The 57072-nt window shown below is 62.6% G+C and carries 50 protein-coding genes (1 of these 50 cut by a window edge); 23 read left to right on the top strand and 27 right to left on the bottom strand.

What is annotated here, in order from left to right; translation table 11 throughout:
• Window positions 1–272: the 5' portion of a D-alanyl-D-alanine carboxypeptidase gene (locus tag V6L75_RS11475; RefSeq protein ID WP_334251655.1), read on the bottom strand. 1360 nt of this gene lie to the left of the window's left edge; only the first 272 of its 1632 coding nucleotides appear in the window; the start codon lies at window positions 270–272; the stop codon falls past the left edge of the window.
• A gap of 354 nt (window positions 273–626) precedes the next feature.
• Between V6L75_RS11475 and V6L75_RS11470 the strand changes: the two genes are divergently transcribed.
• From V6L75_RS11470 to clpA, 3 genes are all read left to right on the top strand, one after another.
• Window positions 627–959, top strand: coding sequence for a phasin family protein (locus V6L75_RS11470; RefSeq protein ID WP_019965761.1), 333 nt, complete (start codon window positions 627–629; stop codon window positions 957–959).
• A gap of 604 nt (window positions 960–1563) precedes the next feature.
• Entirely contained in the window at window positions 1564–1905 is a 342-nt protein-coding gene (gene clpS / locus V6L75_RS11465; RefSeq protein WP_425605854.1) for an ATP-dependent Clp protease adapter ClpS, read from the top strand.
• A 13-nt stretch (window positions 1906–1918) separates the two neighbouring features.
• Window positions 1919–4351, top strand: coding sequence for an ATP-dependent Clp protease ATP-binding subunit ClpA (gene clpA / locus V6L75_RS11460; protein WP_334251654.1), 2433 nt, complete (start codon window positions 1919–1921; stop codon window positions 4349–4351).
• 93 nt (window positions 4352–4444) lie between these two features.
• Here the strand turns inward: clpA and purU are convergent, their stop codons facing one another.
• Entirely contained in the window at window positions 4445–5329 is an 885-nt protein-coding gene (purU, locus tag V6L75_RS11455) for a formyltetrahydrofolate deformylase (RefSeq protein WP_334251653.1), read from the bottom strand.
• Between the two features lie 602 nt (window positions 5330–5931).
• Here purU and V6L75_RS11450 point away from each other — a divergent pair.
• Window positions 5932–7467: a BCCT family transporter gene (locus tag V6L75_RS11450; protein WP_334251652.1), complete on the top strand. Its 1536-nt coding sequence runs from the start codon at window positions 5932–5934 to the stop codon at window positions 7465–7467.
• Window positions 7468–7521: 54 nt separating this feature from the next.
• Here V6L75_RS11450 and V6L75_RS11445 read toward each other — a convergent pair whose 3' ends face one another.
• Entirely contained in the window at window positions 7522–8556 is a 1035-nt protein-coding gene (locus tag V6L75_RS11445) for a GlxA family transcriptional regulator (protein ID WP_334251651.1), read from the bottom strand.
• Window positions 8557–8776: 220 nt separating this feature from the next.
• On the opposite strand from V6L75_RS11445, the gene V6L75_RS11440 reads away from it, so the two are divergent.
• From V6L75_RS11440 to V6L75_RS11425, 4 genes are all read left to right on the top strand, one after another.
• Window positions 8777–9526 carry an electron transfer flavoprotein subunit beta/FixA family protein gene (locus tag V6L75_RS11440; RefSeq protein ID WP_334251650.1) on the top strand — a complete coding sequence of 250 codons (750 nt, stop codon included), beginning with the start codon at window positions 8777–8779 and terminating at the stop codon, window positions 9524–9526.
• 17 nt (window positions 9527–9543) lie between these two features.
• Entirely contained in the window at window positions 9544–10476 is a 933-nt protein-coding gene (locus tag V6L75_RS11435) for an electron transfer flavoprotein subunit alpha/FixB family protein (RefSeq protein ID WP_334251649.1), read from the top strand.
• Between the two features lie 5 nt (window positions 10477–10481).
• Entirely contained in the window at window positions 10482–11384 is a 903-nt protein-coding gene (folD, locus tag V6L75_RS11430) for a bifunctional methylenetetrahydrofolate dehydrogenase/methenyltetrahydrofolate cyclohydrolase FolD (RefSeq protein WP_334251739.1), read from the top strand.
• Window positions 11385–11481: 97 nt separating this feature from the next.
• Window positions 11482–14043, top strand: a complete 2562-nt coding sequence (locus V6L75_RS11425; protein WP_334251648.1) for a GcvT family protein — start codon at window positions 11482–11484, stop codon at window positions 14041–14043.
• Window positions 14044–14266: 223 nt separating this feature from the next.
• On the opposite strand, the gene V6L75_RS11420 is transcribed toward V6L75_RS11425, so the two are convergent.
• On the bottom strand, window positions 14267–15199 hold the full coding sequence (locus V6L75_RS11420; protein WP_334251647.1) for a LysR family transcriptional regulator: 933 nt from the start codon (window positions 15197–15199) through the stop codon (window positions 14267–14269).
• Window positions 15200–15351: 152 nt separating this feature from the next.
• Here V6L75_RS11420 and V6L75_RS11415 point away from each other — a divergent pair, with 152 nt between their 5' ends.
• Both V6L75_RS11415 and V6L75_RS11410 read left to right on the top strand, forming a co-directional pair.
• Window positions 15352–16590, top strand: a complete 1239-nt coding sequence (locus V6L75_RS11415; RefSeq protein ID WP_334251646.1) for an aromatic ring-hydroxylating oxygenase subunit alpha — start codon at window positions 15352–15354, stop codon at window positions 16588–16590.
• A 7-nt stretch (window positions 16591–16597) separates the two neighbouring features.
• Window positions 16598–17671 carry an FAD-binding oxidoreductase gene (locus tag V6L75_RS11410; protein WP_334251645.1) on the top strand — a complete coding sequence of 358 codons (1074 nt, stop codon included), beginning with the start codon at window positions 16598–16600 and terminating at the stop codon, window positions 17669–17671.
• On the opposite strand, the gene V6L75_RS11405 is transcribed toward V6L75_RS11410, so the two are convergent.
• Window positions 17655–18665: a GlxA family transcriptional regulator gene (locus V6L75_RS11405; protein WP_334251644.1), complete on the bottom strand. Its 1011-nt coding sequence runs from the start codon at window positions 18663–18665 to the stop codon at window positions 17655–17657. The two genes, V6L75_RS11410 and V6L75_RS11405, sit on opposite strands and share 17 nt — an antisense overlap.
• A gap of 95 nt (window positions 18666–18760) precedes the next feature.
• Here V6L75_RS11405 and V6L75_RS11400 point away from each other — a divergent pair, with 95 nt between their 5' ends.
• The 8 genes from V6L75_RS11400 to V6L75_RS11365 all read left to right on the top strand — a co-directional run bounded on the left by V6L75_RS11400 (window position 18761) and on the right by V6L75_RS11365 (window position 28039).
• The gene (locus V6L75_RS11400) at window positions 18761–20014 is read left to right on the top strand and encodes a sarcosine oxidase subunit beta family protein (protein ID WP_334251643.1); all 1254 of its coding nucleotides are present in this window, start codon (window positions 18761–18763) and stop codon (window positions 20012–20014) included.
• 10 nt (window positions 20015–20024) lie between these two features.
• Window positions 20025–20324, top strand: a complete 300-nt coding sequence (locus V6L75_RS11395; RefSeq protein WP_334251642.1) for a sarcosine oxidase subunit delta — start codon at window positions 20025–20027, stop codon at window positions 20322–20324.
• On the top strand, window positions 20321–23311 hold the full coding sequence (locus tag V6L75_RS11390) for a sarcosine oxidase subunit alpha (protein WP_334251641.1): 2991 nt from the start codon (window positions 20321–20323) through the stop codon (window positions 23309–23311). The genes V6L75_RS11395 and V6L75_RS11390 overlap by 4 nt, the downstream gene beginning before the upstream one ends.
• Window positions 23312–23321: 10 nt before the next feature.
• Window positions 23322–23858 (top strand): sarcosine oxidase subunit gamma, encoded by a 537-nt coding sequence (locus tag V6L75_RS11385; protein WP_334251640.1) that lies wholly within the window; start codon window positions 23322–23324, stop codon window positions 23856–23858.
• Between the two features lie 72 nt (window positions 23859–23930).
• Complete coding sequence (gene glyA / locus V6L75_RS11380; protein WP_334251639.1) at window positions 23931–25196, top strand: serine hydroxymethyltransferase; 1266 nt, start codon at window positions 23931–23933, stop codon at window positions 25194–25196.
• Window positions 25197–26597 carry an L-serine ammonia-lyase gene (locus V6L75_RS11375; protein WP_334251638.1) on the top strand — a complete coding sequence of 467 codons (1401 nt, stop codon included), beginning with the start codon at window positions 25197–25199 and terminating at the stop codon, window positions 26595–26597. It begins immediately after the preceding gene.
• Window positions 26598–26885: 288 nt separating this feature from the next.
• Window positions 26886–27677, top strand: a complete 792-nt coding sequence (locus V6L75_RS11370; protein WP_334251637.1) for an AzlC family ABC transporter permease — start codon at window positions 26886–26888, stop codon at window positions 27675–27677.
• Window positions 27674–28039 (top strand): AzlD domain-containing protein, encoded by a 366-nt coding sequence (locus tag V6L75_RS11365; protein WP_334251636.1) that lies wholly within the window; start codon window positions 27674–27676, stop codon window positions 28037–28039. Before V6L75_RS11370 ends, V6L75_RS11365 begins: the two co-directional genes overlap by 4 nt.
• A gap of 61 nt (window positions 28040–28100) precedes the next feature.
• Here V6L75_RS11365 and V6L75_RS11360 read toward each other — a convergent pair whose 3' ends face one another.
• The 4 genes from V6L75_RS11360 to V6L75_RS11345 form a co-directional block, all read right to left on the bottom strand.
• Window positions 28101–28529: an HIT family protein gene (locus tag V6L75_RS11360; protein WP_334251635.1), complete on the bottom strand. Its 429-nt coding sequence runs from the start codon at window positions 28527–28529 to the stop codon at window positions 28101–28103.
• A gap of 133 nt (window positions 28530–28662) precedes the next feature.
• Window positions 28663–29952, bottom strand: a complete 1290-nt coding sequence (locus V6L75_RS11355; protein WP_334251634.1) for a GNAT family N-acetyltransferase — start codon at window positions 29950–29952, stop codon at window positions 28663–28665.
• A 129-nt stretch (window positions 29953–30081) separates the two neighbouring features.
• The gene (locus V6L75_RS11350) at window positions 30082–30843 is read right to left on the bottom strand and encodes a glycerophosphodiester phosphodiesterase family protein (protein WP_334251633.1); all 762 of its coding nucleotides are present in this window, start codon (window positions 30841–30843) and stop codon (window positions 30082–30084) included.
• An 87-nt stretch (window positions 30844–30930) separates the two neighbouring features.
• Window positions 30931–31395, bottom strand: a complete 465-nt coding sequence (locus tag V6L75_RS11345) for a RidA family protein (protein ID WP_334251632.1) — start codon at window positions 31393–31395, stop codon at window positions 30931–30933.
• Window positions 31396–31629: 234 nt separating this feature from the next.
• Between V6L75_RS11345 and V6L75_RS11340 the strand changes: the two genes are divergently transcribed.
• Window positions 31630–32520, top strand: a complete 891-nt coding sequence (locus V6L75_RS11340) for a cell envelope integrity EipB family protein (protein ID WP_334251631.1) — start codon at window positions 31630–31632, stop codon at window positions 32518–32520.
• A gap of 12 nt (window positions 32521–32532) precedes the next feature.
• On the opposite strand, the gene V6L75_RS11335 is transcribed toward V6L75_RS11340, so the two are convergent.
• The 3 genes from V6L75_RS11335 to V6L75_RS11325 are packed head-to-tail and all read right to left on the bottom strand — an operon-like array spanning window position 32533 to window position 34826.
• A complete protein-coding gene (locus tag V6L75_RS11335; protein WP_334251630.1) occupies window positions 32533–33861 on the bottom strand; it encodes a DNA polymerase IV in 1329 nt (442 codons plus the stop codon).
• Between the two features lie 16 nt (window positions 33862–33877).
• The gene (locus tag V6L75_RS11330; RefSeq protein WP_334251629.1) at window positions 33878–34549 is read right to left on the bottom strand and encodes an HAD family hydrolase; all 672 of its coding nucleotides are present in this window, start codon (window positions 34547–34549) and stop codon (window positions 33878–33880) included.
• A 7-nt stretch (window positions 34550–34556) separates the two neighbouring features.
• Window positions 34557–34826 carry a DUF3572 domain-containing protein gene (locus V6L75_RS11325; RefSeq protein WP_334251628.1) on the bottom strand — a complete coding sequence of 90 codons (270 nt, stop codon included), beginning with the start codon at window positions 34824–34826 and terminating at the stop codon, window positions 34557–34559.
• 172 nt (window positions 34827–34998) lie between these two features.
• Here V6L75_RS11325 and V6L75_RS11320 point away from each other — a divergent pair, with 172 nt between their 5' ends.
• Window positions 34999–35370, top strand: coding sequence for a response regulator (locus V6L75_RS11320; RefSeq protein WP_050471810.1), 372 nt, complete (start codon window positions 34999–35001; stop codon window positions 35368–35370).
• A 393-nt stretch (window positions 35371–35763) separates the two neighbouring features.
• Here V6L75_RS11320 and V6L75_RS11315 read toward each other — a convergent pair whose 3' ends face one another.
• The 9 genes from V6L75_RS11315 to V6L75_RS11275 form a co-directional block, all read right to left on the bottom strand.
• Complete coding sequence (locus tag V6L75_RS11315; RefSeq protein WP_334251627.1) at window positions 35764–37677, bottom strand: beta-galactosidase; 1914 nt, start codon at window positions 37675–37677, stop codon at window positions 35764–35766.
• Window positions 37674–38543, bottom strand: coding sequence for an SMP-30/gluconolactonase/LRE family protein (locus V6L75_RS11310; protein ID WP_334251626.1), 870 nt, complete (start codon window positions 38541–38543; stop codon window positions 37674–37676). Before V6L75_RS11310 ends, V6L75_RS11315 begins: the two co-directional genes overlap by 4 nt.
• The gene (locus V6L75_RS11305; protein WP_334251625.1) at window positions 38540–39151 is read right to left on the bottom strand and encodes a 2-dehydro-3-deoxy-6-phosphogalactonate aldolase; all 612 of its coding nucleotides are present in this window, start codon (window positions 39149–39151) and stop codon (window positions 38540–38542) included. The genes V6L75_RS11310 and V6L75_RS11305 overlap by 4 nt, the downstream gene beginning before the upstream one ends.
• Before the next feature lie 3 nt (window positions 39152–39154).
• Window positions 39155–40072 carry a 2-dehydro-3-deoxygalactonokinase gene (locus V6L75_RS11300; protein WP_334251624.1) on the bottom strand — a complete coding sequence of 306 codons (918 nt, stop codon included), beginning with the start codon at window positions 40070–40072 and terminating at the stop codon, window positions 39155–39157.
• Window positions 40069–40839, bottom strand: a complete 771-nt coding sequence (locus V6L75_RS11295) for an SDR family NAD(P)-dependent oxidoreductase (protein WP_334251623.1) — start codon at window positions 40837–40839, stop codon at window positions 40069–40071. Before V6L75_RS11295 ends, V6L75_RS11300 begins: the two co-directional genes overlap by 4 nt.
• A gap of 114 nt (window positions 40840–40953) precedes the next feature.
• Complete coding sequence (locus V6L75_RS11290) at window positions 40954–43038, bottom strand: alpha-galactosidase (RefSeq protein ID WP_334251622.1); 2085 nt, start codon at window positions 43036–43038, stop codon at window positions 40954–40956.
• The gene (locus V6L75_RS11285; protein WP_334251621.1) at window positions 43035–43880 is read right to left on the bottom strand and encodes a carbohydrate ABC transporter permease; all 846 of its coding nucleotides are present in this window, start codon (window positions 43878–43880) and stop codon (window positions 43035–43037) included. The genes V6L75_RS11290 and V6L75_RS11285 overlap by 4 nt, the downstream gene beginning before the upstream one ends.
• Window positions 43881–43882: 2 nt before the next feature.
• Window positions 43883–44740, bottom strand: a complete 858-nt coding sequence (locus tag V6L75_RS11280; protein ID WP_334251620.1) for a carbohydrate ABC transporter permease — start codon at window positions 44738–44740, stop codon at window positions 43883–43885.
• Between the two features lie 122 nt (window positions 44741–44862).
• On the bottom strand, window positions 44863–46101 hold the full coding sequence (locus tag V6L75_RS11275; protein WP_334251619.1) for an ABC transporter substrate-binding protein: 1239 nt from the start codon (window positions 46099–46101) through the stop codon (window positions 44863–44865).
• 145 nt (window positions 46102–46246) lie between these two features.
• Here V6L75_RS11275 and V6L75_RS11270 point away from each other — a divergent pair, with 145 nt between their 5' ends.
• Window positions 46247–47083: an IclR family transcriptional regulator gene (locus V6L75_RS11270; protein WP_334251618.1), complete on the top strand. Its 837-nt coding sequence runs from the start codon at window positions 46247–46249 to the stop codon at window positions 47081–47083.
• Between the two features lie 12 nt (window positions 47084–47095).
• Window positions 47096–48157 (top strand): ABC transporter ATP-binding protein, encoded by a 1062-nt coding sequence (locus tag V6L75_RS11265; RefSeq protein WP_334251617.1) that lies wholly within the window; start codon window positions 47096–47098, stop codon window positions 48155–48157.
• A gap of 176 nt (window positions 48158–48333) precedes the next feature.
• Here V6L75_RS11265 and V6L75_RS11260 read toward each other — a convergent pair whose 3' ends face one another.
• From V6L75_RS11260 to V6L75_RS11235, 6 genes are all read right to left on the bottom strand, one after another.
• Window positions 48334–49446 (bottom strand): glycoside hydrolase family 88/105 protein, encoded by a 1113-nt coding sequence (locus V6L75_RS11260; protein WP_334251616.1) that lies wholly within the window; start codon window positions 49444–49446, stop codon window positions 48334–48336.
• 135 nt (window positions 49447–49581) lie between these two features.
• The gene (gene pglA / locus V6L75_RS11255; protein WP_334251615.1) at window positions 49582–51114 is read right to left on the bottom strand and encodes a polygalacturonase PglA; all 1533 of its coding nucleotides are present in this window, start codon (window positions 51112–51114) and stop codon (window positions 49582–49584) included.
• Between the two features lie 343 nt (window positions 51115–51457).
• Entirely contained in the window at window positions 51458–52726 is a 1269-nt protein-coding gene (locus V6L75_RS11250) for an ABC transporter substrate-binding protein (RefSeq protein WP_334251614.1), read from the bottom strand.
• Between the two features lie 77 nt (window positions 52727–52803).
• Window positions 52804–53931 carry an ABC transporter ATP-binding protein gene (locus V6L75_RS11245; protein WP_334251613.1) on the bottom strand — a complete coding sequence of 376 codons (1128 nt, stop codon included), beginning with the start codon at window positions 53929–53931 and terminating at the stop codon, window positions 52804–52806.
• On the bottom strand, window positions 53931–54827 hold the full coding sequence (locus V6L75_RS11240) for a carbohydrate ABC transporter permease (protein WP_334251612.1): 897 nt from the start codon (window positions 54825–54827) through the stop codon (window positions 53931–53933). Before V6L75_RS11240 ends, V6L75_RS11245 begins: the two co-directional genes overlap by 1 nt.
• A 1-nt stretch (window position 54828) precedes the next feature.
• Window positions 54829–55713 carry a carbohydrate ABC transporter permease gene (locus V6L75_RS11235; RefSeq protein ID WP_334251611.1) on the bottom strand — a complete coding sequence of 295 codons (885 nt, stop codon included), beginning with the start codon at window positions 55711–55713 and terminating at the stop codon, window positions 54829–54831.
• 289 nt (window positions 55714–56002) lie between these two features.
• Here V6L75_RS11235 and V6L75_RS11230 point away from each other — a divergent pair, with 289 nt between their 5' ends.
• Window positions 56003–56896 carry an AraC family transcriptional regulator gene (locus V6L75_RS11230; protein ID WP_334251610.1) on the top strand — a complete coding sequence of 298 codons (894 nt, stop codon included), beginning with the start codon at window positions 56003–56005 and terminating at the stop codon, window positions 56894–56896.
• The last annotated feature ends 176 nt before the right edge of the window (window positions 56897–57072 follow it).

The following is a 57072-nucleotide window of genomic DNA, read 5'->3' as shown; positions in this document are numbered from 1 at the left end:
GGGCGCGCTGCCGCATAGGCCGAGACCTTAAGCGGCGTGTCCATGCGCAGGCGGCCTGCCTCAAGTTCCTCGAACACGATATAAAGCGTCATGACCTTCGTCAGCGACGCGGGAAAGCGCAACTCGTCCGCAGAGGCGGAGTAAAGCGTCTTTCCGGTTTTTACGTCGACCACAATCCCGGCATATTTCGAATTCTGCTGGGCGATGGCCGGACTGACCGACAGGCTCAGTGCAATGGCAACTGCACCAATGGCGCGTCGTGCAATTCTCATGAAAGAGGATGCTGCGTGCAAATCAGGCATACTAACCGAACTCTCAACTTCCCGTTCTGGGTTTAACCAAGCCGGAAGGGATCGGTCTCCGTCACGCAGCATCTGCGCATGACGCGAGCAATCGTCCCAACGCTCCCCGTGATGCCACCTTGCCCGGAACGCGGTTACAAATGAGTAAAGCCGCTTCAATTTTAATCGCTCGTGAACCCTAATGGGACGCCTACGTAGTGTCCGCTATATTGCGCTGCAAAAAAGAACGTTGACATTCTTGTGCATTGCGTCATTATTAGGCAACCCGACGCGAGACGCGCCGAACAAGATTTCCCATTGCGGATCCACGAGCGAGGGCAGGACATGATGAACAACTTTGAAGACATCCAGAAGCTGGGCAAGGAAAACATGGACCAGGCCATGCAGGCTGCTGGCAATGTGACCAAGTCCCTGCAGGCGATTGCTGCCGAGATCGCTGACTTCCAGAAGAAGTCCTTCGAAGACAGCTCTGCTGCGATGGAAAAGATCGTGTCCGCCAAGTCTCTGGACAAGGCTTTTGAAGCTCAGAGCGAGTTCTTCAAGACCAGCTATGAAGGCGTTGTCAGCGAGATGACCAAGATCGGTGAAATGTACACCGATATGGCCAAGGATCTGTATAAGCCCTACGAAGGCATGTTCTCCAAGTTCGGCAAGTGAGATTTCCGTCTCTTTGAGACGGCGTTCTCCTCAGAATTCAAAAGGCCTGACTGTCTGACAGTCAGGCCTTTTTGCATTGCAAAAAACCATGGGCGGGGAGGTGGCTGCCGCTGCCTTCTGTCTGTGCCTCGTGCAATTGCCAAGGTGCGCCCCTTTGGTGCATCCCTCAAGGCGTCCGTTTGTGTCCCCGCTTCTGCGCCTGCTGCATTCCAGCCTGGCGCAGGCTGCCTCTTCCATAATGCAATGCCGTCCCTACATTGGTTAAGACCGGAAGCGGCAGCAGGGCTTGACAGGGCCGCACCGGACGCCATCTGCAAAACAGGCCATTGCGCAGGCGTCCCAACGGCGTCAGGATCAGGGTCTGTTGTTGGGCTCTGGCGTGAGTCCTTTTTGTATGGGCCGCATGGCTTCCTGCCCGTGGTGGCGGTGAGACTGTGGTAACATACGGCGGTGTAGGCTGATGGGCATCATGGTCCGGCAGGCCCCTGGAACGGGGTTTGCAGAGAGCTGCATTGGGATTGAATGACAGCTGCTCACGATGCCGTGATCCGGCCTGCGGGGCAGCCCGCTCCTCCGGAAGGAGTTGAGCGGCAGAAAAGACAAGATGGGCACGGGAATGGCAAGCGGATCGCGCCGGAATGAGGATGAAGATGCCGGGACTGTCGTCGTCACAAAGACGAAGACGGTCACAAAACGGCCAAATCTGTACAGGGTGCTGTTGTTGAATGACGACTACACTCCGATGGAGTTTGTCATTCATGTGGTCGAGCGCTTCTTCCAGAAGAACCGGGAGGAAGCGACGCGGATCATGCTCCACGTGCACCACCATGGTGTCGGGGAGTGCGGAATATACACCTATGAGGTGGCCGAGACGAAGGTGACCCAGGTCATGGACTTCGCCCGCAAGCATCAACATCCGCTGCAATGCGTGATGGAGAAAAAGTAAGGGAACCAGACACGTGCCGTCATTCTCCCGAAGCCTCGAAAAAGCCCTGCACCAGGCTCTGGCCTTCGCCAACGAGCGGCAGCAGGAATATGCGACGCTGGAGCACCTGCTGCTGGCGCTGGTTGATGATCAGGACGCTGCAGCCGTGATGCGCGCATGCAGCGTCGACCTTGATCTCCTGCGCCGCAACCTCGTCGACTATATTGAGACCGAGCTGGAAAACCTCATCACCGGTGGTGAGGAAGATGCCAAGCCGACTGCCGGCTTCCAGCGGGTCATCCAGCGGGCCGTCATCCATGTCCAGTCCTCGGGGCGGGAAGAGGTGACGGGAGCCAACGTGCTTGTTGCGATTTTCGCCGAGCGCGAGAGCCACGCCGCTTATTTCCTGCAGGAGCAGGACATGACCCGCTATGATGCGGTCAATTACATCTCTCACGGAATTGCCAAGCGGCCGGGGCTGTCTGAGCCGCGTCCGGTCCAGGGCGTGGAGGATGAAGCTGCCATGCCGGAAGAAGCTGAATCCAAGCCGAAGAAGAAGAATGACGCGCTCGAGGCCTATTGCGTCAATCTCAACGAGAAATCCAAGGCCGGGAAGGTCGATCCGCTGATCGGCCGCAACGCCGAAGTGACGCGCACGATCCAGATCCTGTGCCGCCGCTCCAAGAACAATCCGCTCTTCGTCGGTGATCCGGGCGTGGGCAAGACCGCAATTGCCGAAGGGCTGGCGCGGCGCATCGTCAACAAGGACGTGCCGGAAGTGCTGCAGGATGCCACCATCTTCTCGCTCGACATGGGCGCGCTGCTGGCAGGCACCCGCTATCGCGGCGACTTCGAGGAGCGCCTGAAGCAGGTGGTCAAGGAGATCGAGGAGTATCCCGGCGCGGTGCTCTTCATCGACGAAATCCATACGGTGATCGGTGCGGGGGCCACCTCCGGCGGGGCAATGGATGCCTCCAACCTGCTGAAGCCGGCGCTGGCATCGGGTGCGATCCGCTGCATGGGTTCGACCACCTACAAGGAATACCGCCAGTTCTTTGAGAAGGACCGGGCCCTTGTCCGCCGTTTCCAGAAGATCGACGTGAACGAGCCGTCGTTGACCGATGCCATCGAGATCCTCAAGGGGCTGAAGCCCTATTTCGAGGACTTCCACAAGGTCAAGTACACCAACGAGGCGATCAAGACGGCCGTCGAGCTGTCGGCCAAGTACATCAATGACCGCAAGCTGCCGGACAAGGCCATCGATGTGCTGGATGAAACCGGCGCCTCGCAGATGCTGCTGCCGGAAAGCCGCCGCCGCAAGACCATCGGCGTCAAGGAAATCGAGACGACCATTGCCACCATGGCCCGCATCCCGCCGAAGTCGGTGTCGAAGAGCGATGCTGCCGTGCTGTCGAGCCTGACGGAAGACCTGAAGCGCGTCGTCTATGGCCAGGACAAAGCCATCGAAACGCTCTCCAGCGCCATCAAGCTGGCCCGTGCGGGCCTGCGCGAGCCGAACAAGCCGATTGGCAGCTACCTGTTCTCCGGCCCCACCGGTGTCGGCAAGACGGAAGTCGCCCGCCAGCTTGCAGCCTCGCTCGGCGTGGAGCTGCTGCGTTTCGACATGTCCGAATATATGGAGCGCCACACGGTCAGCCGCCTCATTGGCGCGCCTCCGGGCTATGTCGGGTTCGATCAGGGCGGCCTGCTGACCGACGGCATCGACCAGCACCCCCATTGCGTGCTGCTGCTGGACGAAATCGAAAAGGCCCATCCGGACCTCTTCAACATCCTGCTGCAGGTGATGGATCACGGCAAGCTCACCGATCACAACGGCAAGCAGGTCGATTTCCGCAATGTCATTCTGATCATGACAACCAATGCCGGTGCGTCCGACATGGCCAGAGCCCCCATCGGCTTCAACAAGCTGAAGCGGGAAGGGGACGATCAGGAGGCCATCAACAAGCTGTTCACGCCGGAGTTCCGCAACCGTCTTGATGCGGTCATCCCCTTCGGCAATCTGCCGGTTCAGGTGATCCATCAGGTGGTGGAGAAGTTCGTCATGCAGCTGGAGGCGCAGCTCGCCGACCGCGGCGTGACCTTCGAACTGACGCCGGAAGCCGTGGCATGGCTGGCGGACAAGGGCTACGACAGCCAGATGGGCGCCCGCCCGCTTGGCCGCGTCATCCAGGAGCACATCAAGCGGCCGCTGGCCGACGAGGTGCTGTTCGGCAAGCTGCAGAAGGGCGGCACGGTCAAGGTCACAGTCAGCGAGGACGGCGAGGGGCTTCTGCTGGAAACCGTTGAGGAAAAGCGCAAGGCTACACCTGCGCCCGAGCCCGAGACGCTGCCGGCCAAGAAAAAACGCAAGGCTCCCGCGGCCAAGGCCGCAGGACCTGCCGCAAAGTCCGCGCCAAAGTCAGGCCCGAAGAAGTCCAGCGTGCCCAAGGTGCCGCTGGCCGACTGACCTGCTCCTTGAAACAATGCGCCCTGCAGCTCACGGATAAGGAGCTGCAGGGCGTTTTTCATTTTGGCAGTGGCAAGATGTATGGCTGGATGATCAGCCCATGCGCTCCGATACATATTCGTTCGGGCTTGCCGGGAACACCACGGTCTTGTCACCGCTGATGAAGACGCGGCGGTGGATATGCGCGTGGATGGCGCGGGCGAGAACCTGGCTCTCGACGTCACGCCCGAGGCTTACATAGTCGTTTGCGCTTTGCGCATGGGTCACGCGCACCGTGTCCTGCTCGATGATCGGGCCTTCGTCCAGATCGGCAGTCACATAGTGGCTGGTTGCGCCGATCAGCTTCACGCCGCGGTCAAAGGCCTGCTTGTAAGGGTTCGCGCCCTTGAAGCTGGGCAGGAAGCTGTGGTGGATGTTGATGATCCGGCCGGACATCTTGGTGCACATCTCATCCGACAGCACCTGCATGTAACGGGCCAGAACCACAAGCTCGGCGCCTGTGTCCCGCACGATCTTCATCTGCTCGGCCTCGGCCTGAGCCTTGTTTTCCTTGGTCACCTTGATGCAGTGGAAAGGAATATCGTGGTTCACCACCACTTTCTGATAATCCATGTGGTTCGAGATGACGGCCACGATGTCGATCGGCAGTGCCCCGATCCGCCAGCGGTAGAGCAGGTCGTTCAGGCAGTGCCCGAAACGGCTGACCATGATGACGACTTTCATCTTTTCATTGAGATCGTGGAAGGAATGGACAATGTCCGAACCCGCTATCTCTGCGCGGAATGCCTCGTCCAGTTCCTCGCGTGTGCGGCCCTTCTCGGAGACGAAGCTGAGCCGCATGAAGAAGCGATTGTTCTGCACGTCGGTGAACTGCGAACTGTCATAGATGTTGCAACCCGCGTTCGCCAGGAAGGACGAGATCGTCGCGACAACCCCGATCCGTACGGGGCAGGATAATGTCAGGATAAGCTGGGACATCGGCAATTTCCTTTTCGCGGTCGCTGAAGAGGGGGGCGGTGGCCGGGGAAGTCACAAAGCGGGCGCCGGCCTATTTATTAGCCGTAACTGCTGCAGTGGCCCCGGGCGTGAAGATTTGCGACGCAGGACCAGCAGCTTTGCGCCAGTCCGCAGCGGCCTGCGTTTCTCGCAGGGCAGGCCGGCCGGGACGCGCTCCGGTGCATGTTCGGGCGGACGCAATACTACTGGTGGAATGTCGTTCTCATTCTGCGGCGGCGCGGCACTTCGCCACATAACAGTAGCGGTACCAGTTGCTTGTCTCGTGCCTCGTTCGGGTCAGCCGCAAATTGCATGGAAGTGAAAGCCGGAGGACTCTCTCCTTCCTGCACGGGCGGGCGCTTTGCGCCCCGGCCGGAGGGTACGCTTTACTTCATGCATAAAAAAAGACGGCGTTCGTCGGCGAGGTTCCCCTTCAGGCAGGCTCTGGCCCACTTCAGGAGGACGAAAGCTTGACCAATGTGACAAAAAACGGCGCTAACGCCGGGGAACGGCGCGGTTTTAATCCGCCCACAAACGAAATAAAGACCAGCTATGAGGCGGGGCAGGACAATATAAACGGGCGCTTGGGCCCCTTGGGTTATAGCGTTCACAACCCTGTTTTTCTCATTTCTGCTCTTTGCGTCATCGCCTTTGTCGTTTTCACCCTCGCGCTGCCGACGCTCGCAGGGGAGCTTTTCTCCGCCCTGTTTTCCGGCGCGACGAAGGGTTTCGACTGGTTCTTCATCGGTGCGGCCGATATCTTTGTCATTCTTTGCCTTATCCTTGTCGTCAGCCCTTACGGGAAGGTCCGGCTTGGCGGCGCTGCGGCCGTGCCTGACTTTGGCTACGTGAGCTGGTTCTCGATGCTTTTTGCTGCCGGCATGGGCATCGGTCTGATGTTCTATGGCGTCAGCGAACCGCTGAGCCACTTCGGTTCGTCGGCAGGTGGCATACAGGCAGGTGCTGATGGGATCCGCACCGACTGGTCACCCCTCGGGGCTGCGGCGAACGAGCAGGAGGCAATCCGGCTGGGCATGGCTGCCACGATCTTCCACTGGGCCCTGCATCCCTGGGCGATCTATGCGGTGGTTGGTCTCAGCCTGGCGCTGTTCAGCTATAACAAGGGTCTTCCGCTGACGATCCGCTCAGCCTTTTATCCGATCTTCGGCGAGCGGGTCTGGGGCTGGCCGGGGCATATCATTGATATCCTTGCCGTCTTCGCGACCCTGTTCGGGCTTGCGACCTCGCTCGGCCTGGGCGCTGTTCAGGCCAATGCCGGTTTCAACAAGCTGTTCGGGATGCCCGTCAACGAGACCTCGCAGGTCATCCTGATCATCGGGATTACGGCGATTGCGCTCTACTCGGTCGTCCGTGGACTTGAAGCGGGTGTGAAGCGCCTGTCCGAGCTGAACATGGTTCTGGCTTTCATGCTGCTGATGTTCGTCCTGTTTGCCGGGCCGACGCTGCTGCTGATGACGGACATGGGCGAATTTCTTCTGGCCTATCTTCAGTATCTGCCTGCCTTGTCGAACCCGGTGGGGCGTGATGACGTCAACTTCATGCAGGGCTGGACCTCGTTCTATTGGGCATGGTGGATCAGCTGGTCGCCCTTTGTCGGCATGTTCATTGCCCGCGTCTCGCGTGGCCGTACCGTGCGTGAGTTCATCATCAGCGTTCTCCTGATCCCGTCGCTTGTCTGCGTGATCTGGATGTCGATCTTCGGCGGCACTGCAATCAGCCAGCTGGTCCGCGACGGATATGGCGCGGCCCGTGACGCCGATCTGCCGCTGCAGCTGTTTGCGATGCTTGATGGGCTGCCGTTCGCTCAGATCACCTCCTTCATCGGCATCGTGCTGGTGATTGTATTCTTCGTGACGTCATCGGACTCAGGTTCACTGGTCATCGATACGATCACCTCAGGTGGCAAGGTGGACGCTCCGGTTCCGCAGCGCGTGTTCTGGTGCGTGTTCGAGGCGATCGTTGCGATCGTGCTCCTGCTCTCTGCCAGCGGGCTGTCTGCTTTGCAGTCCATGGTGATTTCAACGGGCTTGCCCTTCACCGTGCTGCTGCTCTTGATGTGCATTGCGATCTGGAAAGGCCTGGCGAGCGAGCCTCGCTGAGCTGACCTTCTGAAAGGCTTGAGGCGCCCGCACATGTTGCGGGCGCCTTTTTCTTTAGCTCCTTGTCTGCCTTAGTCCCTGCGGGGTCTGGCCATACCGGCGGCGGAACATCCGGCTCAGATGCGAACTGTCGCAAAACCCGCATTCCAGCGCGATCTGGGAGATCGGCCGCTCGCCGGTGACGATCAGGTGATGGGCGAGAGAGAGACGCATATCGAGGAAGGCGGACTGGGGTGACGTGCCCAGTGCGGCCTGGAAATGCCGTTCCAGCTGCCGCTTGCTGTGGCCGATACGGCGGGCGATCTCTGCCACGGTGAAAGGTTGCTCGATGTTCTGCTGCATCATCAGAAGCGCGCGCAGCACCATCGGGTCTCGGGTCTTGAAGTCCATCGTGATCCCGGGCTGCGGCTTGTCCGCCTGAAGCGCCTCGTCAATGATCATGATGTGCAGGCTCTTGCTGGCCTGTGCGCGGCCGACATGCTTGTCGACCAGATAGGCTGCCAGATGAGCGGAACTGACACCGCCGGAGCAGGTCAAACGGTCCCGGTCGACAACGAAGATCTGGTCCGTAACCGGATTCAGCCCCTCGAACTGCTCCAGAAAATCGGCGTGGTGAAACCAGCTGACGCAACAGCGGTAGCCATTCAAAAGACCCGCCTGGTGAAGAAGAAAGGCCCCTGTGCAGACGCCGGCCAGGGGCACACCGGCCGCCGCCGCCTCATGCAGAAAGCGGTGGTAGCCAGGAGGCAGCACTGCTTCATCCTCCATCAATCCGCCAATGACGACTATGTAGTCGAAGCGGGCCGGATCACCCAGACGCTCCTTGGGCTGAACACTGATTCCGCAACTTGACGTGACCGGCTCCATCGTGTCCGACAGCACCGTCCAGTTACACAGGATTGGCCGGCTGCGGTCTCCCTCATCTGCGGCGAGGCGCAGAACGTCAACGAAGTTGGCAAAGGCGCAGAGGGTGAAACGCCGGGCAAGGATAAATCCGACGGAAAGGCGTGTGCTGCCCTGCTGGCGGCGCAGCGGGTGGGGGGCCGGTTGTGCCGGCGGGGCACCGGGTATTGCGGGGGCAAGGCTCATGATGGGGCCCATGGTTCAAAGTGTCACTGTCATGTCGTAGCTCTAATCCTGCGATGACGCAAACGTCCTGTTGCAAAGCGCGTCCATCCGTCAAAGTCAGGCACAAGCAGAAGCGTCTGTTGCCGTCTCTTGCCTCTGTCACAGGCAGGCGGGAGGAGTGGCGGCAGGGGCCGCAACCGGACATGCCACTCCTTTAGGTGGCTGACAGAAGGGAAACGCCATGAAGATCCTTGTCCCTGTGAAGCGGGTGGTTGATTACAACGTCAAGATCCGCGTCAAACCCGACGGAACCGGCGTTGATCTTGCCAATGTGAAGATGTCGATGAACCCCTTTGACGAGATTGCGGTCGAACAGGCCATCCGCATCAAGGAAGCAGGGCAGGCGTCCGAAATTGTCGCGGTCTCTGTCGGTCCGGCGCAGGCACAGGAGGTTCTGCGCACCGCTCTTGCCATGGGTGCCGACCGGGCGATCCTGATCCTTGCCGAGGATCGCGTCGAGCCTCTCGGTGTCGCAAAGATCTTGCAGAAGGTGGCGCAGGCGGAAGAGGCGGGGCTGGTGATCCTGGGCAAGCAGGCCATCGATGATGACTGTAACCAGACCGGCCAGATGCTGTCCGCGCTGCTTGGCTGGAGCCAGGCGACCTTCGCCTCGAAGGTCGAGCTTTCGCAAGACAAGGCGCTCGTCACCCGTGAGATCGACAGTGGTCTCCAGCAGATAGAGGTGATGCTTCCCGCTGTCGTGACTGCGGATCTGCGTCTCAACGAGCCGCGCTATGCCAGCCTTCCGAATATCATGAAGGCCAAGAAGAAGCCGCTTGTCCAGCAGACGCCCGAAGAACTGGGCGTGGAAATCGCCCCGCGTCTTCGTGTCCTTCGCGTTGAAGAGCCGAGCAGCCGCGCTGCCGGCGTCAAGGTCGCCACCGTCGCCGAGCTTCTTGACAAGCTGAAAACCGAAGCCGCCGTCATCTGATACAGGGAGCCAACGCTATGGCCATTCTTCTTTTTGCCGACCACGACAACGCCTCCTTGTCTGAACACAGCGCTCGCGCCCTGAGTGCCGCGCTGCAGATCGGTGGTGACGTTGATATCCTGATTGCTGGCCAGAACGCGTCACCGGCTGCACAGGCCGCAGCTGCGCTTGCCGGCATCCGCCGCGTCATTCTGGCGGAAAGTGACGCGCTGGCAGAACGGCTGGCGGAACCGGCTGCCGCGCTCATCCTCTCGCTGGCGGGCGGCTATGACACGATCCTTGCGCCTGCAACGAGCAGCGGCAAGAATGTAATGCCTCGCGTTGCTGCGCTTCTGGACGTAATGCAGGTCTCCGAAGTGACCGCTATTCTTGCGCCGGATACCTTCAAGCGCCCGGTCTATGCTGGAAATGCCATTGAAACTGTTCAGGCGCCGGGGCCGGTCCGGGTACTGACCATCCGTAGCGCCAGCTTCGCACCCGCTGCCTCTGGCAGCACGCCCGTTGACGTTGTCACCGTTGATGCACCTGCTGTCCCCCACCTGTCTGTCTTCCGCGAGAATCTGCTGTCGGTCAGCGACCGTCCCGATCTCTCCTCGGCCAAGATTGTCGTGTCGGGCGGCCGGGCACTTGGCTCCAAAGAGCGCTTCGAACAGGTCATCAATCCGCTGGCCGACAAGCTGGGCGCCGCTGTCGGAGCAAGCCGCGCTGCGGTGGATGCCGGCTATGCCGCGAACGACTACCAGGTCGGGCAGACCGGTAAGGTCGTCGCTCCGGATCTCTACATTGCCTGCGGCATTTCCGGTGCGATCCAGCATCTTGCGGGCATGAAGGACAGCCGTATCATCGTGGCCATCAACACCGATGCCGAAGCGCCGATCTTCCAGGTTGCCGACTACGGCATTGTCGGCGACATCTTCGACGTCCTGCCCGAGCTGGAGCGCGCCCTGTGAGCACCATGACTGCTGCCGGAAGCCTGCCGGGGAGGGCTGCGATCATCGATGGCCGGGCCCATGCCGACGCGCTTGGTGCCCGCATCGCGCAGCAGGTGCAAGACTTCGCCGGGCACACCGGCCGCAGGCCCGGCCTGGCTGTAGTGCTCGTCGGCACAGACCCTGCCAGCGAAGTCTATGTCCGCAGCAAGGGGCGCATGGCCCGCAAGCTGGGAATGGAGAGCTTCGAGCATGTGCTGCCTGAAACCGTCTCTCAGGCTGACCTTCTCGCGCTGGTGGCGCAGCTGAATGCGGATGATGCCGTTGATGGCATTCTCGTGCAGCTGCCGCTGCCGCAGGGCCTCGACAGCCTTGCCGTCATCGAGGCGATTGATCCGGCCAAGGACGTGGACGGCCTGCATCCGGTGAATGCTGGCTACCTGGCCTCTGGCTTGCCGGGACTGGTTTCCTGCACGCCGCTCGGCTGCCTGATGCTGCTGAAGGAAAGCCTGGGGGAGCTTGCCGGGCTGGACGCGATTGTCGTCGGCCGGTCCATCCTCGTCGGAAAGCCGATGGCCCAGCTGTTGCTGGCCGCCAACTGCACTGTCACGCTGGCCCATTCGCGGACCGTTGACTTGGCTGGCAAGGTCGGCCGGGCAGACATCGTTGTGGCAGCTGTCGGGTCAGCGGAGATGATCCGCGGCGAATGGATCAAGCCCGGTGCAACTGTTATCGATGTGGGCACCAGCCGTGTTCCGCGAGATGGCAAGAACCACCTGGTCGGCGACGTCGATTTCGCTGGCGCCAGCCTCCGGGCACGAGCCATCACGCCTGTGCCGGGCGGGGTGGGGCCGATGACCATCATGACGCTGATGCACAACACGCTGATTGCCGCCTGCCGCCGTGCTGGGCTCCCGGCGCTCAGCTGAACTGACGAGTTTCCCGCCGCCTTGTGCGGCGGGTGCATGATCTGTACCCATGATCCGCGGCCCCGCCGTATTGCCGCAGTCTTGAAGGATAAAGAATATGTCCACGTTTCCGTCTCGCGCCCGCGTTGTCATTGTCGGTCTCGGCGGCATTGTCGGTGCCTCTGTCGCCCATCACCTGATTGAGAACGGGTGGGATGACATCGTGGGGATCGACAAGTCGGGCATCCCGACGGATATCGGCTCTACGGCCCATGCTTCCGACTTCTGCTATGCGACCAGCCACGACTTCCTGTCCTGCTGGACGACCATGTACTCCATGGACTTTTACGAGAAGCTCGGCAATTACCAGCGCATCGGCGGGCTTGAAGTCGCGCGCGTGGGCGATGATGCCCGCATGGCCGAACTGAAGCGCAAGGTGGACTCAGGCCGCGCCTTCGGCACCAACGTGACCATGATCTCGGCTGCGGAAGCCAAGGAAAAGTTCCCGCTGCTGGAAGAGGACCAGATTCAGGGTGCACTTTGGGATCCGGATGCCGGCCTTGTCGTGCCGCGTTCGCAGACGGTTGCTGCCAAACTCGTGGATATGGCCGAGGCGGCTGGCAAACTGAAGATGTTTGCCAACACCCCGGCGCTTGAGCTTCTGCACGAGAACGGCCGCATCACCGGCGTGCGCACGACGCGTGGAACGATCATGGCCGACTACGTCGTGGTCTGTGCCGGCCTCTGGGGCCGCCTGATTGCCGGATTGGCGGGCGAGGATCTGCCGGTGATGCCGGTCGATCATCCGCTGACCTTCTTCGGCCCCTACAATGAGTTTGCCGGCACCGGTCTCGAAATCGGCCGTCCGCTGCTGCGCGACCAGGGCAACTCGGCCTATCTGCGTGACACCGGTGATCCCAACACCACCGAAGGCGGCCAGATCGAGTGGGGCTATTACTATGAGAAGGACGTGCGGATGGTCCATCCGCGTGATCTCCTTGAGAAGCATGAGGCGCGGCTGTCCCCCTCGCAGCGCGATCTGGTGCTGGAGGATGTGATCGAGCCGCTTGAGCGGGCGATGGAACTGACGCCGATCCTGGCCGAACTGGGCTTCAACGAGAGCCATTCCTTCAACGGCCTTCTCCAGACGACGACAGACGGCGGGCCGTCCATGGGCGAAAGCCGCAAGCTGCGGGGGCTTTGGTATGCCGTGGCAATCTGGGTCAAGGACGGCCCGGGCATGGGCAAGCTGATCGCGGACTGGATGACCAAGGGCCGCACGGATATCGATCACAACCGCATCGACTACGCGCGCTTCAGCGACTTCCAGCTGACCGAGGACTTCATCTGGGGCCGCTGCGAGGAAACCGCCGCCAAGATCTACAACCCGCCGGTCCATCCGCGTGAGCCCTTCGCCAATGCCCGCGGCATCCGCCGTTCGCCGTTCTACGAGCGCGAGAAGGAGCTGGGCGGCTATTTCATGGAGCTGGGCGGCTGGGAGCGTGCGCATGGCTATGCGGCCAACGAGCACCTTCTCGAGAAATATGCAGATCAGGTCCCGGTGCGTGAAAACGAATGGGACAGCCGCCACTTCTGGCGTGTGTCCAACGCCGAGCAGCTGGAGATGAGCGCCGATTGCGGGATCATCAACCTGTCGCATTTCCACATGACTGACATCTCGGGGCCGGACCACGTGGCGCTGATGGAATGGCTCTGCGCGGCCAAGATCGGCGGCGACGCGAACATTGGCAAGGGCATCTACACCCACATGCTGGACGAGGAAGGCATGGTCCGCGCCGACTTCACCGTCTTCCGCATGGAAGACCGCTGCCGTCTGGTGAACGGTGCCGATGCAGGACCGCGCGATCAGATGTACATGCGCCGCGTCGCGCAGGACAAAGGCTTCGACGTCACCATCACGGATGTGACCGAAGATTACACCACCATCGGCATCTGGGGTCCGAACGCACGCGAGAACCTCAAGAAGGTCGTCGCCGATCCTGATGCGCTGGACGTGGCAAACTTCCCCTTCGCCGCTATACGGCAGATCGAGATCGCCGGCTGCAAGGTCATGGCCTTCCGCATCTCCTATGTCGGTGAGCAGGGCTGGGAACTGCACATGCGGTATTCCGACGGTCTGGCCGTCTGGGATGCGCTGCGCGGGGCAGGGGTGATGGCCGTCGGTGTCGAAACCTATGCCAACTCGCGCCGCCTTGAAAAGTCGCTGCGTCTGCAGAACGCCGACCTTCTGACCCAATACAACCTTTTCGAGGCTGACCTTGCCCGTCCGAAGGTCAAGGAGCCGGATTTCGTCGGCAAGGCAAAGCACGTCGAATACCGTGCCCGCGAGCATCAGCCGGCCATGCTTTGCACGCTGGTGATGACCGAAAACACCGACAGCACAGGCACCGCCCGCTATCCCGTCGGCACCCTGCCGGTGATGGACCCGGACACGGGCAAGGTGCTGGTCGATGCGCTCGGCCGCCGCTCCTACACCACCTCGATTGCCTACGGCCCGACCGTCGGCAAGAACATCGCGCTGGCCTATCTGCCCTGGGAATACTGCCAGCTGGGACGCAAGCTGCAGGTCAGCTATTTCGACGAGTTCTACCCCGTCGAAGTTGCCGGCATCGGTTACGCCCCGCTCTATGATCCGGAGAACCTCAAGCCCAGAAGCTGAGCGAGGCCAGGTTTAGCTGAGCTAAAGTCATTGGCCTTCGCCCTGGGCGGAGGCCAATGACCATGACGCAGGGAACAGAAAGCGGCTTGCCGGGATATGATCCAGTGCCTGCTGCCTCTGGTGAGGCGTGGCATTGGTCATGCCCTTTTTGTGTTTATGTGCCATCTGGCGTGCGCCCTGCGCAGGGGCGCCGTTATTGCAGCCATGGCGAAATGAACCCGGCTCAGGGCAGCGTTTGCAGGTAGTCTGCCTGCGGCAGCTCCGGTGTATTCCCTGATCCCTTGCCCTGATCGATCAGCCAGTTTGCCAGAAGCCGGGCGTCTTCCGAGGCAGGGCCGTGGATGCGCAGATAGAACGGCCATGGCGAGGCAAGCGCCTCCGGCACAAGAGGCACCAGCCTGCCGGTCTGGAGATGGTCTTCCACCAGCGCGTCCCAGCCGAGAACCGCGCCGATATGGTCTTCCGCGGCCTGAAGCGACACGAGATAGTTGTTGAGAGAAAAGCCCGGACCTTGAGGCTCGGTTCCGGCCAGCGCCCCGAACCAGTCGCGCCAGGTTGTCCATCCCGGCTGGTCCGAACGGGTGTGGATCAGGGGCGCCCGTGCCAGGTCCTTCAGCGTGCGAATCTGATGGCGCTCGTCGAACTGGCGTGTGCCGAGTGCAAGAATCCTGCCTTGCATCAGCACCACCGTTTCATCCGCCACTTCTGACGGATCGCCGTAGTGGATGCTCAGATCAACCCCTTCTGGGGCAGCGCCGTCCTGGACGACCTGCGACAGGGTGATGTCCGGACGAAGTGCGAAAAAACCGGCAAGCCGTGGCGTCAGCCAGAGGGTGCTCACGGCCGTCGTTGCGGCAATCGATACACCGGAGCGTACAGGGCCGTTTCGGATGCGGCTTACTCCTTCCGAGATCCGCTCCAGCCCGCGCTGAAGCGCAACGAACAGCAAGGCTCCGGCTTCTGTCAGTTCCACCCCCCGGTAATGGCGGACAAACAGGTGCTGGCCCAGCTCCTGCTCCAGCGTCTTGATCCGGTGGCTGACGGCTGCTGGCGTCACGTTCAGCTCGGCAGAGGCGCGCTTGAAGCTCAAATGCCGCGCCGCAACCTCGAAGCAGGCAAGATCACCAAGCGGAGGAAGGTTGTAAGGCTTGGGCATGATGTCGTTTCCGGTACAGGAAGGGTCGCTGCCGTGACGAAATGGCATGCGTTTAGCTGGGCTAATCTCACATGAGAATTTACCCTCTTGTCAAGGAACAGCCGGACTGGCTTCGTTGCAAGTAGATCAACCCGGCTTTTCAGGAGCCTACCATGCCAGGATATACCCAGCCTCTCTCCGAACTGCTTGCCCAGCACAAGCCCGGTTATGGCCTGCCGCAGGCCTTCTACACTTCGGCTGAAGTGTTTGCGGAGGACATGGAAACGATCTTCTACCGTGACTGGCTCTACGCATTTCCGGCCTGCTCGCTGGAAAAGGCGGGCAGCTACCAGCGTCTCCGGATTGGGGCCTATGATGTCGTGGTGGTGCGCGACAATCAGGGGAACATCCGGGCCTTCCACAACTCCTGCCGGCACCGCGGCTCGGTCATCTGCACATCGTCGCAGGGACGTGTTGCCAAGCTGACCTGCCCCTACCATCAGTGGACCTATGGCCTCGATGGCAAGCTGGTCTGGGCGCGCGACATGGGCGCGGATTTTGACCCGTCGCAGCACAGCCTGAAGCCCGTCCATTGCCGCGTCGTTTCAGGGCTGGTCTATATCTGCCTTGCAGCGGATGCGCCTGATTTCGAAGAATTTGCAAGCACCGTGACGCCATATCTTGGCGTTCACGATCTGAGCGATGCCAAGGTCGCTTTCCAGTCCACCATCATCGAGAATGGCAACTGGAAACTGGTCTGGGAGAACAACCGCGAGTGCTATCACTGCGCGGGTAACCATCCCGACCTCTGCCGCACCTATCCGGAAGATCCTTCGATCACCGGTGTCAGCCCGGATGGAACCTTCCCTGAAAAGGTTGAGAACCACTTCAACCGCCTCGAAGGCGCAGGTGCCCCTTCGCGCTTCAAGATGGCGCAGGACGGCCAGTTCCGCGTGGCGCGTATGCCGCTGCTGGATGGGGCGGAAAGCTACACGCTCGACGGCAAGATTGCGGTCCAGAAGCGGCTTGGCCAGGTTCCGTTCCTCGATGCTGGCACACTGCTGCTGTTCCACTATCCGACGACCTGGAACCACTTCCTGACCGATCATTCGATCACCTTCCGCGTGACGCCGATCAGCCCCATGGAAACCGAGGTCCAGACGACCTGGCTCGTCCACAAGGATGCCGTGGAAGGCGTCGATTACGACCTGAAGAACCTGACGACGGTCTGGGAGCATACCAACGACGAAGACCGCCGTGTGGTTGAACACAATCAGCAGGGCATTTGCTCGCCCGCTTATGAGCCGGGGCCCTATTCGACCCTGCACGAGGACGGCGTAATCCAGTTCGTGAACTGGTATCTTGACCGCATGCGTACCCGTCAGCCGGGCCTCGCAATCGCGGCGGAGTGAAGTTGATATGGTTGATGCCCTGCAGGCCGTGACGGCAAAATGGACCGATGACGAACTTCTGGAATGCGTCTCGATCCTGCCGGAAGCCCCTGATGTCGTGACGGTCTGCTTTCAGGCGCCGTCGGGCCGTCCCTTCGTGTTTCTTGCCGGTCAGTTCCTCACGCTGGAACTGCCGGTGCCGGGCGGCCCGATCTACCGGACTTACACGATCTCGTCGTCACCGAGCCGGCCGAAGTCGCTGACGATCACGATCAAGGCGCAGCCGGATAGTATCGGCACGCGCTGGATCATGAACAATGTGCGGCCTGGAACAAGGCTGAAGGTCAAGGGACCGGGTGGGCGTTTCACGTCCACCCATTTCCCGGCGAAGAAGTACCTGTTCATCTCGGCCGGGTCGGGCATTACGCCGATGATGTCGATGACGACCGAGTTCTACGATCTTGGCCGTAACTGTGACATCGTCTTCGTAAACTGCGCAAGGCGCCCGTCCGAGATCATTTTCAAGCGCAGGCTTGAGCATATGGCCTCCCGGATCGAAGGGCTTGACCTGAAATGGGTGGTGCAGGAAAGCGACATCTATCAGCCATGGACGGGGTACATGGGGCGCTTCAACCAGCTGATGCTGGGTCTGATGGCCCCGGACTATCTTGAACGCGAGGTGTTCTGCTGCGGTCCTGAAGGCTTCATGCAGTCGGTCAGCGAGGCGCTGGCCGGCCTTGGCTTCGACATGGCCCACTATCACCAGGAGAGCTTCGGCACGCCTGAAGCTGGTGAGGTGCCTGTGGTCGAGACGGGCACGAGCTCCGATGCAGTGGAAGAGACGGCGAAGCTGATCTTCGAGGAATCTGGTGTCACCCACGACTGCAGCACCATGGATACGGTGCTGCATGCGGCCCGCGCGGCCGGTGTGGCCATTCCCTTTGGCTGCAGCATGGGCGTGTGTGGCAGCTGCCGCATCCGCAAGCTGTCGGGCGAGGTGCACATGGTCCACAATGGCGGGATCAGCGATGACGAGATCGAGGAAGGCTACATTCTTGCCTGCTGCTCGAATCCTCGCGGCACCGTCACTCTTGAGGCGTAGAGCCAGCATCGGCAAGCCTGCCGCTGCGGATCTCACCGGGCGTGAGCCCGCGCTCGGCCTTCAGCGCACGCGCCAGATGCGGCGCGTCGCAGAAGCCGCAGGCGAGCGCAATTTCCGTCACTGACTGCTCGGTCCGGCGCAGCCGGGCCGAAGCGCGGTCCAGCCGGATTTCCAGATAGATACGGCGGGGCGATTGCCCCAGATCTGCCTGGAACCGGCGTTCCAGCGTCCGCCGGGCCGTTCCGAGCGCAGCCGCAATCTGCTCCACGCTCAGCGTCTGCTCGATGTTTTGCTGCATCTTCAGAACAGCCCGTTTGACCAGCTCATCCCTGGCCTGCCTTGCCAGCATCTGGCCGGGCTGGGCGCGCTGGCCGCTGAGAGCATCCTCGATCATCATGATGTTGAGGCTTTTCGTGGCGGCAGACTGCCCAACATGGCGCTGGACGAGAAAGGCTGCCAGATGTGCCGCGCCATATCCGCCCGAGCACGTGAGCCTGTCACGGTCCACCACGAAGATCTGATCCGAAATCGGTGTTTCATTGTCGAACCGGTCGATGAAATCCTGGTGGTGAAACCAGCTGACGCAGCAGCGGTAGCCTTGCAACAGGCCTGCAGCCTGCAGCGTGAACACCCCGGTGCACAGTCCGACAAGTGGCACGCCCTGGGCTGCTGCTTCGGCAATGAAGTCGAGCGCCTGGGGCCCGAAGGCTGCCCGGTCGCTGATCAGGCCGCCAACGACCACCAGATAATCAAAGGCTCCCGCCCGGCGCAGCGGCGTATCCGGCTGAACCCGCACGCCGCAGCTTGAGCGGATCGGGTCCATCTGTTCTGCCAGTACGGTCCAGTCGCACAGAATCCGCCTCGACTTGTCGGCATCATCTGCCGCCAGCCGCAAGACATCCACGAAATTGGCAAAAGCCGACAGGGTGAACTGGTCGGCCAGGAGGAAGGCGACGCGAAGGCGGGCAGGGGGGATGGTGCGAGCAGGTGTCATGACGCGATCCTACATGGCACCTGGCGCAAATCTACAGTCAAAGCACGGTTTGAGACCATAATGTGACACTCAGCTGCGATTAAGAGGATCCCGCGATGCAACGTTTCTCTGCCATGTCTCTGCTCAAGAACGCGCTGACAGGCCACAAGAACTGGCGCGAGCAGTGGCCGGACAGTCAGCCCAAGGCCGAATATGACGTGGTCATTGTCGGAGCGGGCGGACACGGCCTGGGCGCGGCCTATTATCTCGCCAAGGAGCACGGCATCACCAATGTCGCGGTGATCGACAAGGGCTGGCTGGGCGGCGGCAATACGGGCCGGAACACGACGATCATCCGTTCCAACTATCTCTATGACGAAAGCGCCCGGCTTTATGATCATGCCCTGGATCTGTGGGAAAACCTCAGCCAGGAGCTGAACTATAACGTCATGTATTCCAAGCGCGGCGTGATGATGCTGGCGCATAACGTTCACGACGTGCAGTCCTTCCAGCGCCACATTCACGCCAACCGGCTCAACGGGGTTGATAACCGCTGGCTGACGGCGGCCGAAGCCAAGGCCTTCTGTCCGCCGCTGAACATCAGCCCGGATGCGCGCTATCCGGTTATGGGCGCGGCTCTGCAAATGCGGGCGGGCACGGCGCGGCACGATGCAGTGGCATGGGGCTATGCGCGCGCGGCAGCAGCGCGGGGCGTGGACATCATTCAGAACTGCCCGGTGACGGCGATCCGCCGCGGGCCCGATGGCAGCGTCATCGGGGTCGAAACCGCCAAGGGGTTCATCAAGGCGAAAAAGGTTGCCGTTTCGGCAGCCGGGCACACCAGCGTCGTCATGGACAGTGCCGGTGTGCGTATGCCGCTGGAGAGCTTCCCGCTGCAGGCGCTGGTCAGTGAGCCGGTCAAGCCCATTTTCCCGTGCGTCGTCATGTCGAACACGGTTCACGCCTATATCAGCCAGTCCGACAAGGGCGAGCTGGTGATTGGTTCCGGCACTGACCAGTACACCAGCTACAGCCAGCGCGGCGGACTGCCGCTGATCGAGCACACCGTCGCAGCGATCTGCGAGGTCTTCCCGATCTTCAACCGGATGCGGATGCTGCGAAAGTGGGGTGGCATCGTGGACGTGACGCCCGACCGCAGCGCCATCCTCGGCAAGACGCCGGTCAAGGGCCTCTATGTGAACTGCGGATGGGGAACTGGTGGCTTCAAGGCGACGCCGGGCGCAGCCCACACGCTGGCCTGGACCGTCGCCAAGGACGAGCCGCATCCGGTCAATGCACCCTTCACCCTGGAACGCTTCACCACCGGCCGTCTGATTGACGAGGCCGCTGCCGCCGCTGTCGCGCACTGAGAGGTCTCCGATGCTCCTGATCCATTGTCCTTATTGCGACGAAACCTTGCCTGAGCTCGAGTTTGCCTATGCGGGCGAGGCCCATATCGCGCGCCCGGCAGACCCTTCCGCCCTGTCCGACGAGGAATGGCGTGATTTCCTCTTCATCCGCACCAATGCGCGCGGAAAGCACTTTGAGCGCTGGCGCCATGTCCATGGCTGCGGCCGCTTTTTCAACGCTTGCCGTGACACGGTCAGCGACAGGTTCCTGAAGACTTACAAGGCCGGCGAAGAGCGTCCGGCAGAGAGCGAACTGGAGGGCGTGGAATGAGCCGCTATCGCGTCCCCGGCCTGGGCCGGATTGATCCCGCCAAGCCCGTCAGCTTCACGTTTGATGGCCGCCGCTATCAGGGTCTTCGCGGTGATACGGTTGCATCGGCGCTGCTGGCCAATGGCGTGCATCTGATGGGCCGTTCCTTCAAGTATCACCGTCCCCGCGGACCGGTGAGCGCCGGGTCTGAAGAGCCGAACGCTTTGATCGGTACCTCGCGCGGGCCGGGCCGGTTCGAGCCGAATACCCGCGCCACCGTGCAGGAGCTGCGTGAAGGGCTTGTGGCGGAAAGCCAGAACAAGTGGCCATCGCTGAAGTTCGACGTCGGGGCGGTGAACGACCGCGCCTACATGCTGTTTTCCGCGGGCTTCTACTACAAGACCTTCATGTGGCCGCGCAGCTTCTGGGACAAGGTCTATGAGCCGTTCATCCGTGCTGCCGCTGGCCTCGGCAAGTCGCCCACAGAGCCGGACCCGGACAATTATGCCTCGCGCTATCTGCATACGGATGTGCTCGTCGTCGGCGGCGGTGCAGCCGGTATCGCGGCAGCGCTGACCGCAGCGAATTCCGGCGCCAAGGTCGTGCTGGTGGACGAGAACCCGGAAATGGGTGGCTCGCTCCTGTCAGATCCGGCCGTGCAGATCGATGGCAAGAGTGCCTGGTCCTGGCTGTCCGAGCAGCTTACGCAGCTGCGTGCGGCCGGTGTCACGCTGATGACGCGGACAACGGCCATCGGCTACTATCATCAGAATATGGTTGGTCTGGCCGAGCGGCTGACCGACCATCTGGACCAGCCTCCGCAGGGGGCTCCGCGTGAACGGATGTGGCGTGTCCGCGCGCAGCAAGTCGTACTGGCGCAGGGCGCACTGGAAAAGCCGCTGGTCTTTGACGGAAATGACCGTCCGGGCGTCATGCTGGCTGGGGCTGCGCAGACCTACCTGAACCGCTATGGCGTCAAGGTCGGCGACTGCGCGGCCGTGGTGACCAGCCACGACAGCGCCTGGTATGCCGCCTTTGATCTGGCGGACGCAGGCTGCCGCATTGCCGTCATTGCCGACACACGTGACCAGATCCGTCCAGACCTTGTCGAGGCGGCCCGCCGCCGTGGCATTGAAGTACTGACCAGTCACACCGCGACTGCGACCTATGGCCGTCTGCGTGTCACCGGCGTGCGCGTGAACCCGGTCCACAATGGCAAGGCCGGAGCTGGCCGCAAGATTGCCTGTGACGCCCTGCTGATTTCAGGTGGCTGGACGCCCTCGCTGCATCTCTTCTCCCATACCAAAGGCTCGCTGAGCTGGGACAAGGAGAGCCGCACCTTCCTGCCAGGCCACAAGACCGAGGCCTGCCAGATTGCGGGTGCTGGACGCGGGCTCTGGGGTTACGGTCCCGTGCTGGAAGACGGGGTGCGCGCCGGGCTTGCCGTGGCAGAGGCGCTGGGCCGGACCGGCCAGCCGCTGGCTGCAAGGGTCGAGGGCGACCGCCCTGGAACAGGGTCCAGCCAGACCGAGCTCCCGACCGACCGCAGTGCAGGCAAGGCCAAGGCTTTTGTCGACTACCAGAATGACGTGACTGCCAAGGACATCCGTCTGGCCGTGCGCGAGGGCATGCGCTCGATCGAGCATGTGAAGCGCTACACCACGAATGGCATGGCGACCGATCAGGGCAAGATGTCGAACATCAACGGACTGATGATTGCTGCCGACGCACTGGGCAAGGCGCCGCCCGAGGTGGGCCTGACCACTTTCCGGCCGCCCTACACGCCGACCAGCTTCGGTGCCTTCGCGGGCTATCACAAGGGGGACACCTTCGAGCTGACCCGCAAGACGCCCATCGACCCCTGGGCCGAGGCGAACGGCGCGGTGTTCGAACCGGTCTCGCTCTGGCGCAGGGCCTGGTATTTCCCGAAAGCGGGCGAAGACATGCACGCTGCGGTCGCGCGCGAATGCCGGGAGACACGGGCCTCCGCCGGAATGTTCGATGCCTCCACCCTCGGCAAGATCGAGGTCGCAGGCCCCGATGCGGTGGAGTTCATGAACCGCATGTACACCAACCCCTGGACCAAGCTGCAGCCGGGCCGCTGCCGCTATGGCCTGCTTCTGGGTGAAGACGGCTTCATCCGGGACGATGGCGTGATCGGACGGCTTGCTGACGATCTGTTCCACGTCACGACCACCACGGGCGGTGCCGCCCGGGTGCTGAACATGATGGAAGACTATCTTCAGACCGAGTGGCCGGACCTGAATGTCTGGCTGACCTCCACGACCGAGCAATGGGCAACCGTTGCGGTCAATGGCCCGAATGCCCGCAAGGTGCTCGAGCCGCTGGTCGAGGGGCTGGACATGTCCGACGCGGCCTTCCCGCATATGTCGGTGGCTGAATGCACCGTCGCAGGCTTCCCGGCGCGTCTCTTCCGCGTCAGCTTCACCGGCGAACTGGGCTTTGAAGTCAATGTTCCGGCCCGCCACGGGCTTGCGCTCTGGAAGGCCATCTTTGAGGCAGGCCGGCCTTACGGGATCTGCCCCTACGGCACTGAGACGATGCACGTCCTGCGCGCCGAGAAGGGCTACATCATCGTCGGGCAGGACACGGATGGAACGCTCACGCCGCAGGATGCGGGGCTCGACTGGGCTGTTGGCAAGGCCAAGAAGGACTTTGTCGGCAAGCGCTCGCTCGCCCGTCCCGATATCGTCGCGCCGAACCGCAAGCAGCTGGTCGGCCTTCTGACCGAGGACCGCTCCAGACTGGAAGAGGGGGCACAGATCGTGCTGGACCCGAACCAGAAGCTGCCGATGACGATGGTGGGGCATGTCACCTCGTCTTACGACTCGGTTGCGGCCGGGCGGCCCATCGCAATGGCGGTGATTGCAGGCGGGCACAGCCGGATGGGTGAGACGGTGTATATTCCGATGCCGCACGGCACGGTGCGCGCCACGATCACTTCGACGAACTTCTACGACCCGGAAGGCGAACGGCTGAAGGCCTGAGGAGCGCGACATGACCATACAACGCCATGACTTCACCAATGGGCCTTTCGTTCTGGAAGAGCTGGGCTCGTCTCCCCGGTTCTCCCTTCGGGTCAAGCAGGAGAACCGCGCCGCGCTGGCGCAGGCTCTCGGTCTGGAGCTGCCGGACCGTGTCAGCCACAAATCCGGTGGCGGCGGGACCGAGGTTCTGTGCATCGGTCCCGACGAATGGCTGATCCTTGTGCCCGAAGCGGGCCGTCAGGCCCTGATTGCTGCGGGAGCTGAAACCTACGCCCGGGTCCCGCACAGCCTCGTCGAGATCAGCGACCGCGAAATCACGCTGCGCCTCTCCGGGCCTCAGGCCCTGACCGCACTGACGGCCGCCTGTCCGCGTGACCTGGATGCGCTGCCGGCCGGCCGCGCTGTGCGGACACTGTTTGACAGCGCGACCGTGATCTTGTGGCGCGACGGCCCGGACAGTTTCCGCATGGATGTCTGGCGCAGTTTCCTGCCCCATGTCCGGGCGATCCTGGCGAAGGTCTCGGCCGAGCTCAAGACCGGCCTCTGAGATCACCTCATCGACTTGTGCTTCTGCGGCCTGCGGGCCGCAGGCCATCACGCTCTCTAGAAAGGATTTCGCATGTTCGACACCACTATTCAGGCGATCTCGGACAAGGCCATCGCCGGTGCCATTTCCCGCGAGCTGGTGCGCCAGCAGGATCAGATCGAGCTGATCGCCTCGGAGAATATTGTTTCGCCTGACGTTCTGGCGGCTCAGGGGTCTGTCCTGACGAACAAGTATGCCGAAGGATATCCTGGCAAGCGCTACTACGGCGGCTGCGAATTCGTGGACGAGGTGGAGGATATCGCCCGTGACCGCCTGAAGCAGCTGTTCGGGGCCGCTCATGCCAACGTGCAGCCGCATTCCGGTGCCCAGGCGAACCAGGCCGTCTTCCTCGCGCTGCTGCAGCCGGGTGACAAGATCATGGGCCTGTCACTGGCTCATGGCGGGCACCTGACCCATGGCTCGCCTGTCACCATGTCGGGCAAGTGGTTCAACGTCGTCTCCTATGAGGTTGAGGAAGACACGCATCTCATTGACATGGCCAAGGTCCGCGAGAAGGCACTGGCCGAGCGGCCGAAGCTGATCGTGGCAGGTGCCTCCGCCTATCCGCGCCACATGGATTTCGCCGCCTTCCGCGCCATTGCGGATGAGATTGGCGCCTATCTGATGGTGGATATGGCCCATTATGCGGGTCTGATTGCCGCTGGCGAATATCCGAACCCGGTGCCGCACGCTCATGTGACCACGTCGACGACACACAAGACCCTGCGCGGTCCGCGTGGCGGCGTCATTCTGACCAATGACGACGATCTGGCGAAGAAGTTCAACTCCGCCGTATTCCCCGGCAACCAGGGCGGTCCGCTGATGCATGTGATCGCTGCCAAGGCCGTTGCCTTCGGCGAGGCGCTGCAGCCCTCCTTCAAGGACTATGCGAAAGCGGTCATCGCCAATGCCCGCGCGCTTTCAGATACGCTCATTGAGGGTGGCGTCGGCATCGTTTCGGGCGGAACGGATTGCCACATGGTTCTGTGTGATCTGCGCCCGCTTGGCGTCACCGGCAAGGCCGCTGAAATCGCTCTGGAACGGGCTGGCCTGACCTGCAACAAGAACGCCATCCCGTTTGATCCGGAAAAGCCCTTCGTCACCTCGGGTATCCGTCTCGGCAGCTCGGCCGGTACCACCCGCGGCTTCGGCGAGGCCGAATTCCGGCAGATCGGGCAGATGATCCTGCGTGTCCTGCGTGCTCTGGGAGCAAACCCTGAGGGTGACGCGGCGCTTGAAGCTGCCATCCGTGCCGAAGTCAAGGCAATGTGCGGCCGCTTTCCAATCTACGGGGCATGAATGTTCCTCTCGGTCTTTGACATCTTCAAGATCGGCATCGGCCCATCGTCCTCGCATACGATGGGCCCGATGGTCGCGGCGGCGCGCTTTCTTGACGATCTGCGTGGCGGGAGCAGCCAGGACACTGGCATGGCCCGTCCGCACCGGCTTTATGCGAGCCTGCATGGCAGCCTTGCCTTCACCGGCAAGGGGCACGCGACCGACCGCGCCGTGATCCTGGGCCTGTGCGGCTTGCGTCCGGACACGATGGACCCCAACCGCGCTGAGGAGATTGAGGCGGAAGTGCGCAGCACCGGCCGCGTGAATCCTGACGGGCTGGGCGGCTTGATCTTCGAGCCGGACCGCGATCTCGTCTTTGACTATGGTCCGGCGCTGCCGGGCCATCCGAACGGCATGATCCTGAAGGCCTTTGATGCCGAGGGCCATGTTTGCCACGAGCAGACCTATTACTCTGTTGGCGGCGGCTTTGTCGTGACCAGTGCGGAGCTGGAGGGGATACAGGCTGGGGAGGCCCCCGCTCAGGATCTTGCCGTTGTGCCATATCCGTTTGAAACGGCGGCTCAGATGCTTGAGATGGGTGCTGCGTCCGGCAAGACGATTGCCCAGATGAAGCGTGCCAACGAGGAGGCACGGCTGGGCGAGCGGCTCGACGAGAGGCTCGACGTGATCTGGGCCGCCATGAACGGCTGCATCACACGGGGGCTGACGCAGGAAGGCATCCTGCCGGGCGGCCTCAAGGTGCGCCGCCGGGCACGCTCGATCCACCGGCAGCTGGAAGGGGAGCGCGGGCAGAACCTCAGCCAGCCGCATCAGGCAAATGACTGGCTCAGCGTTTATGCCATGGCCGTGAATGAGGAGAATGCGGCCGGTGGCCGGGTTGTGACCTCGCCAACCAATGGCGCTGCCGGTGTCGTGCCGGCCGTGGGGCGCTACTATCTCGATCACTGCGTCGGGGCGGACCAGGAGAAGATCCGCGACTATCTGCTGGTGGCAGCCGCCATCGGCGGCCTGATCAAGCACAACGCCTCGATCTCGGGGGCGGAGGTTGGCTGTCAGGGTGAAGTCGGGTCGGCTTCGGCCATGGCGGCGGCGGGGCTCTGCGCGGTGCTGGGCGGCACCAATGAACAGGTCGAGAATGCGGCGGAGATCGCGCTGGAGCATCACCTTGGCATGACTTGCGATCCGGCTGCGGGTCTCGTTCAGGTTCCTTGCATCGAGCGCAACGCCCTCGGCGCGATCAAGGCGGTCTCTGCCGCAAGCCTTGCCTTGCGCGGCGACGGCACGCATTTCCTGCCGCTGGACAATTGCATCCGGGTGATGCGCGACACCGGCCGGGACATGAACGACAGGTACAAGGAAACATCCCAGGGCGGCATCGCCGTCAACTTGCCGGAATGCTGACCGGCTGATGGTTCCTGTTCTGCCGGTTCCCGGACGGGCCAGCGTCCCGGGAACCGGAGTCTTCTTGCGGCTGTGCGCCTTTGCTCCAGGCATCGACGGATTGCGGCAGATGCCGCGAGCGAACCCTTTTTAACGCTCCCGGCCTTGGCTCATGCTGCTTGGCGGTGTTACCTATAGCGCTCCTGCCGCACACTGCTTCCGTGTGTGCCAATGTTCTGCAAGCCGGTGGAGCGCTACAGGTTTGGGGTCTTGCCCCCGGCCGTGCACCGTCCGGACGGATCTCGGACCATGACGCAATCAGATACGCCGCCTCCGGAAATGGAAACAGGGGCAGCTCCTGCACCGGAAACCGGGGCGGTTCTTCCTGCGCGGGTCTGGGCTTTCAGGGGCATCCGGGCTGCCATTTCCATTCCGGGCTTCATTCTGGCGGCTGCCTTCGTCGGCTATGCGGGGCTGGCGCGGGAAAGCGGGCTGACACTGCCGCAGACTCTGCTGATGGCGGGCCTCGTCTGGGCACTGCCCAGCATCGTGGTGCTGACCGGAGCGATTGCCTCCGGCGTGGGGCTCATTCCAGCGGCCATTGCCGTAGCGCTGGCGTCAGTGCGCCTGATGCCCATGACCGTGGCGCTGATGCCTGTGCTGCGGGCGGAGAAGAAAGCGCCAACCTGGCTGCTGCTGTTTGCCTCGCATTTCGTCGCCATCACCGCATGGGTCTTTGCCATGCGAAACCTGCCGGATCTGCCAAGGTCCGGGCGGCTGCCATTCTTCCTTGGCTTTGCCTGTTTTCTCACCGGGACGGTGACGATTGTGACAGGCGTTTCCTATGCACTGATCGACAACATGCCGCCGATGGTGGCCGGTGCCTTATTCCTGCTGACGCCGGTCTATTTCCTCTGCTCGCTGTGGACGGCAGGGCGCCTGCCCACTGACAAGCTCGCCATGATCCTCGGCCTCGTGCTGGGGCCGCTGTTCTACTGGCTCATGCCGGGGCCGGATCTGCTGGTCACCGGCGTGGTCGGCGGTACCATGGCCTATCTTGCCGTGCGGATCGCCCGCCGGGCAGGGTGGGGGGCTGAATGATGGCGGCAGATACAGCCCTCATGCAGGGCGTCACGGCGTGGTGGCCCTATGTGATGATCATCTTCGCCGGCTGGCTCGCGACGGATATCTGGCGCTGGCTCGGGGTTCTGGCGGCTGGAAACCTGCGCGAGGACAGTGAAATCCTCATCTTCGTGCGCTCCATCGCCACGGCTTTGGTGGCAGGTGTGATCTCGAAGCTGATCCTTTACCCAAGCGGCGCCCTGGCTGAAACCTCCGTCTGGCTGCGTGTGGCCGCTGCGCTGTGCGGCTTTGCCGCTTTTCATGCCGCCCGGCAGACGGTGTTCGCCGGGGTGCTTGCTGCAGAAGCGGTTCTCATCGGCGGCTGGCTGCTGCTGGGGTGATACCGGCTCCCGATGAGAGAGGTTCAGCGGGAATTGGTATCACCCCAACAGCTCTTTCTCTTTATGCCAGCGCGGCGCGGATCTTCTCCGCCTGCCCGGCCAGCACGGCCTGATCAGCCATAGCGCTGGTGTGGGGGCGCAAGGCGACGCCTTCGAAGCGCGGGATGACGTGGAAATGGGTGTGGAACACCACCTGGCCGCCAGCGCTTTCGGAAAACTGCTGGATGGTCGTCCCATCAGCGCTGAAGGCCTTCATCAGGGCTTGCGCCATTTTCTTCACGGTGGCCATGACGGCGAAGAGGTCTTCCTCGGCAATGTCGAGAATGTTGCGGGACGGCGCCTTGGGGATCACCAGCACATGGCCATCGCCACGGGGCATGATGTCCATGATCACCAGCGTCTTGCCGTCTTCATAGAGCTTGTGGCTGGGCAGTTCGCCGCGCAGGATCTTTGCAAAGACGTTGCTGTCGTCATAGGCAGGGCTGGTCATCAGTCTCTCCGTTCAAGGGTGTTTGCAGGCACCCTAACTGCCCCCTCGGCGCCGGGCAACGGGCATTTGCACGTGAGGGGGCGGCGTTGACTCTACTTGTAAAGCGCCTGATTCAGCGTGTGAAACGCGCCGCTCAACCCTCTGAGGACTCTGCGTCACATTCAGCGGCGCCACCTGGGTTCGGCCCTCCCTTCCGGAAGGGAGCGTGCTCGCTGAGGATGGCGGCATCCATCTCCACCGCCCGCCTTTCCCGCTCCAGATAATCGGCTACGGCGGCCCTGAGGCCCGGATGGGCGATCCAGTGGGCCGAACGTGTGAGGCGGGGCAGGTAGCCGCGCGCCAGCTTGTGCTCGCCTTGCGCGCCCGCTTCCACCACCTTCAGCCCATGGGCAATGGCGAAGTCGATGGCCTGATAGTAGCAAAGCTCGAAATGCAGGAAGGGGTGATGCTCCGTGCAGCCCCAGTTGCGGCCAAACAGCGTGTCCGAGCCGATGAAGTTCAGCGCCCCTGCAATATAGCGCCCCTCGCGTTTGGCCATGACCAGCAGGATGCGCTCTGCCATCCGCTCGCCCACAAGCGAGAAGAAGCGCCGGTTGAGATAGGGCCGGCCCCATTTGCGCGCGCCGGTGTCCATGTAGAAGGCGAAGAATGCGTCCCAGTGGGCCTCGGTCAGATCACGGCCCGTCAGCCATTCCACCTCGATGCCGGCAGAAAGGGCCTCCTTGCGCTCCTTGCGGATGGCCTTGCGCTTGCGCGAGGCAAGCTCCTCCAGAAAGCCGTCAAAACTCGCGTAGCCCCGGTTCTCCCAGTGGAACTGCTGGTCGGTACGCAGCAGATAGCCGGCATCGCCCAGCTGGTTCCATTCCGGTTCGGTCAGGAACGTGGCGTGGACGGAGGAGGCGCCCGACTGGCGGCAGACCTCCACCAGACCCTGTGACAGGGCGGCTATGCCTGTTTCCCGGTCAAGATCCGGATGGGTCAGAAAGCGGCGGCCCGTCGCGGGCGTGAAGGGGACGCTGACCTGAAGCTTCGGGTAATACTCCCCGCCGGCCCGGTGAAACGCTTCCGCCCAGCCGTGGTCGAACACATATTCGCCCTGCGAATGGCTCTTCAGCCAGGCCGGAACTGCGCCCAGCAGCTTGCCGTCTTCTGCCTCCAGCAACAGGTGGCGCGGTGCCCAGCCGGTGCGCGCCGACGCGCAGCCCGCTTCTTCAAGCGCCTGCAGAAAGGCGTGGCAGATGAATGGGTTGAAGTCTGATCCGGATTCAGTTTCCAAAGCTGCGAGATGGCCGCCCGGACCCAGAAGCCAGCCGGGATTGGCGAGCCGGTCCCAGTCTTCCGCCGCAATGCTGCCAAGGCCATTGGCAATGCGCAGCGTCACCGCAAGGCCGCCGTCCTGATCTGCCGGTGTGTTGCCGCTCATGCGACCGCTATCCTCAAGGCTGACTGGCGCAGGAGGTTTGCGCCCCGCTCAAAGGGTAGAGCCTGTTCAGCGCGGCGCAAGGGGGAGGGCGCAGATTTTGCCGGTATATGCCCCTGACTGCGGCGGCCGTCACACCTTGTCGGTGTCAAAGCCCTCGAAAATGATCTGGTCGGCAAAGGCAAGCGCGCGCTCGCGGTCCGCCGGGTCGCGCACGGTCCAGGTCATGATCGGCAGGCCAAAGAACTTGCGCAGGATGCTCGGCCCCATCATCGGCAAGTCCTTGTAATGATAGGAGATGAAATGCGGCTTCGTGCGCGGGGCGTGCAGCAGGTGGCGGTGTATGAAGCGCTGCATGCGCGTCAGCTGCCGGTATTCGCCCTTGTTGGGCGTGCTGTCGGCAACGATGCCGCGCGGAATCTCTGGGGCATGTTCACGCAGCACCGACAGCATGTCCGGATCAAAGGACTTCAGCACCAGCGGGCCCTTGTAGCCACGCACCCTATCGGCCACGTGCCGCACGAAATCTGCCTGGGCGTCCGGCTTCATCAGGGATTTGATCTCGACGACCAGCGTCACCTTACCGTTCACTTGCTCCAGCAGCTCTTCCAGCAGCCACAGCCGGTCCGTGCCCTTCTGCATGCGGATGGCAGTCAGCTCGGCGGCAGTGCGGGCCAGAACGGGGCCTGTGCCTTCGGCCAGTCTGTCCAGATCATCGTCATGGAACACCAGCGCCCGGCCGTCGGCGGTTTCCTGCACGTCCACCTCGATGGCATAGTTGCGGGTCATCGCCTCGGCAATGGCGGTGGGGCTGTTTTCCATGATGCCGGCAGATGCTGTGTGGAAGCCGCGGTGGGCAATCGGGCGGGAGACGATCCAGGAATGATCGGTCATGGGGAATGATCCGGAATGGCGGCAGCCGCCGCAGCAAGGGGAAGACAAGGTCCGGGCAGGCTGCCCGCCCGAACCTCTAGCTGAAGATTACTCGACTTCGATGACAGCCTCGACCTCGACGGCAACGCCGAACGGCAGGGAGGCGACGGAGACGGAGGTGCGGGCATGGCGGCCCTTGTCACCGAACACGTCCACGATGAAATCGGAGCAGCCGTTGACGACCTGCGACTGCTGGGTGAATTCCGGTGTGGAGTTGATCATGCCGGTCAGCTTGACGACGCGCACGACCTTGTCGAGGTCACCGATGGCAGCCTTGGTCTGTGCGAGGATGTTGATGGCGCACAGGCGGGCGCAGGCGGCGCCTTCCTCGATGCTGAACTCTGCGCCGACCTTGCCGACATATTCGATGCCGTTCGGGCCGATCGGAATCTGGCCGGCGATGAACAGCAGGTTGCCGGTGCGTACCACCGGAACATAATTGGCCTGCGGCGCAACCGGAACCGGCAGGGTGACGCCGAGTTCGGCAAGGCGGGCTTCGATGGTACCAGACATGGAATCTTCCTCTGAAAAGGGGGCATGAACCGGCGCCAGTGATTGCGCAAATTTGGACGCCCGGCAAGGGCTTCGGGGCTTTCAGCCGTCCGAAACTGAGGCTGAGAAGCTGACTTGCAGCATCTTTGGGGGCAAACTTGTTCCGCGCTGCTTCAAACTTGCCCGAATTGCCAGCGAGTGTGCTAGGGAAAGGGCAGTTGGCTGACAGTTCATGGGTTCGATGAGGAGTGATTGATGTCGGGAAAACAAGCAGCCGTTCCTACCTTCAAGGGATACTGGCGCGCCTCGTCAATCTTTCTGTCCGGCATGATCGGGTTTGCGGGGGCGGGCGGTGCTGCTGCCGCCGCACAGTCTGGCCCGCTGCCGCTGATGCCGCACCGGGCCGTCTATGATATGAAACTGTCGGACGCGGGAGATGGCGTCAGCATTTCCGATGTCACCGGGCGCATGGTCTATGAGATGACCGGCTCGGCCTGCGAGGGGTATGCGGTCAATCTGCGCATCGTCACCCGCTTTGTGGATGACAGCGGCACCTCCAGCATCACGGACCTGCGCAACTCCACTTTCGAGGAACCGGAGGCGAAGACGCTGGAATTCCTCAGCCAGACCTATTCGGGCCAGACCCTGACCATGGAAACCCGCGGCACGGCCGAGGAAAAGGACAACAGCCTGACCATCAGCCTGGCCGAGCCTGAGGAAAAGACGGTCGAGACGGGCAAGGATGTCTACTATCCAGTCTCCCACATTCAGGCGCTGATCAATACGGCGAGAGAGGGCGGCTCCTTTTTTGAAGCGGATGTCTTCGACGGGGCGGAAACGGGTGAAAAGGTCTATGGCACCGCAGCCGTCATTGGTGCGCCGCAATCGGGTGAGGATGCGCCCGGCGAGGAAGAGGCCAAGGCGGTGACCGGCATAGGTGCGGGGCAGCGCTGGCCGGTGACCATCGCCTATTTCGATCCGGATCTGGATCACGGCGGCGAAGCAACGCCCGTCTATCAGATCAGCTTCCTGCTTTATGAAAACGGCGTGAGCCGCAAGCTCAAGCTCGACTACGGCGACTTCAAGCTGGAAGGCAAGCTGACGAATTTCGAGGCCCTTCCGGCGGCTGCTCCCTGCAAGAAGTGAGCGCGGAGGAGGCTACTCCACCTCCGGCCGCCGTTTCAGCTTGGCAGCATGGGTCAGGCCCGTCTCGACGGCTGTGAGGCCGAATTTTTCGCGCAAGGCGTCGATGGCCCGTTCGGCCTTTGCCTGACGGCCGGCTTCCTGATCAACGAGATCAGCCGGATCGGCAAGGTCTGCATCGCACAGGTCCGACAGGCCGATGCCGATGAGGCGGAAATGCTGGCCCTTGGCTGCATCCGCCAGCAGCTCGTCCCCCAGCGCGAAGATACGTCCGGCAAGCTGCGTCGGGCTGGACAGCTGGCGTGAACGGGTGATCGTGCGGAAGTCGTCTGTCTTCAGTTTCAGCGTGACGGTACGTCCGGCAAAACCCGCCTTCTTCATGCGCCGTGATACCTTTTCCGACAGGTCGCGCAGGATGGGCCGAAGCACAGGCACCTGGGCGATATCCTTGTCGAATGTGGTTTCGGCGCTGATGCTCTTGGTCTCACGTTCCGGCGAGACTGTGCGGTCATCCACGCCCTGGCAGAGTTTTGCCAGCCTCAGGCCCATGGTGCCATAGCGGCGGATGAGATCGGACGGGTCCATGGCCTGCAGCTGACCGATGGTGGTGATGCCGTCGCCGGCAAGCTTGCCCTGAAACACCTTGCCGACACCCCAGATGAGGCCCACGTGCCGTTCCGCCAGAAAGCTTTTCGCCTCTGCCGCACCGATCACCGAAAACCCGCGCGGCTTGTCGAGGTCCGAGGCGATCTTGGCGAGGAACTTGTTGGGGGCAAGGCCAACGGAGGCGGTGATGCCCACTTCGCTTTCCAGATCGCGGATGAAGCGGGCCAGCACTTCGGCGGGTGTAGCGTGGTGCAGCCGCTCGGTACCGGTGAGATCAAGAAACGCTTCGTCGATGGAAATTGGCTCCACCAGCGGCGTCAGCGCCAGCATCCGCTCGCGCACCAGCCGTCCGGTTTCAGCGTATTTGGCCATGTTGGGCTTGATCACCACCGCATCCGGGCAGGCTTCCAGCGCCTTGTACATGGGCATGGCCGAGCGCACCCCATGGATGCGGGCGATGTAGCAGCAGGTGGAGACTACGCCGCGCTGGCCGCCGCCGACGATGACCGGCAGGTCGCGCAGCTCCGGATTGTCGCGCTTTTCGATGGACGCATAGAAGGCGTCGCAGTCGATATGGGCGATTGCAAGCTGGTCCAGTTCCGGATGGCTGACAAGGCGCGGGCTGCCGCAGGCCCTGCAGCGCTGCCGCCCCGGCTCCGGCCTTGCGCCGCAATCACGGCAGAGGGGGCGTGTCCGCTGTCCTGCTGCTGTTGCATCTGTACTGCCCGGTTCGCCCATGCCTTGTGCCCTGATCCTATCCGGGAACAATCATAGTCCTGATATGGGCTTCTGTCTCAAGCCAGTCGCCGGAGACGAGGTCCAGGCCGGGCAGGGGATCAAGCGCCTGGCGGAAGCGGGCATCGGCAACAAACTGGATCAGCCGTGCTGAGGGCAGGGCCTGCGCCACCGATTGCAGGTTCTGCGGGCTGTCATCAATGAACACGACCGGCTGGCCGCGCCCGGCAGAGAGCGCCGCGACTGCCGCGCCCTTGGGACCTGAGTTTGTGACGACCGGAAAGGTGAGGCCATGAGCGGCCAGCAGCTTTTCGCGCAGGGGCTTGTTGGCAACGCCCGGCAGATTGGTGAGAAAGACGATCTCGAAGGCTTCCGAAAGCCGTGTGAGGGCCGGTGCCGCGCCGTCCACGATGGTCTGCCGGTCTGCAATATCCTCGAAGAAGGCCTGCACCAGCCGGTGCACTTCGTCCGCCGCCAGTACCCGGCCGGAGGCCTCTTCGGCAATGTTGCCGGTCAGCCTGTAGCTGTAGGCAAGGAAAACAAGTCCGTGCGCGGCAAGGAACTCCTCCAGGTGCAGGATCATGTGCAGCACCACCTCGTCGACGTCGCAGATGATCAGCGGGCGGGGAGAGCGGGGCAGCAGGGCAATCTGGTCGAGGACACCCCGGCCGGGAGTTGAGAGTGTAGACATGGTACGCTCAGGCGTCCGGGTCGCCTGCCAGCGCATAGCGGGCGGCAGCAATCATGGTCGGGCGGACGCGGGAATTCTCGCAATAGGCCAGAAGCAGCGGCTCGTCAGTCATGAAAAACTCGAGAACACCTGCGAGAAATCCGGGCTCTGCTGCCGCAGAGCGAATCGATTCCGGCCCGATACCGGAGAGCGCAAGGAACCGGCCCGTCAATTCTGGGTCGCGCGTCAGGTGCAAAAGCGCGTCCAGGGCCATTTCTTCAGCTTTTTCAAAGGTCATGTTCCGAGACTCAGGAATTGCCATTGCATTTTTGCCTTTCCGAAACGAATCCGCGCTACCATTTGATCTTAAGTAATGCGGGCAGGGGAGAGACGCCAGCCAATCAGTGCTGCGCCGTCGTCTCTCCTGTTGCCGCTTCCCTCCGTGCCGTGACCGGCGAAGGCTGTTTTGCATGTCCAAGACCGTGCTGATCGTTGAAGACAACGAACTCAACATGAAGCTGTTTCACGACCTTCTGGAAGCACACGGCTATGGCACGCTGCAGACCCGCACCGGCATCGAAGCGCTGGAGCTGGCCCGCAAGTACCGGCCGGATCTGATCCTCATGGACATCCAGCTGCCCGAGGTGTCGGGTCTGGAAGTGACCAAATGGATCAAGGAAGACGACGATCTGTGTACCATTCCGGTCATTGCCGTCACCGCCTTTGCCATGAAAGGCGACGAGGAGCGTATCCGGCAGGGGGGATGCGAGGCCTATATCTCAAAGCCGATCTCCGTGACCAAGTTTCTTGAGACGGTCCGGTCCTATCTCGGAGAGGCGTGATCTGAATGCCTTTCTGCATCTTTTTCGGAGGCCTTCGGGCTTCCGTAAGGGCTGGCGCCTGAATTAAGGTTACAAGTTTACTAATTTTTTATGATTTGATCAGCGCAACTGCTGCGCTGATTGATTTCCCATGCCGATTCGCTAGTGTAATTCGTGTATTTAAAGGGCACCTGCGGGAAAGCAGGGCATTTATTTCAGGTCATTTAACTGAATACCCTACGGGGAGCCTGGGTCCGCCGCATCTCCTGGGTCCGTGGGGCAAGGCCGGCGCGGTGTCTGCCCGATGAGTGGCCTCCTCGGATTGGCAGTCCCGCGCCGGCCGCCACAAAGACGGAAAACAAGCTTCCAAACAGAATGATCGCCCCGCTGCAGGATTGCGGCGGGGCTTTTATCTCAGCCAAGCGGCATCCAGACCGCACCGGCTGCCGGAATGTGATGCCCGGAGAAATGGACCGGCTCCGGGCCGTAGTTGAAGAGGAAGCGGTGCGTGGCCGTGTCGCGCTGGCGGATGCCTTCCGGCATGTCCGTGAAGTCCAGCCCGGCATCGATGACGGCGCTGCGCAGGATGCGGTCGAGGGCTTCCTCGTCCGGCCAGCCGCCAAGATAAGTGAAGTTGCCTGCACGCATGGCGGCAGGCGTGCCGTCCGCGGCTTCTTCCACCACTTCGGCAGTTCCTTCCAGAACCTCGCGCCAGCCGGTGAAGGCACCGCCCGACACAAGCGGCACGGGAGCCGTAGGCGGCAGGCTTTCGACGCGCGCCACGAGGCAGTCCAACCCCGGCAGGGCGGGCGGAAGCGGCACGGGTATGGTGAAGTCCGGCGTTTTGGAATTGAAACGCGGCCCGGCAATGACGGCGGCACCTGAGCTAGCCAGCGCGCTCTTCAGCGCCTCGGTCAGAGTGAAAAGCCCCGGCACCAGTACAAGGCTGTAGCTGCTGAAATCCTGTGCCGTTGGCGGCAGGATATCGACGGAAAGGCCAAGGCGGCGCAGGCCCTTGTACATATGGAACAGCAGGGCGAAGTAGTCGAAATCCTTGCCCTGCGGCTGGATGGACCAGGCCCAGGCGCTTTCGTAGTCGAAGACGAGAGCCACTTTCGCCTTTGCGACAGCGGTGACGGGCAAGGCCTTCAGCTCTTCGGCCACCTTTGCTGCCTCGTGATAGGCGGGGGCAGCGGCGCTGTCCGGGCGCAGCAGGCCAGCATGCATCTGCTCCTGTGCGAAAGGCGCCTGCCGCCAGCGGAAATAACACACCGCTTCTGCCCCGTGGGCAAAGGCCTCCCAGGCCCACAGCCGTGCCATGCCCGGCAGCGGGTCGGGGTTATAGGGGGCCCAGTTCACAGGGCCTGGCTGCTGCTCCATGATCCACCAGCGGCCCTTGCCGACGGCACGGTAAAGATCGTGATGGAAGGCCTGAAAGTCCGGGTCGCCCTGACGCAGATAGCGGCGCTTGTGCTCCGGGCTTGCCTCCAGCCGGTCGGAAAGGAAGCCGATCGGATAGGCATCCCAGCTGGCGATATCGAGATCGGCGCCGACGGCGAAATGATCGAATTCGACGATGCGGCCCATGTAGTTGTGGGCAATGGGGGCATCGGAATGGCGGCGGATGATGTCCGTCTGCAGCCGGTTGAAGCTGACCACCTGATCGGACGAGAAGCGGCGGAAGTCCATGACATGGGCCGGGTTCGGCTCCGTCACGGTCAGGTTCGGCAGCTCGATTTCCTCAAAGCCCGCATAGTCCATGGACCAGAAGATGTTGCCCCAGGCCCGGTTCAGCGCCTGCGGCGACTGATATTTGCGCGCCAGCCAGTTGCGGAAGGCCTCACGGGCTGCAGTGGAATAGCTGAGGATGGTGTCGTGGCAGCCGTATTCATTGTCTGTCTGCCAGGCGGCCACATGTTCGTTGCGGCCATAGCGTTCGGCCATCAGCGTGACGATGCGGGCGCATTCCTGCCGGTAGCCCTCATGGGAGAAGCAGTAATGGCGGCGCGAGCCGAAGCCGCGCGGGCGGCCTTGCGCGTCCAGCGCGATCATGTCCGGATGGCGGTTCAGCACCCAGCGCGGCGGTGTTGCGGTCGGCGTACCCAGCACCACCTTGAGGCCTGCCTTGCCCAGAACCTCGATGGCTTCATCCAGCCAGGCCCAGTCCAGCGCGCCGGGCTCGGCCTCGATGCGCGCCCAGGCGAATTCACCGATGCGCACATAGGTGAGGCCGATTTCCTTCATGCGGGCCGCATCTTCGGCCCACTGGGCAGCGGGCCAGTGTTCAGGATAATAGCAGACGCCAAGGGCGCGGGTACGGTCGGTCACAGGTTTACTCGGTGCTCTTTCTGGCCGCGCGCCCCGCTGGCGGCGGCAAAGGTCATGCCGGAAAGCGGCTTTGCGGCCCGGGCACTGGCGCCGAGGCCCTGACGGGCGCTGGTGCAGAAGAGGGTGCCAAGGTCGTCGCCGCCAAAGGCCGGGCAGCTGGTGTGGGGGGCGTCAAATGCAATATCCCGAACGAAACTGCCGTCCGGCGCATAGGCTGCAACACGGGACGAGCCCCATTCCGCCAGCCACAGAAGACCGCTTTCGTCCACCACGGCCCCGTCAGGATTGCGGCTCTCGGAGGTCAGGTCGAGGAAGACCTCCGGCTCGCCCTTCGGCCACCCGGAATCATCCAGCGCCACGCGCATGACGCGGCCTGTCACCGTGTCCGAGAAGAAGGCCGTCTCGCCATCGGGAGCAAAGGCGATGGAGTTGGAAATGGTAATGGGCGCAAACAGCTTGCGCAGCTCACCCCGGTACCAGCGGTAAATGGCACCGGCATCCTTCTCGGCGTTCTTGCCCATGGTGCCGATCCAGAAGCCGCCATAGGGGTCGGCGCGGCCATCGTTGGAACGGGTGGCCGGATTGTCCGCCTCCAGCGCGCAGAGCGTGCGGGCTGCTCCCGTTTCGACGTCGAAGGAGAACAGCTCCCGGTCACTTGCGATCAGCAGCTTGCGCTCGTCCACCCAGCCGGCGGCCGACACCAGCGTCTCGAAACGGTAGATGCGGGTGTGGTCGTTTTCCTGGGTCAGCAGGCTCTTGTTCAGGATGTCGAACCAGAAAAGCTGGCGGCGCAGCGGATGCCACAGCGGACCTTCGCCCAGTTCACAGACGGTGGCATCAAAGACGGGGGAAGCAGCAGCACTCATCTGGCGCCCCCCTTGGCAATGTCGAAGGCCTGCACCATGGCGCGGGCGCGGGTTTCCACATCGCCTACGGTCAGTCCCGGCACGTAGAGAGCGGTGCCGATGCCGAAGCCATCGACGCCCACCTTCAGCCAGTCAGCGAAATTGTCCGGCCCGGCGCCACCCACGGCATAAAGCCGGGTTTCCTTCGGCAGCACGGCGCGAATGGCCTTGACGCCTTCCGCGCCCAGGAGGCCCGCCGGGAAGAGCTTCAGCCCGTCAGCGCCAGCCTGCAAGGCTGCGAAACATTCGGTCGGGGTCATCACGCCGGGGAAGGATTGCATGCGGGCAATCTTGGTGGCTCGGATGACGGACGGATCGCAGTTCGGCGACACAGCCATGCGGGCGCCGGTGTCCGAGAGCTTCATCACGTCCTCCACCGTCAGCACGGTGCCCGCGCCGATGATGGCGCTGTCGCCGAACTCACGCACCATGGCGGCGATGCTGGTGAAGGGATCGGGCGAGTTGAGCGGCACCTCGATGCGGGTGAAACCGGCGGCGATCAGGCGCTCGCACACCGGCAGGGCTTCGGCGGGAGTGATACCGCGCAGAATGGCAATCAAAGGACGCATCAGTCAGCCTTTCTGGTTTTCTGTGAGGACCCGGCGCGCAAGCCCAAGTCCAGCCAGTGTCAGGCTTTCGCCCGCCGTTGTGCGTCCGTCAAGGCCCGCCAGTTTCAGCGCCGCCAGATAATGAGACGAAAGCGTGGGCGCGCCTATCAGCGTGACGTCTCCTGAGACGTCCTGCCGCACCGCTGCGATCTCCGCACCGATGATGAGGCCGGACAGACGCGAGCGGGCCGAAGCTGCACCAAGACCATGCAGCAGTCCCTCTGCCCGCAGCGGGAAGAGGGCGGCTGCCAGCATGTCCGGCCGGGCAAGGCTGGCTGTCACACCGCCTGCAAAGGCCTCCGTATCCCAGCCGTCATCGGCCATGCCATGGCGCAGAACGGAGGACTTCGACAGGAGCGCGAAGACCTCGCCCGTCATGAAGGTGCTGAAGGATGTGACCGTGCCGCGCTCGATCCGCACCCACTTGCTGTGGGTGCCGGGCAGACAGAGCGTGCCGGAGAAGCCGGGATTGTCGGTAAGGAAACCGGCGATCTGGGTTTCCTCGCCGCGCATCACATCGGCGGGCATGTTCTGGCTGAGACCCGGAATGATCCAGACCGACAGGCGCGGATCAGCAACGGGTGCTTCAACCATGGCGCTGGCCTGCAGCGGCGGGCAGGGCACAGCGGCATAGGGCGCTTCCACCCAGCCCTGACGGCTGCCCACCATGCCGCAGGCGATGACCAGCGTCTTGCGGCCTTCCGGCAGCCAACCGGCGATCAGTTCCAGCAGCGCGTCCTCGAATTCATGTCTCGCAAGGCTCGCCATGCCTTTGGGCGAGGAGGCCTGCGCCAGAACGCAGGTGCCTTCCATGGCAAAGACGCGCAGATGCGTGGTGCCCCAGTCAGCGGCGATCCATTCGGGAGAGAGGGCCGCGCTCATCCCGTCACCACCACGCCGCCGTCAATGACGAGCGCCTGTCCGGTCATCATCTTCGAGGCAGAGGAGGCCAGGAACAGGCAGCCGCCGGTGATGTCTTCCGGCTCCAGCGTGTCCTTCAGGCACTGGCGCTCCACGTGGCCTGCGAGGGCTTCGGGCGTTACCCAGAGGTCCTTCTGCTTCTGCGTCAGCACCCAGCCGGGAGCAAGCGCGTTGACGCGGATGCGGTCGGGGCCGAAGTCGCGGGCAAGGCTGCGGGTCAGTCCGTTGATGGCGGAATTAGCGGAGGTGTAGGCCGGGAAGCCGCCGTTGCCCATCATGTAGCTGATGGAGCTGAAATTGATGATCGAGCCGCCGCCCGCCTTCTGCATGCCTGGGATGACGGCCTGTGCTGCAAAGAAATAGGCCTTTAGGTTGATGGCCATGGCCCAGTCCCAGTACTCCGGCGTCACGTCCAGCGTGTTGTGGCGCTGGTCGTTGGCGGCGTTGTTGACGAGAACCGTGATGGTGCCATGGGCTTCCGCTGCCTTGGCAATCGCGCCCTTCAGGGCGTCGATGTCGGTGACGTCACAGGACAGATACAAGGGGCGGCTGCCGGTTTTCATCTCCATCTCGTCACAGAAGACCGAGGCATCGGAGCGCTGCACGAAGGCCACCTTGCAGCCCTGCCGCAGGAAGGCCTCCGTCAGGCTGGCGCCAATGCCGGAGCCGCCGCCGGTGATGAAGACGGATGCGCCCTTGAGATCGGGAAAGACCGGCTGTGCGTTCATGATGTAGCCCCTTCAGGTTCCGGCGGCGGGTTGAGCTGCTGCTCCGGCTGCCGCTGATATTTCAGTGTGTGCCTTTATGCGGAGGGAAAGACAGGCCGGGCAAGCCGGCTGGCCTCAGAGACGGGCTCCTTCCACCGTGAAAAGCGTGCCCGGCCATGCCACGGGCAGCATGATGCCCTGCTGCATCAGCGCCGCTCCGGACAGCGTCACCGGCCCGCTCTTCAGGGCGCAGGCCCCGCGCGATTGGGGCGGCGCATCTTCCGGGTTGAGCAGCGTCAACCGGTAGCGCGCCGCCGGATCCAGCCCTGACAGCTTCAGCGGGCGGGGCAGGGCCTGTGCAGGCGCTGCCGCCTGACCGGACGACAAGACAAAGCGGCTGCCATCCCGCGCCAGATGCATTTCGGCGGTGACGGAAGGATCAGCCGCATCAAGGCGCAGGATGTCTGCGTGCATCAGCCAGTCCCGGTTGGCTTTCCACCAGCCGGTAACGGCGGTCAGAATGGCCGTCTCTTCCGGATCAAGCTCGCGCAGGTCCATCTCGAAGCCCATATGGCGCTGGGCTGCCACGCGGGCGCGCAGGCTCATGGACAGAACCCGGCCAGAGGTGTGGCAGTGGCGCGGGCCCACATGGCTGCCGGTGACGGAGGCTGGCAGGAACAGCGCCGCATCATGCTGGATGCGCAGCCGCTCAAGTGCGTCGTTGCTGTCCGACAGCCAGACCCGCTGGGTGTGGGTGAGGATGCCGGCATCAATCCGCCCGCCGCCGGAGGCGCAGCTTTCGATCTCGGCTTGCGGATGAGCGGCACGCAGCCGTGCCAGAAGCGCCAGTGTGCCACGCGCCTGCGCTGCGTCCACCACGGGAAGCAGCCGGTTGTGATCCCACTTGATGTAGTCGATGGCATAAATGGAGAGCAGGGTGGAGATCGCCCCGAACAGATGATCGCGCACCGGCTCCAGCGCCATGTTCAGCACCAGTTGATTGCGCCCGCGTGTCTGGTCCGCCGGGCCGAGAATCCAGTCCGGATGGGCGCGGTAAAGGTCGCTGTCCTCACTCACCATCTCCGGCTCGAACCACAGGCCGAAGGTCATTCCCAGCTTGTGAACTGCCTCGATCAGCGGCGTTAGACCGTCCGGCCATTTGCGCCGGTCCACGGTCCAGTCGCCAAGGCTTGTGGTGTCATCGTCGCGCCGCCCAAACCAGCCGTCATCCAGCACGAAACGCTCCGCCCCGATGGCAGCCGCCTTGGCGGCGATTTCGGTGAGGGCACCCAGCTCGTGACGGAAGTAGATGGCTTCCCAGCAATTGTAATGCACGGGCCGGGGGCGGGCCGGATCTGGCCATGTGACCACCCGGTCGTGGATGTCGCGCTGGAAGAGCGTGGCAATGCCGTTGAGGCCCGAGGTGGAGACGGCGGCGATGAGGTCCGCTGTTTCAAAGCAGGTTCCAGCCGCATGTTCGCTGTTGCCGGCATGGCCGAACTGCACCTGCCTGCGCCCGTCATAAAGCTCTTCGGCCACAAACCTGTGGCCGCCGGGCCAGGCGTAATGCAGGGCGCGCACCTCGCCGGAGGTGTTGCGGCAGCCAGGTTCCGTGAACAGCGCATAGGGCGGGTGTTCCTGACCCGAACGGCCAGTGCGTGCCTCGCGCTGGCGGATGCCGGTGGTCCAGGGGGTGGACTGCATGCGGAATTCGCCGGTCCACTTGCCCGCCGGATCAAGGATCTGCTCTGCGCTCTGCGGCACTGGCAACACGGGCGCGGCGAGCCAGTCCACGCGGACAGGCTCATCGCACTCCAGACGGGTGCGCAGCACGAAAACGCCGGTCTCTGCCGCTTCGATCACATGGGTGAGTGTGAGGCCTTCTGCGGTGGAGACAAGCTCCAGCCGTCCCGCGCTCTGGCGCGCTTCACGGAAGGCAAGGCGGGGTTGCAGCAGCTCGCCCTCAGCCGAGCGCAGCACAAGGCCCGGCTGGCCCTGCCAGTCGTTGCCCTGCACTGGGCAGAGGCTCAGCGGGGGCAGGGCGTCGAGCATGCCGCCGGTAAGATCGGGCCGGCTTGCAGCCACAAGAGCGGCGAGATCCTCGTCTTCAGGAAGGCGCGGGCCCCAGTAGATGGCTTCGGGCACACCGCCGGAAGAGGAAAGGACCAGGCTTTGGCTGGCGCAGTCCAGCCGCCAGTGCTGCGCGGTGCTCATGGTCATTTCACGGCTCCCAGCGTCAGCCCGGCGATGAAGTGCTTTTGCATCAGGAAGAACATCAGCACCGGCGGCAGTGCGGCGATGATCGACCCTGCGGAAACGAGATGCCATGCGGCAACCCACTGGCCGTTGAGCGAATAGAGGCCTGCCGTGACCGGCTGGGTGTCGGCACCTGTCGTCAGAACAGTGGCCCAGAAATAGTCGTTCCAGATGAAGGTGAAGATCAGAACGGACAGGGCGGCAATGGCCGGGCGCATCAGGGGCATGACCACATACCAGAAGATCCGCACTTCACTGACCCCTTCCACCCGAGCTGCCTCGATCAGCTCATAGGGCAGGGCCTTGATGAAGTTGCGCATGAACAGGGTGCAGAAGCCTGTCTGGAAGGCGATGTGGAACAGGGCAAGACCAGTGATGGAATCATAAAGGCCCATGTGCAGCGTCAGGTCGCGGACCGGCACCATCAGGATCTGGAACGGCACGAAGTTGCCTGCCACGAACAGGAAGAAGATCAGCAGGTTGGAGCGGAACTTGTAGACCGCCAGGGCAAAGCCGGTCATGCAGGACAGGGCAACCGCGCCGATCACGGTCGGGATCGTCACCTTGAAGCTGTTGAGAATGTAATCTGCGATCGGAGAATTGCGGAAGACGGCCAGATAGTTGTCGAAGGCAATGGCCGAGGGCATGCCGAAATAGTTGCCGGCCGCAAGGTCGGAGGAGGGGCGCACCGAGGTCAGCGCCACGCCGAGGAGCGGCAGCAGCCAGAGGACTAGGGCCACGGGCAGGGCTGCCTTGTAGAGGGCGCGGGCCGGGGCCGGGAGTTGCTGGATGGGACGGGGAAACATGCTCAGTGTTCCTTCTCGTCGCGCCACATCTTCCAGATGAAGCCGGAAATGAAGACCATCATGATGGCAAAGAGGACAACGGCAATCGCCGCACCGTAGCCCATGCGGAAGCCGTATTCGGACAGGGCCTGCTCATACATGTAGAAGGAGAGCACCCGCGAGGAGCCGAAGGGGCCGCCATCGGTCATGATCGAGACAAGGTCGAAGGAGCGCAGCGCGCCGATGACCGTGACCACCACCGCAATGAAGGTGGCCGGGCGCAACTGCGGCAGGATGACATGCCAAAGCATCTTCCAGCCCTTGGCCCCGTCCAGCCGTGCCGCTTCGATCTGATCTGGCGCCACGTTGTTGAGGCCGGTCAGATAGAGGATCATCACATAGGCAATCTGCGGCCACAGGCCCGCAGCGATGATGCCATAGGTGACGAGGTTCTCTTCCGCCAGAATGGCAACGCCCTGACCGGTCAGGGCCTCGATCAGCTTGTAGAACAGGCCGAAGTTCGGGGCATAGAACCAGGAGAACATCAGGCCGACGACGACCTGACTGATCACGAAGGGAAAGAAGAACAGGGATTTGTAGACCCGGATGCCCCAGACCGTCTGATTGAGGAAGATTGCGATCATCAGCCCGGCCGGAATGGCCAGCATGTAGAGCGCGAGCCAGATGATGTTGTTCTTCAGCGAGACATAGAAGGCCTCGTCGTCGATCAGCTCGGCATAGTTGCCGATGCCGATCCACTGCGCCGTGCCGATGCCATCCCAGTCGTAGAGGGATATGCTCATCGACTGGAAGACCGGAGCAATCACGTAGAAGGCAAACATCAAGGCACCGGGCGCAAGGAACAGCCACGGGGCAAGCATGCGCTGTCGCGCTTTCCAGAAGGCGGTCATCTCTGCCTCGGGTCTTTCGGGATCATGTCCCCCGGATCAGGTCCGGAGGACGTTTGCGGGATAGCCGCCCACGAAGGGCTGGCCACGCGGGCTCAGTAGACGCGCTGGCGCACCTTTTCGAGGCGCTCAAGGATCTTGTCGAGCCTGTCCGGCTTGACCATGAATTCCTGGAAGCCTTCCATGGCCGCCTTGGCCATCTCGGCCGGAGCGTCACGGTCGAAGAACTGGGCGAGAGCGGTGGCGGTCGAAACCGTCTCGAAGCCCAGGCTCAGGTAGGGATCAGACGTATCCACGGTGGATTCGTTGTTGACCGGCAGCTGGCCAAGACGCTTGTTGAGGGCGGTCTGCACGTCAGCGCGGGCAACAAAGGCGAGGAACTTCTTGGCGTCCTCGACATTCTTCGCGCCAGCGGGAATGTGGATCGTATCTGTCGGCGCTTCCTCGGCACGCGGCAGGCCCGGGGTGATTTCCGGGAAGACCATGAAGCCGAGATTGTCATTGGTCATGCCGCCATCCTTGAAGATGGCCACGGCGAAGTTGCCCATGACATAGTTGGCGGCCTTGCCCTGAACCATCAGCGCTGCTGCATCCTGCCAGTCGATGGCCGTGTGGTTGGCGGTGACATAGCCCGGCTCCACCAGCTTTGCCCACTCGGCGAATACGGCCTTCACCCGGTCATCGGTCCAGGCGATCTTGCCTGCGGTCAGGTCCATGTGGAATTCGTAGCCGTTGGTGCGCAGGCTCAGATAGTCGAAGATGCCCGCGATCGGCCACAGGGCCTTGGAACCGGTGGTCACGCAGTCAACGCCTGCAGCCTTGAACTTGGCGCAATTGGCGATGAACTCGTCCCAGGTCTTGGGCTCGGAAACGCCCACCTTCTTGTAGACATCCTTGTTGTAGTAGATGCCCCACTGATAATAGGTGTAGGGCACGCCCCACTGCTTGCCGTCGATGGTCATGGATGCCTTCGAGGCGGCGAGCTTCTGGCTCAGGCCGTTCTGTTCCCACACATCGCTGACATCGAGAAACTGGCCTGCCTTGACGAAAGGCGCCATGCGGTTGCCTGCGTACCAGTTGGCCAGATCCGGCGCATCGGCGGTCAGGAAGTTGCGGATCGCGGTCTTGTAGCCCTCATGGTCGAAGAGGTTGACCTTCACCTTCACGTCCGGGTTCTCGGCCTCGAACATGGTGATCAGCTCTTCAAACGCAGCCTTCGGGGCCGGGTCCGATGTGTCTGTGTTGAAAACGAGGGTCCGCTGCTCGGCAAGCGCCGAACCGGACACCATCAAGGCAGCGGCAAAGGCCGCCAGCCTGAGCTTGGCAACTGTCATTTCTTCTCCTCCCGGACTGCATTCTGCTGCAAGGAAGTTCCAAATAATGAAACCAAGTCTTGCATATTGAAAACTATGATGCGAAGCTTTAGGACTGTCAAGCAGCAGGCACGCGGTGGCGGGCCGGGCAAGGGTTCTGGAGACGATGAGCGTGAAACAGGCAACGGCAGATGGGCCGGGCATCAGCGGCGCTGATGCGGAGCAGGGCGGCGATGGTACCGTCGGCAAGGCTCTTGCCGTGCTGGATCTTGTGGCGCAGGCCGGACGTCCGGTGCGCTTCACCGATATTCTCGCCCAAAGCCCCTATCCGAAGGCAACGCTCTACCGCCTGCTGCAGACCCTGACCCATCAGGGCATGCTCGCCTATGACGCGGACAGCCAGAATTATGCCCTCGGCGTGCGGCTTGTGCGGCTTGCCCATGCGGCCTGGTCGCAAAGTTCGCTGGCGCCGCTGGCACGCCCCTGGCTCGACAGGCTGTCGGCAGAGCTGGGCGAAACCCTGCATCTGGCGCAGCTCGATCAGGGGCAGGTGCTTTATGTGGACAAGCGCAATGCCGCACGGCCAGTGGAAATGTTCAGCCAGGCCGGCAAGGTGGGGCCTGCCTATTGCACCGGCGTTGGCAAGGCGATGCTTGCCTTCCTGCCGGAGGCGGCGAAGCTGCAGGCCGTTGCGCGCCAGTCCTTTTACCGTTTCACGCCGAAGACCCTCGGCTCGCGCGAGGAGCTTCTCGCCGAGCTGGAGGAGATCCGGACCTGCGGTCATGCCTTTGACCGCGAGGAGCACGAGCCGGGCATCATCTGCCTTGCCGTGCCGGTCCTGTCTTCAGGGGGCAGCGTGCTGGGCGCGCTGTCGGTCACATCCACAACAACCCGGAACAGCCTCGACGGGCTGGAGCAACTGGCCCCGCAGCTCCAGGCTTGCGCGCGCGCCATTGCTGCAGACGTGGAAGCCTGGCGGTTCCCGGAAAGCAAGCAGATCTGAGGGAGGAAATCCATGTCTGGCGTCTCGTTCGAGAACGTAGTCAAGAAGTTCGGTGAGGTCGGGGTCATCCACGGTGTGGACCTGACGATCGAGCATGGGGAATTCTGTGTCTTCGTCGGCCCTTCTGGCTGCGGCAAGTCCACGCTGCTGCGGATGGTGGCAGGGCTGGAGACCACCACATCCGGCGCGATCCGCATCGGCCAGCGCGATGTCACGGGGCTGGACCCCTCCGAACGTGGTGTGGCCATGGTGTTTCAGACCTATGCCCTTTATCCGCACATGACGGTGGCGGAAAATATGGGATTCGGCCTGAAGATGACCGGCCATCCCAAGGCGGAAATCGAGTCCAAGGTGGCCGCCGCCGCGAAGATCCTGAAGCTCGAGCAGCTGCTTGCACGCAAGCCCAAGGCACTCTCCGGCGGTCAGCGTCAGCGCGTTGCCATCGGCCGTGCCATCGTGCGCGGGCCGGAAGTCTTCCTCTTCGATGAGCCGCTGTCGAACCTTGATGCCGAACTGCGCGTCGAGATGCGTGTGGAGATTGCCCGTCTTCACCGGGAAATCGGCGCAACCATGATCTATGTCACCCATGACCAGGTCGAGGCAATGACGCTGGCCGACAAGATCGTGGTGCTGCGCGCCGGGCGCATCGAACAAGCCGGCAAGCCGCTGGATCTCTATAACGACCCGGACAACCGCTTCGTCGCCGGCTTCATCGGGTCACCTGCCATGAATTTCCTTGAGGCGAGCGTCAGCGGCGAGGGGCTCAAGGTTCCGGGGCTTGGCGGCGCCATCTTTGCCCGTCCGGCGGCGTCTGTTGCCGATGGACCGGTCACCTTCGGTTTGCGCCCGCAGCATGTGCGTATCGAGCGCGCCGGCACCACGCACAAGGTGGATATGGTGGAGGCGCTGGGCGGCGTTTCCTACGTTCATCTGATGGCCGCCAACGGCAGCAAGCTGGTGGTGGAGCAGCGCGAGGACATGGGGCTTCGTGCAGGTGATCAGGCCGGTGTCAGCTTCGATCCGGCGCAGGCGATGTATTTCACCGCAGACGAGGCAGGCCGCCGGATCAGGTGAGGGAAGGCCAGTTCTGTTTTCTACTAGATCTCGTTCCCCGAAGCTCCGTCATGCCATGACGAAACATTATAGGCTGGCGAGTGGATATCCTTCTGAGGGGGGCGGCAAGACCAATGCCGCCTCTCCAAAAAACTCAAGGGCAGCAATCGCTTGCGGCCCTTTTATGATTCATTATGTCAGCTTGCAGCCCGCCGGGCTTCTGCGCTGGCCGACGCGAGCCGTTCGGCATAGGCCATCATCAATGCGCCGGTGCCCTTCTGATCGTCGGGGCGCAGGGGTTCGCTGAGGTAATAGGCGGGGGAGCCGTCGCGCACGCGGCCGCCGAAGCCGCCGAGCCCGGCCATCTCGCAGACATTCTGCAGGCGGACGATGCCGTCATCTCCGGCGTAAAGCTGGGTGGTTTCGAGGCTTGCAAGCGCCTTCAGGCCGGTAGCTGCGAACTGGTGCCCCAGGCCCAGTCTGGCGCCCTTCATCAGGGCATAGGCAAACATGGCGCTGGCGGAGGATTCTTCATAGTTGCCGGGAAGCTCCGGCTGGTCGATCACCTGCAGCCACAACCCGCTCTGCGGCCGGGCGAGCGCCGTGATACGGGTCAGCAAGGCGGACGCCCGCTCCGGAAGGCCGGATGAGGCGGCTTTTTCAGGCCCGATGAGGTCGATCACATCCACCAGGGCCATCGCCAGCCAGCCAAGGGCGCGGGCCCAGTGGGCGCGGGAGAGACCGGTCTCGGGGTTGGCCCAGCCCTGCACCTTTGCTTCGTCTATGGCGTGGGCGTAGAGGCCAGTTGCCGCCACATGTGTCATGTCGAGCGCCCGGTTCAGTTGCCCAATGGCATCCTCCACCATCTCGGGCTTGTTGCGGGAGAGGCCGTATTCGATCTGGAACGGCAGGCCCATGTAAAGCCCGTCGAGCCAGACCTGCTGCGGATAGCGCCTCTTGTGCCAGTAATTGCCGCCAGCCGTACGCGGGTGGTGGATAAGCTGCCCCGCGAGATGCTCGATGGCCAGGCTCCAATGGCTGCCCGGCGCAGCCTTCTCCAGGAAGAGAAGAGCCCGGCCTGCGAGAATATGATCAATGTTGAACTCATCCTGGCTGTATCCGGTCAGGCTGCCGTCCTCGCCAACCTGCGGTCCGATCAGCCGCAGCAGCTCATCCCGCCAGATCTCCTGCGGCTGCTGGTCGTGCAGCAGCGCCAGCCCGCGGTAGACACAGCCGTCCTCGTAGCACCAGCTGCCGTCCTTGGCGTAGGTGTAGCGGGAAAGATATTCCTTGAAGTAGCGCGGGGTCATCTGGCCGTCCTGACTGCGAGGGAAAGCATCCGGGCACAGAAGCCGTGTCCGTCTTTCCGGTTGGAAGTGTCATGCAGGCCATCCGGCGCTGCTAAATCTGTGGCCAGCCTTCGCGGGGCTGGCGGGAAGGGGCGGCTAGGCCGCCGGGCTGGCGCGGGCAGGATGCTGGCGCAGGTCCTCCACATGCGCGCCTTCGAACACCAGATCCTCATGGCGCATAGCGGGCACGTGATCGGCCATCACCGGCACATCCGCCCTTGCCGCCGGGTCATAGGAGGTTTCGACGCCGGAGATCCGGATTGGTCCCATGGGGGCTTCCGGCAGGCCGAGGAAGACGCCAAGCGCCAGCCGCAGGTTCGTGACCTTGATGTTCTCGATGGTGATTGCGCCAACAGACGGCGTTTCGCCCGTTACGGGATGAGGCGTGCGGGACTGCACGAAATCCGAATGCCCGTCCGCATCGCAGAAGTAGAAGGCATTGGCCACGAAGGCCGTGTCGACCCCATCCATGCCGCAATCGGAGAAGCGCACATTGCCGACCGCGCCGCCACGCCCGCGCCGGGTCTTGATCCTCAGGCCCCGGTCGGTCTGGCTGAAACTGCAATGCTCCACGGCTACGTCATGCACACCGCCGCCCATTTCAGAGCCAATGACAAGACCGCCATGACCGCGCTCCATAAGGCAGTTGCGGACGGAAACATTGCGTGTGGGGGCGAGGTGATCGCGTGCGCCTGTTTCTGGCACCGGCTTGCCGGCCTTGATGGCGATACAGTCGTCGCCAACCGAAAAATGCACACCTTCGATCCGCACGTCCTCGCTGCTTTCCGGGTTGAGGCCGTCGGTGTTGGGGGAGTCGGACGGATTCCAGATCCTGAGATCTGCCGCCGTCAGATCCCTGCAGAACAGCGGGTGCACGGTCCAGGAAGGCGAGTTGCGCACCGTGATGCCAGTTAGCGTCACATGCGTGCAGCGGCTGAGGAAAACCGTGCGCGGGCGCCGGGCTCCGTTGCGCGTTTCCTTCGGCCAGCTCCACCAGTCGCCCTCTGCGCCGCCGCCATCAAGCATGCCTTCGCCGCAGATGGTGAGATTGTCGCATCCAAGGGCAGTGATGAGGCTGGCATAGGCTGCTTCCGGCACGCCTTCCCAGCTGGACAGGGGCGCGCCGCTTGCATCATGTGCAGGCAGAATTGGCCAGTTGCCGCGGTCATGGATTGCAGCAAGGCCGGAGTCTTTGGCGATCTCAAGGGTCATGCCGGACTTCAGCATCAGCGGCGAAGTGCGGTAAATGCCGCCAGTGATGCGCAGCGTGCCGCCGGAAGGCGTTGCTCCAATCGCACGGGCGAGAGCTGCCCCGTTGTCCTCAAGCAACGTGTCAGCGCCATGGTCCCGTGCATCGACGAGGCCGTGGCACTCCGGCGTGGAAATGCTGAGCGGCCCGGCGCCTTCCACGGAGAGACTGTAGTTCGCTGCGGGCTCAAGGCCGAAGATCGAGAAGACCGCCCGGTCCGTCACGCCCTGCCGTTTTTCTCCGCTGCGCATGTCCGTCAGCACCCAAGCCGCAGGCCTGGGCAGGGAATAGCGCGCGCCGGGCACGTGATGGCGCAGCGTTATATGCCTCGGGGAAATCGCGCTGAGGCAGAGGGAGCCGGTTGCGGGGGCAGTGGACATGACGGGCGTATTCCTGGGTTTTATCGGAACCGGGAGACCTGATGCCTCCCGGCGGAGTGTGAAACGAAGCGGAGTACGGCGTCACCGGCTGGCCGGTTCCTACCGGATGTTGAAGAGCCTGCCGTTTCGCCGCAGCGCCCCTCTCCCCCCCCTTGAGGGGGAGATGTCTGCGGCAGCAGACAGAGGGGGGTAGCAGCGCTTCAGCACAGCACCACCTCTCTTCTGAATGGACAGTCAGTTACCCCCCTCTGCCCCCTACCGGGGGCATCTCCCCCTCAAGGGGGGGAGAGGAGTGGGGGCAAACGACCCCTCAGAAAAGGGGCAATGCTCACCCGGCTCCCTCTCAGGAGCGGTACTTCTTCAGCACGTCATTGACGCCTTCGATGATCTGTTCAGCGGCACCCTCCGCATCGAGCATGCCGTAGGAGAATTCCTCCAGCGTATCGATGAAGAGGCTGCGGACTTCCGGATGCTCGTTGAAGGGCGAAACGGTTGGGCCGGTGCCAGCAGTGATGATCGCGTTGGCGGCGATCAGCTCCATTTCGACAGAGCCTGCGTCCGACAAAGCCTTGGCGGCCGTCTTGCTGGCGGGCAGGCCGCGCGAGCTGCCGAGCGCCTTGATACCTTCGGGCTCGTTCAGCAGGCAGTTGACGATCTGGGCCGCAGCCTGCGGGTTCTTCGAGTTCTTCGAGATGGCGAAGACCATCGAAGGCTTGCGGTAGACGCCTTCGGTCTTGGCATCGGGGCTGGTCAGCAGCTTGACGGCTTCAAGCTTCTGGCCTTCCTGCAGGGGATCGGCATATTTTGAATAGGTCGAGTCCCATTCATAGGAGCCGGCAATGCGTCCATCGGCCCACTTGGGGCTTTCGAACAGGTTGACGTTGCCTTCCGCCGCCGCATCCTTCTGCGACATGACCACGCCGCCCTCAACCATCTTGCCGTAGAACTCGATGGCTGATGCCAGTTCCTCCGTTGTCCAGGCGACCTGCATGGCTGCCGGATCGATCAGGTCCTTGCCGGTTGCCTGAGTGGCACGCAGGGAGACAAGCAGAACGGCGGTCTCCTTGATGGCATTCATCGGATAGGCATCGGGTCCGATCTTTTCCTTCAGCACTTTTGCGGACGTGAAAAGGTCATCCCAGCTTTTGGGCAAGGGCACGCCTGCTTTCTGGAAAGTGGTGGTGTTGAACAGGAACACGCGGCCCGTGGTGGAAACCGGCAGGCCGTTCAGCTTGCCGTTCATGCTGCCCGAGGCAAGCTGGTCTTCCGTCCAGTTGCTCAGGTCGATGTATTCCTTGAATTCGTTCAGGTCGGCAAAACCGTCGCCCTTGATCGAGAACAGCGGCAGCCAGGGCCAGTTGACCTGCATGATGTCAGCTTCCGTGCGTCCGGCGATCTGCGTCATCAGCTTTTCAAGGTGGCCGTCAAAGCCTGTGAACTCCGGCGAAATGGTGTGGCCATGCTTTTCGCCGCAGACCTTCAGGGCCTCCTGTGTCGCCTTGTGGCGGCTGTCTCCGCCCCACCAGGACATGCGAAGGTCTGCTGCCAGCAGGGGCGTGGCAAAGGTTGAGGCGAGCGCAAGGCTCAAAAGCGCAGTTGCAGTCTTTCTCATGGTTTTCTCCTCCCGGTTTCCGCCGGGGCAGGGTGTCTGGGGCCTGCCCCGGAAATTCTTGAACTGGCTCAACTGCGTCAGGCGAGCGGTGCCAGCGAGACGTTTTCTCCGCTTTGAGCATCGAAGATGTGCAGGTTTGCTTCCTGTGGCCGCACTGCTGCAGCGTCGCCGCGCTTCAGGCCCTGCGGCACATCCGCCGCAGGAAGCACGGCCACCAGCGTGGTGCCGCCAAGGTCCACATGCAAATTCATTTCATGACCAAGGAACTCGATGGTCTGAATTGTTCCGGTGACGGCATTTGCTGTGCCTGCGGACAGCAGGGTGAGGTGCTGCGGACGCATGCCGAGAGTGACGGGACCTGCCTTGGCCGTCAGGCGGCGGGCAAGGTCTGGCCCGAAACCGAGGGTCTGGCCTGCCAGTGTCAGCGTCACCCCATCGCCGCTGCCGCCGAGCGTGGCGGGGACGAGGTTCATCTCGGGCATGCCGATGAAACCTGCGACGAAGGCATTGGCCGGCCGGTTATAGAGCGTATGAGGGTCGGCCACCTGCATGATGTGCCCGTCCTTCATGACGCAGATCCGGTCGCCCATGGTCATGGCTTCGGTCTGGTCGTGGGTGACGTAGACCACCGTCGATGACAGACCGTTCGCCTTGAGCTGCTTGTGCAGGTCGGTGATGCGCACCCGCATGGAAGCGCGCAGCTTGGCGTCGAGGTTTGACAAAGGTTCGTCGAAGAGGAACACGTCCGGCTTCTTGATCAGCGCACGGCCCAGGGCCACACGCTGTGCCTGACCGCCGGAAAGCTGCTTCGGCAGCCGGTCGAGCAGCTGGCCGATCTCCAGAATGCCGGACACCTCGTCCGTGGCCGCATCGATTTCCGCCGTTTTCTTCTTCTGCAGGCGCAGGCCGAAGGAGAGGTTCTTCTTCACCTTCATATGCGGATAGAGCGCATAGTTCTGGAACACCATGGCAATGCCGCGCTTGCCCGGGGGCAGGTCGTTGACGGTCTGGCCGCCGATGCGGATGGCGCCGCCCGTCACGGTCTCAAGGCCCGCAATCATGCGCAAGGTGGTGGACTTGGCGCAGCCCGAAGGGCCAACCAGCACCATGAACTCGCCGTCCTCCACGTCCAGGTTGATGCCATGGACTGCCTTGAAGCCGCTGCCGTAGACCTTTTCCAGGTTCTGGATCTGCAAACGTGCCATTAGCCTTTCACCCCACCGCTGGAGATGCCTTCAATGAAATGTTTCTGTGCGAGGAAGAACACGGCGAGTGCCGGGGTGATCGCCAGAACCGACATCGCAAGAATGCGGTTCCAGTCGAATGCTTCCGAGGTGTCGATGGACAGTTTCAGCGCAAGGCTGATCGGGTACTTGTCGATGGAGGACAGGTAGATCAGCGGGCCGAGGAAGTCGTTCATCGTCCACATGAACTGGAAGAGGCACACGGAGATGAGCGCCGGGGTCAGCATGGGTACAACGATATAGACGAGCACTTGCAATGAGTTGGCGCCATCGACGCGGGCAGCCTCTTCCATGTCGCGCGGGATGGCCCGCAGGAACTGGATGAGCATGAAGACGAAGAAGGCGTCTCCCGCAAAGGCCGAGGGCACCCACAGCGGCAGGTAGCTGTCGAGCCAGCCGAAATCGCGGAACAGCAGATACTGCGGGATACGGGTCACCACATTGGGCAGCAGCAGTGTGGCAATCAGCGTGACGAACAGGATCTTCTTGCCCGGAAACTCGAAGCGGGCAAAACCGTAGGCCACTGCCGTGCAGGACACCGCTGTGGCGATGACCTTCGGGATGATGATCCAGGCCGTGTTCATGAAGAAATGGCCGAATGTATAGGGTGTCGAGGTCTGCCAGCCCTTGATGTAGCCATCAAGGGTCGGGTTCTGCGGCCAGAAACCCGCACTGGAGAAGATCTCGGAGTTGGGCTTGAACGAGGCCCCGATGAGCCAGACCAGCGGGTAGAGCATCAGCACGCCGACCAGCGTCAGCAATGTGTAGCGGATGATGGCCGAGATCCGCTGGCGGCGTTGCTGGCGGGCGGCAAAGGCGGCCGCGCCTGCATCGGGGGCGACGAAGGACGGGGACATCTCAGCTCCTCTTGTCGCCGGCGTAATAGACCCACTTCTTCGAGGACCAGAAGGCCACGAGGGTCAGCGCCATGATGATGATGAACAGAACCCATGCGACAGCGGAGGCATAGCCCATGTCGAACTTCTTGAAGGCCAGCTCGTAGATGTAGAGCGGCAGGAAGTAGGTGGCCTTGAGGGGGCCGCCCTGGGTGATGATGTAGGGGCCGTTGAACTCCTGAAACGCCTGGACCATCTGCATGACCAGATTGAAGAAGATCACCGGCGTGATGAGCGGCAGGGTGATGTGCCGGAAGGTGGACCAGGGGCCGGAGCCGTCGATGGAAGCTGCCTCGTAGAGCGACTTGTCGATGGACTGGAGCGCTGCGAGGAAGATCACCATGGCCGAACCGAACTGCCACATGCGCAGCAGTGTGATGGTGAAGAGCGCATTCGTCGGGTCGCCGAACCAGTTGACCGGACCAAGCCCCACGACGGCCAGCGCCATGTTGACGAGGCCTTCGGTGGAGAAGAGGTAGCGCCACAGCACGGCAATGGCGATGGAGCCACCCAGGATCGACGGCACATAGTAAGCCGTGCGGAACAGGTTGATCGCTTTGAGCTTGTAATTGAGGATGACCGCGATGAAGAGTGCAAAGGCCAGCTTCAGCGGCACCGTCAGCCCCACATAGAGCAGCGTGACATTCAGCGAGCGCGTGAAGGTGCGGTCCCGGGTGAGTAGCTTTTCGAAATTGTCCATCCCGATCCAGCTGGGACTGCTGACCAGATTGTAATCCGTGAAAGCGAGATAGAGCGACGCGCCAAAGGGCACTGCCGTGAACAGCAGCAGGCCGAACACATAGGGCGTTACATAGGCAAGGCCGAGGAAGCGGTTTTCTCCACCCATGTCAGATGGTCTCCGCTCTGGTTGTGGCCCGGCTTGCGCGGCCCGCCATTGCATCTCCTGATGCAAACGCAGGCTGATGCAGGCCGGAACAGGCCGTTCTGATAAGGTTTTCTGGTGTTTTCAAATGCCAATCCGGCCAAGGGGCAAGGCTGCGCAAGCGCGCAGGGCTCCCGCCCGCAAAGCCGCCTCCTCCCATGGTGCGTCTCGCAAGGGTTGCGATAGTCATTTTGTATCGGGGACGATATTCTAACCGGCGAGCTGGCCGAAATTGACGGACTGAAATAAAAAGATGGACAAAAACGTAGGTGATGTGCTCACCGGATTGTCACCCGCTGCGCTGACGTTGTCGCTGGCCCGTTCCGCCATCAAGATGCAGCATTCGCGCGCCTGGCGCGTTGACAAGTCCAACGCGGTGCACGATCTGGTGATCTGCCTGACCGGTTCTGCGCGCTACGAGCTCGACGGGGTGGAACAGTCTCTGGCTCCGGGCATGGCCATGCTGATCCCGGCCGGCAGCCGCTTTGTCGGTGAATCCCTTTCGGACGAGCTTTACACTGGCGTTGCCCAGCATTTCACGCTGACGCTGTTCGGCTCGGTGGATCTCATTGGCCAGATGAACCTTCAGCCTGTCGCAGCCTTCCGGGAATGGCACGCAATCAGCGTCATGGTGGCGCATTACCGCGAGATGGCGCCGCTTTCCATGACGACGCTGGCGCAGCATCATCTCTTCATGGTGATCCTGCTCGCCTATATCGAGAGCGCGTTCCTTGGCTGGAAGGAGGGGGCGGGCGGGGCGCTGGACAGTCCCGATCAGCTGTCGGTGCAGATCATGCTGGTTGCGGCCCGCATTGCCGCTGATCCCTTGAGCGAGGCGGCGCTGGAAAAGGCGCTCGGTTCCGTACCCTTCAACAGCGATTATTTCCGCCGTGCCTTCCGCGCCCGCATCGGTCAGACGCCGCAGAAGTTCCAGGAGCGCAAACGCATGGAAATGGCCATGAACCTGCTGTCCTCGGGCCGCAAGGTGAAGGAAGTGGCCGCCATGGTCGGTATTTCCGATCCCTACTACTTCTCCCGCCTCTTCAAGAAGCACCTCGGCGCCAGCCCATCCTGCTACCGCCTTGATAGCCGCAGCGGCCCGGATGAGGTCTATGTGGATGATCCGGAGATTCTGGTGATTGACTGAATTGGTAGGGACCAGTTTGAAATAGGGCATTCCACTGAGGTGCTGCGGGCATTCCCTCAGCCGCGTCTTGCGCAAGCCTCTCCACCGTGCCGTCCCGGCCTTGTGCCGGGACCTGTAAGGGGCGCAAGGGAGGGTAGGAGTTCCGAAAAACCGTTGAAGTTAAAGGATCGAAGATT

Source organism: Pannonibacter anstelovis (assembly GCF_036881715.1).
GTDB classification, from domain to species: Bacteria; Pseudomonadota; Alphaproteobacteria; order Rhizobiales; family Stappiaceae; genus Pannonibacter; species Pannonibacter anstelovis.
This window is presented reverse-complemented; position numbering and strand designations above follow the sequence as displayed.

Bases quoted from the DNA above. Each gene is read 5' to 3' on its own strand.
- V6L75_RS11470 (WP_019965761.1), top strand. From the start codon at position 627: ATGATGAACAACTTTGAAGACATCCAGAAGCTGGGCAAGGAAAACATG.
- clpS (WP_425605854.1), top strand. From the start codon at position 1,564: ATGGGCACGGGAATGGCAAGCGGATCGCGCCGGAATGAGGATGAAGAT.
- purU (WP_334251653.1), bottom strand. From the start codon at position 5,329: ATGTCCCAGCTTATCCTGACATTATCCTGCCCCGTACGGATCGGGGTT.
- V6L75_RS11445 (WP_334251651.1), bottom strand. From the start codon at position 8,556: ATGAGCCTTGCCCCCGCAATACCCGGTGCCCCGCCGGCACAACCGGCC.
- V6L75_RS11440 (WP_334251650.1), top strand. From the start codon at position 8,777: ATGAAGATCCTTGTCCCTGTGAAGCGGGTGGTTGATTACAACGTCAAG.
- V6L75_RS11435 (WP_334251649.1), top strand. From the start codon at position 9,544: ATGGCCATTCTTCTTTTTGCCGACCACGACAACGCCTCCTTGTCTGAA.
- folD (WP_334251739.1), top strand. From the start codon at position 10,482: ATGACTGCTGCCGGAAGCCTGCCGGGGAGGGCTGCGATCATCGATGGC.
- V6L75_RS11425 (WP_334251648.1), top strand. From the start codon at position 11,482: ATGTCCACGTTTCCGTCTCGCGCCCGCGTTGTCATTGTCGGTCTCGGC.
- V6L75_RS11420 (WP_334251647.1), bottom strand. From the start codon at position 15,199: ATGCCCAAGCCTTACAACCTTCCTCCGCTTGGTGATCTTGCCTGCTTC.
- V6L75_RS11415 (WP_334251646.1), top strand. From the start codon at position 15,352: ATGCCAGGATATACCCAGCCTCTCTCCGAACTGCTTGCCCAGCACAAG.
- V6L75_RS11410 (WP_334251645.1), top strand. From the start codon at position 16,598: ATGGTTGATGCCCTGCAGGCCGTGACGGCAAAATGGACCGATGACGAA.
- V6L75_RS11405 (WP_334251644.1), bottom strand. From the start codon at position 18,665: ATGACACCTGCTCGCACCATCCCCCCTGCCCGCCTTCGCGTCGCCTTC.
- V6L75_RS11400 (WP_334251643.1), top strand. From the start codon at position 18,761: ATGCAACGTTTCTCTGCCATGTCTCTGCTCAAGAACGCGCTGACAGGC.
- V6L75_RS11395 (WP_334251642.1), top strand. From the start codon at position 20,025: ATGCTCCTGATCCATTGTCCTTATTGCGACGAAACCTTGCCTGAGCTC.
- V6L75_RS11390 (WP_334251641.1), top strand. From the start codon at position 20,321: ATGAGCCGCTATCGCGTCCCCGGCCTGGGCCGGATTGATCCCGCCAAG.
- V6L75_RS11385 (WP_334251640.1), top strand. From the start codon at position 23,322: ATGACCATACAACGCCATGACTTCACCAATGGGCCTTTCGTTCTGGAA.
- glyA (WP_334251639.1), top strand. From the start codon at position 23,931: ATGTTCGACACCACTATTCAGGCGATCTCGGACAAGGCCATCGCCGGT.
- V6L75_RS11375 (WP_334251638.1), top strand. From the start codon at position 25,197: ATGTTCCTCTCGGTCTTTGACATCTTCAAGATCGGCATCGGCCCATCG.
- V6L75_RS11370 (WP_334251637.1), top strand. From the start codon at position 26,886: ATGACGCAATCAGATACGCCGCCTCCGGAAATGGAAACAGGGGCAGCT.
- V6L75_RS11365 (WP_334251636.1), top strand. From the start codon at position 27,674: ATGATGGCGGCAGATACAGCCCTCATGCAGGGCGTCACGGCGTGGTGG.
- V6L75_RS11360 (WP_334251635.1), bottom strand. From the start codon at position 28,529: ATGACCAGCCCTGCCTATGACGACAGCAACGTCTTTGCAAAGATCCTG.
- V6L75_RS11355 (WP_334251634.1), bottom strand. From the start codon at position 29,952: ATGAGCGGCAACACACCGGCAGATCAGGACGGCGGCCTTGCGGTGACG.
- V6L75_RS11350 (WP_334251633.1), bottom strand. From the start codon at position 30,843: ATGACCGATCATTCCTGGATCGTCTCCCGCCCGATTGCCCACCGCGGC.
- V6L75_RS11345 (WP_334251632.1), bottom strand. From the start codon at position 31,395: ATGTCTGGTACCATCGAAGCCCGCCTTGCCGAACTCGGCGTCACCCTG.
- V6L75_RS11340 (WP_334251631.1), top strand. From the start codon at position 31,630: ATGTCGGGAAAACAAGCAGCCGTTCCTACCTTCAAGGGATACTGGCGC.
- V6L75_RS11335 (WP_334251630.1), bottom strand. From the start codon at position 33,861: ATGGGCGAACCGGGCAGTACAGATGCAACAGCAGCAGGACAGCGGACA.
- V6L75_RS11330 (WP_334251629.1), bottom strand. From the start codon at position 34,549: ATGTCTACACTCTCAACTCCCGGCCGGGGTGTCCTCGACCAGATTGCC.
- V6L75_RS11325 (WP_334251628.1), bottom strand. From the start codon at position 34,826: ATGACCTTTGAAAAAGCTGAAGAAATGGCCCTGGACGCGCTTTTGCAC.
- V6L75_RS11320 (WP_050471810.1), top strand. From the start codon at position 34,999: ATGTCCAAGACCGTGCTGATCGTTGAAGACAACGAACTCAACATGAAG.
- V6L75_RS11310 (WP_334251626.1), bottom strand. From the start codon at position 38,543: ATGAGTGCTGCTGCTTCCCCCGTCTTTGATGCCACCGTCTGTGAACTG.
- V6L75_RS11305 (WP_334251625.1), bottom strand. From the start codon at position 39,151: ATGCGTCCTTTGATTGCCATTCTGCGCGGTATCACTCCCGCCGAAGCC.
- V6L75_RS11300 (WP_334251624.1), bottom strand. From the start codon at position 40,072: ATGAGCGCGGCCCTCTCTCCCGAATGGATCGCCGCTGACTGGGGCACC.
- V6L75_RS11295 (WP_334251623.1), bottom strand. From the start codon at position 40,839: ATGAACGCACAGCCGGTCTTTCCCGATCTCAAGGGCGCATCCGTCTTC.
- V6L75_RS11290 (WP_334251622.1), bottom strand. From the start codon at position 43,038: ATGACCATGAGCACCGCGCAGCACTGGCGGCTGGACTGCGCCAGCCAA.
- V6L75_RS11285 (WP_334251621.1), bottom strand. From the start codon at position 43,880: ATGTTTCCCCGTCCCATCCAGCAACTCCCGGCCCCGGCCCGCGCCCTC.
- V6L75_RS11280 (WP_334251620.1), bottom strand. From the start codon at position 44,740: ATGCTTGCCCCGTGGCTGTTCCTTGCGCCCGGTGCCTTGATGTTTGCC.
- V6L75_RS11275 (WP_334251619.1), bottom strand. From the start codon at position 46,101: ATGACAGTTGCCAAGCTCAGGCTGGCGGCCTTTGCCGCTGCCTTGATG.
- V6L75_RS11270 (WP_334251618.1), top strand. From the start codon at position 46,247: ATGAGCGTGAAACAGGCAACGGCAGATGGGCCGGGCATCAGCGGCGCT.
- V6L75_RS11265 (WP_334251617.1), top strand. From the start codon at position 47,096: ATGTCTGGCGTCTCGTTCGAGAACGTAGTCAAGAAGTTCGGTGAGGTC.
- V6L75_RS11260 (WP_334251616.1), bottom strand. From the start codon at position 49,446: ATGACCCCGCGCTACTTCAAGGAATATCTTTCCCGCTACACCTACGCC.
- pglA (WP_334251615.1), bottom strand. From the start codon at position 51,114: ATGTCCACTGCCCCCGCAACCGGCTCCCTCTGCCTCAGCGCGATTTCC.
- V6L75_RS11250 (WP_334251614.1), bottom strand. From the start codon at position 52,726: ATGAGAAAGACTGCAACTGCGCTTTTGAGCCTTGCGCTCGCCTCAACC.
- V6L75_RS11245 (WP_334251613.1), bottom strand. From the start codon at position 53,931: ATGGCACGTTTGCAGATCCAGAACCTGGAAAAGGTCTACGGCAGCGGC.
- V6L75_RS11240 (WP_334251612.1), bottom strand. From the start codon at position 54,827: ATGTCCCCGTCCTTCGTCGCCCCCGATGCAGGCGCGGCCGCCTTTGCC.
- V6L75_RS11235 (WP_334251611.1), bottom strand. From the start codon at position 55,713: ATGGGTGGAGAAAACCGCTTCCTCGGCCTTGCCTATGTAACGCCCTAT.
- V6L75_RS11230 (WP_334251610.1), top strand. From the start codon at position 56,003: ATGGACAAAAACGTAGGTGATGTGCTCACCGGATTGTCACCCGCTGCG.